Source organism: Pseudomonas sp. 313, assembly GCF_000316965.1.
GTDB lineage: Bacteria > Pseudomonadota > Gammaproteobacteria > Pseudomonadales > Pseudomonadaceae > Chryseomonas > Chryseomonas benzopyrenica.
This window is the reverse complement of the sequence record NZ_ANBZ01000023.1, coordinates 1-57,293: the sequence shown is the minus strand read 5'-3', so window position 1 is coordinate 57,293 and position 57,293 is coordinate 1. Positions and strand designations below refer to the sequence as shown.

General features: G+C 66.6%; 47 protein-coding genes and 1 pseudogene (1 of these 48 running past the window's edge). 19 read left to right on the top strand and 29 right to left on the bottom strand.

Annotated elements, in window-relative coordinates:
- The 4 genes and pseudogenes from C722_RS0103180 to C722_RS0103165 form a co-directional block, all read right to left on the bottom strand.
- Window positions 1-485, bottom strand: partial view of an acyltransferase gene (locus C722_RS0103180; protein WP_026083613.1) — the 5' portion only. The gene continues 820 nt to the left of window position 1, outside the view; only the first 485 of its 1,305 coding nucleotides appear in the window; the start codon lies at window positions 483-485; the stop codon falls past the left edge of the window.
- A 95-nt stretch (window positions 486-580) separates the two neighbouring features.
- Window positions 581-1,735, bottom strand: a complete 1,155-nt coding sequence (locus tag C722_RS0103175) for a phosphatidylserine/phosphatidylglycerophosphate/cardiolipin synthase family protein (protein WP_017639112.1) — start codon at window positions 1,733-1,735, stop codon at window positions 581-583.
- A 158-nt stretch (window positions 1,736-1,893) separates the two neighbouring features.
- A complete protein-coding gene (locus C722_RS0103170) occupies window positions 1,894-4,032 on the bottom strand; it encodes a bifunctional diguanylate cyclase/phosphodiesterase (protein WP_173150037.1) in 2,139 nt (712 codons plus the stop codon).
- A 250-nt stretch (window positions 4,033-4,282) separates the two neighbouring features.
- Window positions 4,283-5,028 (bottom strand): annotated as a pseudogene (locus C722_RS0103165) (OmpA family protein).
- A gap of 167 nt (window positions 5,029-5,195) precedes the next feature.
- Here C722_RS0103165 and C722_RS0103160 point away from each other — a divergent pair.
- The 3 genes from C722_RS0103160 to C722_RS0103150 are packed head-to-tail and all read left to right on the top strand — an operon-like array spanning window position 5,196 to window position 7,731.
- The gene (locus C722_RS0103160) at window positions 5,196-5,486 is read left to right on the top strand and encodes a helix-turn-helix transcriptional regulator (RefSeq protein ID WP_017639109.1); all 291 of its coding nucleotides are present in this window, start codon (window positions 5,196-5,198) and stop codon (window positions 5,484-5,486) included.
- 16 nt (window positions 5,487-5,502) lie between these two features.
- Window positions 5,503-6,666: an MFS transporter gene (locus C722_RS0103155; RefSeq protein ID WP_017639108.1), complete on the top strand. Its 1,164-nt coding sequence runs from the start codon at window positions 5,503-5,505 to the stop codon at window positions 6,664-6,666.
- Window positions 6,667-6,681: 15 nt separating this feature from the next.
- The gene (locus C722_RS0103150) at window positions 6,682-7,731 is read left to right on the top strand and encodes an alkene reductase (protein WP_017639107.1); all 1,050 of its coding nucleotides are present in this window, start codon (window positions 6,682-6,684) and stop codon (window positions 7,729-7,731) included.
- A gap of 668 nt (window positions 7,732-8,399) precedes the next feature.
- On the opposite strand, the gene C722_RS0103145 is transcribed toward C722_RS0103150, so the two are convergent.
- From C722_RS0103145 to secA, 4 genes are all read right to left on the bottom strand, one after another.
- Entirely contained in the window at window positions 8,400-9,347 is a 948-nt protein-coding gene (locus C722_RS0103145) for a Nudix family hydrolase (RefSeq protein ID WP_017639106.1), read from the bottom strand.
- Window positions 9,344-9,982 (bottom strand): glutathione S-transferase family protein, encoded by a 639-nt coding sequence (locus C722_RS0103140; RefSeq protein ID WP_017639105.1) that lies wholly within the window; start codon window positions 9,980-9,982, stop codon window positions 9,344-9,346. The genes C722_RS0103145 and C722_RS0103140 overlap by 4 nt, the downstream gene beginning before the upstream one ends.
- A gap of 85 nt (window positions 9,983-10,067) precedes the next feature.
- Entirely contained in the window at window positions 10,068-11,285 is a 1,218-nt protein-coding gene (gene argJ / locus C722_RS0103135) for a bifunctional glutamate N-acetyltransferase/amino-acid acetyltransferase ArgJ (RefSeq protein ID WP_017639104.1), read from the bottom strand.
- 187 nt (window positions 11,286-11,472) lie between these two features.
- On the bottom strand, window positions 11,473-14,214 hold the full coding sequence (secA, locus tag C722_RS0103130; RefSeq protein WP_017639103.1) for a preprotein translocase subunit SecA: 2,742 nt from the start codon (window positions 14,212-14,214) through the stop codon (window positions 11,473-11,475).
- Window positions 14,215-14,448: 234 nt separating this feature from the next.
- Between secA and C722_RS0103125 the strand changes: the two genes are divergently transcribed.
- Window positions 14,449-14,907 (top strand): DciA family protein, encoded by a 459-nt coding sequence (locus C722_RS0103125; protein ID WP_017639102.1) that lies wholly within the window; start codon window positions 14,449-14,451, stop codon window positions 14,905-14,907.
- A gap of 3 nt (window positions 14,908-14,910) precedes the next feature.
- Here the strand turns inward: C722_RS0103125 and yjiA are convergent, their stop codons facing one another.
- The 3 genes from yjiA to C722_RS0103110 form a co-directional block, all read right to left on the bottom strand.
- Entirely contained in the window at window positions 14,911-15,903 is a 993-nt protein-coding gene (gene yjiA, locus C722_RS0103120) for a GTPase (protein WP_017639101.1), read from the bottom strand.
- Between the two features lie 232 nt (window positions 15,904-16,135).
- Window positions 16,136-16,339, bottom strand: a complete 204-nt coding sequence (locus tag C722_RS0103115; protein ID WP_007162682.1) for a YbdD/YjiX family protein — start codon at window positions 16,337-16,339, stop codon at window positions 16,136-16,138.
- A 12-nt stretch (window positions 16,340-16,351) separates the two neighbouring features.
- Window positions 16,352-18,409, bottom strand: coding sequence for a carbon starvation CstA family protein (locus C722_RS0103110; RefSeq protein ID WP_026083612.1), 2,058 nt, complete (start codon window positions 18,407-18,409; stop codon window positions 16,352-16,354).
- Between the two features lie 165 nt (window positions 18,410-18,574).
- Between C722_RS0103110 and C722_RS0103105 the strand changes: the two genes are divergently transcribed.
- The 3 genes from C722_RS0103105 (at window position 18,575) to C722_RS0103095 (ending at window position 21,095) form a co-directional block, all read left to right on the top strand.
- Window positions 18,575-19,948, top strand: a complete 1,374-nt coding sequence (locus C722_RS0103105) for a cache domain-containing protein (protein WP_017639099.1) — start codon at window positions 18,575-18,577, stop codon at window positions 19,946-19,948.
- Entirely contained in the window at window positions 19,945-20,583 is a 639-nt protein-coding gene (locus tag C722_RS0103100; protein WP_017639098.1) for a response regulator transcription factor, read from the top strand. Before C722_RS0103105 ends, C722_RS0103100 begins: the two co-directional genes overlap by 4 nt.
- Window positions 20,584-20,729: 146 nt before the next feature.
- Complete coding sequence (locus tag C722_RS0103095; protein WP_017639097.1) at window positions 20,730-21,095, top strand: PilZ domain-containing protein; 366 nt, start codon at window positions 20,730-20,732, stop codon at window positions 21,093-21,095.
- A gap of 156 nt (window positions 21,096-21,251) precedes the next feature.
- On the opposite strand, the gene C722_RS0103090 is transcribed toward C722_RS0103095, so the two are convergent.
- From C722_RS0103090 to C722_RS0103070, 5 genes are all read right to left on the bottom strand, one after another.
- Window positions 21,252-21,962 carry a copper resistance protein B gene (locus C722_RS0103090; RefSeq protein WP_017639096.1) on the bottom strand — a complete coding sequence of 237 codons (711 nt, stop codon included), beginning with the start codon at window positions 21,960-21,962 and terminating at the stop codon, window positions 21,252-21,254.
- Window positions 21,963-22,048: 86 nt separating this feature from the next.
- Window positions 22,049-23,410 (bottom strand): DNA repair protein RadA, encoded by a 1,362-nt coding sequence (gene radA / locus C722_RS0103085; RefSeq protein WP_017639095.1) that lies wholly within the window; start codon window positions 23,408-23,410, stop codon window positions 22,049-22,051.
- A gap of 115 nt (window positions 23,411-23,525) precedes the next feature.
- Entirely contained in the window at window positions 23,526-23,795 is a 270-nt protein-coding gene (locus tag C722_RS0103080; protein WP_017639094.1) for a hypothetical protein, read from the bottom strand.
- Window positions 23,796-23,945: 150 nt separating this feature from the next.
- On the bottom strand, window positions 23,946-24,155 hold the full coding sequence (locus C722_RS0103075; RefSeq protein ID WP_017639093.1) for a hypothetical protein: 210 nt from the start codon (window positions 24,153-24,155) through the stop codon (window positions 23,946-23,948).
- A 95-nt stretch (window positions 24,156-24,250) separates the two neighbouring features.
- Window positions 24,251-24,490 (bottom strand): YdcH family protein, encoded by a 240-nt coding sequence (locus C722_RS0103070; RefSeq protein WP_007162691.1) that lies wholly within the window; start codon window positions 24,488-24,490, stop codon window positions 24,251-24,253.
- A 225-nt stretch (window positions 24,491-24,715) separates the two neighbouring features.
- Here C722_RS0103070 and mscL point away from each other — a divergent pair, with 225 nt between their 5' ends.
- The gene (gene mscL / locus C722_RS24555) at window positions 24,716-25,165 is read left to right on the top strand and encodes a large-conductance mechanosensitive channel protein MscL (protein ID WP_017639092.1); all 450 of its coding nucleotides are present in this window, start codon (window positions 24,716-24,718) and stop codon (window positions 25,163-25,165) included.
- A gap of 22 nt (window positions 25,166-25,187) precedes the next feature.
- Here mscL and C722_RS0103060 read toward each other — a convergent pair whose 3' ends face one another.
- Entirely contained in the window at window positions 25,188-26,741 is a 1,554-nt protein-coding gene (locus C722_RS0103060) for a TerC family protein (protein ID WP_017639091.1), read from the bottom strand.
- A 233-nt stretch (window positions 26,742-26,974) separates the two neighbouring features.
- The gene (locus C722_RS0103055; protein ID WP_017639090.1) at window positions 26,975-27,751 is read right to left on the bottom strand and encodes a ferredoxin--NADP reductase; all 777 of its coding nucleotides are present in this window, start codon (window positions 27,749-27,751) and stop codon (window positions 26,975-26,977) included.
- 72 nt (window positions 27,752-27,823) lie between these two features.
- On the opposite strand from C722_RS0103055, the gene C722_RS0103050 reads away from it, so the two are divergent.
- The 3 genes from C722_RS0103050 (at window position 27,824) to C722_RS0103040 (ending at window position 31,393) form a co-directional block, all read left to right on the top strand.
- The gene (locus C722_RS0103050) at window positions 27,824-28,954 is read left to right on the top strand and encodes a class I SAM-dependent methyltransferase (protein WP_017639089.1); all 1,131 of its coding nucleotides are present in this window, start codon (window positions 27,824-27,826) and stop codon (window positions 28,952-28,954) included.
- Between the two features lie 28 nt (window positions 28,955-28,982).
- A complete protein-coding gene (cls, locus tag C722_RS0103045) occupies window positions 28,983-30,422 on the top strand; it encodes a cardiolipin synthase (RefSeq protein WP_017639088.1) in 1,440 nt (479 codons plus the stop codon).
- 86 nt (window positions 30,423-30,508) lie between these two features.
- On the top strand, window positions 30,509-31,393 hold the full coding sequence (locus C722_RS0103040) for a hypothetical protein (protein ID WP_017639087.1): 885 nt from the start codon (window positions 30,509-30,511) through the stop codon (window positions 31,391-31,393).
- Here the strand turns inward: C722_RS0103040 and glsB are convergent.
- The 3 genes from glsB to C722_RS0103025 form a co-directional block, all read right to left on the bottom strand.
- Window positions 31,390-32,304, bottom strand: coding sequence for a glutaminase B (glsB, locus tag C722_RS0103035; protein ID WP_218186729.1), 915 nt, complete (start codon window positions 32,302-32,304; stop codon window positions 31,390-31,392). The genes C722_RS0103040 and glsB overlap by 4 nt on opposite strands.
- 76 nt (window positions 32,305-32,380) lie before the next feature.
- Window positions 32,381-33,697 carry an ATP-binding protein gene (locus C722_RS0103030; protein ID WP_017639085.1) on the bottom strand — a complete coding sequence of 439 codons (1,317 nt, stop codon included), beginning with the start codon at window positions 33,695-33,697 and terminating at the stop codon, window positions 32,381-32,383.
- A complete protein-coding gene (locus tag C722_RS0103025) occupies window positions 33,698-34,393 on the bottom strand; it encodes a response regulator transcription factor (protein ID WP_017639084.1) in 696 nt (231 codons plus the stop codon).
- Between the two features lie 150 nt (window positions 34,394-34,543).
- Between C722_RS0103025 and C722_RS0103020 the strand changes: the two genes are divergently transcribed.
- Together C722_RS0103020 and C722_RS0103015 are read left to right on the top strand one after the other, a co-directional pair.
- Window positions 34,544-35,695 carry an efflux RND transporter periplasmic adaptor subunit gene (locus tag C722_RS0103020; protein ID WP_017639083.1) on the top strand — a complete coding sequence of 384 codons (1,152 nt, stop codon included), beginning with the start codon at window positions 34,544-34,546 and terminating at the stop codon, window positions 35,693-35,695.
- A complete protein-coding gene (locus tag C722_RS0103015; RefSeq protein ID WP_017639082.1) occupies window positions 35,695-38,805 on the top strand; it encodes a multidrug efflux RND transporter permease subunit in 3,111 nt (1,036 codons plus the stop codon). The genes C722_RS0103020 and C722_RS0103015 overlap by 1 nt, the downstream gene beginning before the upstream one ends.
- A gap of 126 nt (window positions 38,806-38,931) precedes the next feature.
- Here the strand turns inward: C722_RS0103015 and C722_RS0103010 are convergent, their stop codons facing one another.
- Window positions 38,932-39,402: a nuclear transport factor 2 family protein gene (locus tag C722_RS0103010; protein ID WP_017639081.1), complete on the bottom strand. Its 471-nt coding sequence runs from the start codon at window positions 39,400-39,402 to the stop codon at window positions 38,932-38,934.
- A 232-nt stretch (window positions 39,403-39,634) separates the two neighbouring features.
- Window positions 39,635-40,399: a LuxR family transcriptional regulator gene (locus tag C722_RS0103005; protein ID WP_017639080.1), complete on the bottom strand. Its 765-nt coding sequence runs from the start codon at window positions 40,397-40,399 to the stop codon at window positions 39,635-39,637.
- A 154-nt stretch (window positions 40,400-40,553) separates the two neighbouring features.
- Between C722_RS0103005 and C722_RS0103000 the strand changes: the two genes are divergently transcribed.
- Both C722_RS0103000 and C722_RS0102995 read left to right on the top strand, forming a co-directional pair.
- Window positions 40,554-41,936 carry an APC family permease gene (locus C722_RS0103000; protein WP_017639079.1) on the top strand — a complete coding sequence of 461 codons (1,383 nt, stop codon included), beginning with the start codon at window positions 40,554-40,556 and terminating at the stop codon, window positions 41,934-41,936.
- A gap of 26 nt (window positions 41,937-41,962) precedes the next feature.
- Window positions 41,963-42,895, top strand: a complete 933-nt coding sequence (locus C722_RS0102995) for an acetamidase/formamidase family protein (RefSeq protein WP_017639078.1) — start codon at window positions 41,963-41,965, stop codon at window positions 42,893-42,895.
- Here C722_RS0102995 and C722_RS24550 read toward each other — a convergent pair.
- Window positions 42,868-43,764, bottom strand: coding sequence for a DMT family transporter (locus C722_RS24550; RefSeq protein ID WP_017639077.1), 897 nt, complete (start codon window positions 43,762-43,764; stop codon window positions 42,868-42,870). The two genes, C722_RS0102995 and C722_RS24550, sit on opposite strands and share 28 nt — an antisense overlap.
- 137 nt (window positions 43,765-43,901) lie before the next feature.
- Here C722_RS24550 and C722_RS0102985 point away from each other — a divergent pair, with 137 nt between their 5' ends.
- Window positions 43,902-44,828 carry a LysR family transcriptional regulator gene (locus tag C722_RS0102985; protein WP_026083609.1) on the top strand — a complete coding sequence of 309 codons (927 nt, stop codon included), beginning with the start codon at window positions 43,902-43,904 and terminating at the stop codon, window positions 44,826-44,828.
- Here C722_RS0102985 and modC read toward each other — a convergent pair.
- The 4 genes from modC to ettA form a co-directional block, all read right to left on the bottom strand.
- Window positions 44,820-45,896, bottom strand: a complete 1,077-nt coding sequence (gene modC / locus C722_RS0102980; RefSeq protein WP_037063009.1) for a molybdenum ABC transporter ATP-binding protein — start codon at window positions 45,894-45,896, stop codon at window positions 44,820-44,822. The genes C722_RS0102985 and modC overlap by 9 nt on opposite strands.
- The gene (modB, locus tag C722_RS0102975) at window positions 45,893-46,570 is read right to left on the bottom strand and encodes a molybdate ABC transporter permease subunit (protein WP_017639074.1); all 678 of its coding nucleotides are present in this window, start codon (window positions 46,568-46,570) and stop codon (window positions 45,893-45,895) included. Before modB ends, modC begins: the two co-directional genes overlap by 4 nt.
- A gap of 4 nt (window positions 46,571-46,574) precedes the next feature.
- Window positions 46,575-47,330, bottom strand: a complete 756-nt coding sequence (modA, locus tag C722_RS0102970) for a molybdate ABC transporter substrate-binding protein (RefSeq protein ID WP_017639073.1) — start codon at window positions 47,328-47,330, stop codon at window positions 46,575-46,577.
- A gap of 124 nt (window positions 47,331-47,454) precedes the next feature.
- Window positions 47,455-49,119 (bottom strand): energy-dependent translational throttle protein EttA, encoded by a 1,665-nt coding sequence (gene ettA, locus C722_RS0102965; protein WP_017639072.1) that lies wholly within the window; start codon window positions 49,117-49,119, stop codon window positions 47,455-47,457.
- A gap of 211 nt (window positions 49,120-49,330) precedes the next feature.
- Here ettA and C722_RS0102960 point away from each other — a divergent pair, with 211 nt between their 5' ends.
- Both C722_RS0102960 and glyA read left to right on the top strand, forming a co-directional pair.
- Window positions 49,331-53,524, top strand: a complete 4,194-nt coding sequence (locus C722_RS0102960) for an EAL domain-containing protein (protein WP_017639071.1) — start codon at window positions 49,331-49,333, stop codon at window positions 53,522-53,524.
- Between the two features lie 123 nt (window positions 53,525-53,647).
- Entirely contained in the window at window positions 53,648-54,901 is a 1,254-nt protein-coding gene (glyA, locus tag C722_RS0102955) for a serine hydroxymethyltransferase (RefSeq protein ID WP_017639070.1), read from the top strand.
- Window positions 54,902-55,116: 215 nt separating this feature from the next.
- Here the strand turns inward: glyA and trxB are convergent, their stop codons facing one another.
- Window positions 55,117-56,091 (bottom strand): thioredoxin-disulfide reductase, encoded by a 975-nt coding sequence (trxB, locus tag C722_RS0102950; protein ID WP_017639069.1) that lies wholly within the window; start codon window positions 56,089-56,091, stop codon window positions 55,117-55,119.
- Between the two features lie 299 nt (window positions 56,092-56,390).
- Between trxB and cysZ the strand changes: the two genes are divergently transcribed.
- Entirely contained in the window at window positions 56,391-57,143 is a 753-nt protein-coding gene (gene cysZ, locus C722_RS0102945; RefSeq protein WP_017639068.1) for a sulfate transporter CysZ, read from the top strand.
- Window positions 57,144-57,293: the final 150 nt, after the last annotated feature.

Here is a 57,293-nt window from a genome sequence, read left to right as displayed (position 1 = left end):
CAGGCCTGCAGCATGAACAGTTGCAGCACGGCGTTGAAGGCCAGCTCCACGTTGGTCATGAAGTGCTGGAACAGCTCGGGGTTGGTCCGTGCCAGGGGCTCGTTGGTGTCGAACACCACGAAGCGGATGCTGGCCGTGGCTGCACCCGGCGGTATGCCGAGGCTGCCGATCCAGGTCACCACCGCCATCGCCAGCAGCAGCGCGAAGATATGGATCGGATAGAGGTTGGCGAATCTCTTGACCCAGAAGCTGCGCGCCGGCTCGCGCAGGCTGCCACGGCCGCAATAGACATGGGCGAGCAGAAAGCCGGAGAGCACGAAGAAGGTGCTGGTGGCGAAGAAGCCCATACTGGTGATCTCGTCCAGCAGGGGGATGGTCTTGCGCTCGGGATAGAAATGGATGGTGTGGTAGACGACCACATAGAAACCCATCAGGAACCTGAGCCACTCCAGACCGATGAAGCGGTGTTTATCTAAAGTCTGCACTAAGGCGTTACTCGTCTGGCCTCGTCCGCGGGACGATGGGTCCGGCCTACCTGCACCGGATCGGTTATGTTACCCGCACCTGACCACCAGGGCTGCTAACCGCGCCCCAGTACACCGATCACCAGGCGATCCAGCGAACCCCACAGCCACTCACGCGCCCGTCGCCACCAGGGACGACTGCGCCAGAATTCCAGGGTGATCTCGCGGCTCTGGGCGAAATCCTTGACGAAGCTGGCCGCCACCGCCTGGCTCAGACCACGATCCACCGCCTCGACATTGGCCTCCAGGTTGAATCTCAGATTCCAGTGATCGAAATTGCAGGAGCCAACGCTAACCCAGTGGTCCACCAGTACCATCTTGGCGTGGATGAACCTGGGCTGGTATTCGTAGATGCGCACGCCCGCGCGCAACAGGCTGCGGTAGTAGCGCTGCCCGGCGAAGCGCACCGGCGGATTGTCGGTATGGCGACCGGTGAGCAACAGGCGCACGTCGACGCCGCGCCGCGCCGCGCGCCGCAAGGCCCAGCGCACGCGCCAGGTCGGCAGAAAATAGGGTGTGGCGAACCAGATGCGCTCCTGACCACCCACCAGGGCGCGGATCAGCGCCTGCAGGATGTCGCGGTGCTGGCGGGCATCGGCATAGGCAACCCGGCCCTGCCCTTCCTGGGCAACGGGCGGCGGCGGTGGACGCTCGCGTCCCCGCCGCGGTCGCGGCTTCCAGGCGCGGCGGCGACGGACCGCTTCCCATTGCCGCTCGAACAGGGCCAGCCAGTCCGCCACCAGCGGACCCTGGATACGCACCATCACCTCGTGCCAGTTGCAGTCGCTCTTGGCCGGATCCCAGAAGTCATCGGTCGCGCCGCTGCCACCGACAAAGGCCTCTTCGCCGTCGATGACGAAGATCTTGCGATGATCGCGGTGCAGGTTGTGCAAGCCATGGCCGAAGCGCACGGGATTGAAGAGCCGCAGCTCGGCGCCCGCCTCTTCCAGCTGGCGGCGCAAACCGGCGTCCATCCGCAGGGTACCGAAGCCGTCGAACAGGCAGCGCACCACGACGCCCCGACGGGCCGCCTCGGTCAGCGCCACGAGCAGCTGCTCGGAGCAACTGCCGGCTTCCACCAGATAGAGTTCGACATCGATCTGGCGACTGGCACCAGCGATGGATTCGAGCATGGCCGGAAAGAACCGACCGCCGTCCACCAGCAATTCGAACCTGTTGTTTTCCCGCCATGGAAAGACGGCGCCCCGCATGCTTCCTACTCCGTGCCTGTGGCCATTGCATAAGAAGGCGCGGACGAAGGTTCGTTCAGTGGCGGTCGTGGTTTGGCTGGCGAGTGCCGGCCTGGGAAGTCTCGCCAGCCCTGGCACGCCGCCTGCCCGACGACCTGCGCCGATGGACGGCGGCGCGCCTAGAGCGTCGGCTCGGGGCGCCGGGAGATCCAGTCCACCTGCTGCGGGAAGCGTCCGGTCAGCTCGGCGCTCAATGGCCGGGAAACCAGGAAGCCCTGCATGATCTCGCAACCATGCTCAAGCAGCCAATCGCGCTGTTCCAGGGTCTCCACCCCTTCGGCGATGACCTCCAGATCCAGGTTGCGGCCCAGTTCGAGGATGGTGCTGACGATGGCGGCATCGCGCGAGGAATCCAGCATGTTGGCAATGAACAGCTGATCGATCTTGAGGGTATCCAGTTCGAAGTGACGCAGATAGGCCAGCGAAGAATAGCCGGTGCCGAAGTCGTCCACCGCGATACGCACGCCCAGCGCGCGCAGTTGTGACAGCTGCGCCCGGGTGTAGTCGATGTCGTGCATCAGCGCCGACTCGGTCACCTCGATTTCCAGCTGCTCCGGCCGCAGCTGGTGGGTCTCGATGATCTGGCGCAGACTCTCCGTCAGTTGCGGCATGCCGAATTGCACCGGGCTGAGGTTGATGCTCAGCAGCAGTTCGTCGCCATAGATCTCCTGCAGGGACTGCAGCTTGGTCGCGCCTTCGCGGAAGATCCAGTCACCGATGCGGTTGATCAGCCGGGTCTCTTCCAGCAGCGGGATGAAGACGCTGGGCGAGACCTTGCCGGCCACCGTGTGCTCCCAGCGCAGCAGCGCCTCGAAGCCACGCAGGCGACCGTCACGCAGATAGACCTGCGGCTGGTAGGCGAGGACGAAATCCTTGTTGTCGATGGCATTGCGCACGCTTTCTTCGAGCATCAGCCGGGAACGGGCACGGCCATTCATTTCCGGCGAGAAGAAACGGTATTGCTGACGACCGCCACGCTTGGCCTCGTACATGGCGATGTCGGCGGATCTCAGCAGGCCGTCCACGGTGTGGCCGCAGTCGGGATAGCTGGCGATGCCGATGCTGGCGCCCAGGCTGACCTCCATGCCGTCGATGCGATGCACCGTGGCCAGCAACTCCAGCAGCTTTTCGGCGACCCGGGCGGCATCCTCGGGATGCTCCAGGGAATCGAGCAGTGCGGTGAATTCGTCGCCGCCCATGCGCGCCAGGATGTCGTAGGGCCGCATGCAGCTCTTGAGCTGCTCGGCGACGATGCACAGCACCCGGTCACCCGCTTCGTGGCCGAGGGAATCGTTGATGCGCTTGAAGCCATCGAGATCGATGTAGAGCACGGCCATGCGCTTGCCGTTGCGGCCGCTACGCGCCAGCGCCGCTTCCAGCGTCTGGTTGAAGCCGCGGCGATTGAGCAGGCCGGTCAGGGCATCGGTGACGGCCTGGGATTCCAATTGGTCCTGCAACTCGCGCATGCGCGACATGTCCAGGGCGATGATGACCATGGCCCGTTGCATGCGTGGCAGCGGCGCACAGGACAGCGCCACCGGCAGGCTGTCGCCGCGATTGGTACGTAGGCGCGCGTCGTGCAGGCGATAGGTCTCGCGGCGGTCGTAGTGCTCCATGAAAGGCGAGGTCTGCCAGTCATCGAGACCGCTGCCGCCTTCGAGGAAGTCGAGAAAGTTGGCGTGTACCAGGTCGCTGACGCTGCACCTGAGCATGCGGGCGATGGCGGCGTTGGCGAAGGTCACCCGACCCTGCTCGTTGACGGTGAGGATGCCCTCGGCGGCGTTGTCGAGCAGCGAGTCGCTGAACGACTTGGCCAGCTCCAGTTGCTGGGTGGCCTGCAGCAACTCGCGGCGATTGCGCTCGTGATCGAGCAGCGAGCGTACTTTGTGCCTGAGGATGTTGGGATCGACGGGCTTGAGCAGGTAGTCCACCGCACCGGTGGCATAGCCACGCAGCACCGATTCGTAGGAGTGGGCTTCAGCGGAGACGAAGATGATCGGCGTGAAGCGGGTGCGCAGGTTGCTGCGCATGATGCGCGCCACCTCGAAGCCGTCCATGATCGGCATCTGGACGTCGAGCAGGACCAGGTCCACGGTTTCGTCCAGCAGGTATTGCAGGGCACGCTCACCCGAGGCGGCGGTGATCACCCGCCAGTTCCCGACCTCCAGTACGGCCTGCATGGCGAACAGGTTCTCCTGGCGGTCGTCGACCACCAGCAACACCGGGCCTTGTTCTGTCTGCGGCAACGGGCACTCCATCAAGCCTCTTCTCCCCGCGGCGTCTGCCGCCGTGCAGCAGCCATGCGCGGCTGGCTACCCCTTCCCTTCGTGTCCGTTATGCGATGTGTCGCTCCAACCCTACTAGCGTAGCAGCCGGACTGGCGTCTGCCGCCTGCAATTTGCCAGGAGGGACCCTTCGCGACGTCTATCAGAGCGCAAAACGAAAAAGCAGTTTCCGCAACCCTTCACCAAGGTGCGGAAACTGCGGGTCGCGGGCGACGAGCGGTTGTTACTGCGCGGGGGTGCCAGTGGCGCCGGGCAGAGGACGCAGATTGACCTCGACGCGGCGATTCTGCGCCCGGCCATCGGCGGTGGCGTTGGTGGCGATGGGCGCATCTGGACCGGCGCCACGGGTGCTCAACCGCGCCGTGGGTACGCCCTGGGCGGTCAGGTAGCCGGCGACATTCTGGGCGCGGCGCTGGGACAGTTCGACGTTGTGGGCGCGGCTGCCAGTGCTGTCGGTGTAGCCGACGATCTCGATGCTGTTCTGATCGAACTGCTTGAAGGAATTGGCCAGATCGTTCAGCGGCTTGTAGAAGCTGTTGGCGATATCGGCGGAATCGGTGGCGAAGGTGATGTTGCCCGGCATGATCAGCTTGATGTCATCGCCCTGACGCTGCACCTCGACACCGGTATTTTCCATCTGCCGACGCAATTCGGCTTCCTGGCGATCGGCGTAGTAACCGTAGCCGGCAGCGGCTGCGCCCACCGCAGCGGCGCCGATCAGCGCGCCCTTGCCTCGGTGGTTGTGATCGATGGCGGCACCGGCGACGGCACCGGCCAAGGCACCTAGGCCGCCGTACTTGGCGGTCTTGGAGGTACCACCGCTGACCTGACCCTGGTTTTCGTAGGGATTGGGGGATGCGCATCCAGCCAGGGTGGCCAGGGCCAGGCTGGCGAGAAGGATACGGGTGGGCAGCGCCATGTCTTTACTCCTTGAAATCCATCGCGGCGGACAGGGCCGCTCCTGGCAATTCTAGCTATGTGATCTGAATCGCAACTGAACGAGGCGGTAGCCACGGACACTTATCGCGATAGTGAGCCTCTAAGCCCACGATAGCCAGAATCGAAGATAGATAGCTTGCATATCGATTTTTTGCGATCTAAGGTTCGGTGCAACCCAATATGACGATACGACTGCGATGGACGAGATCCTCAAGGCCCTGGCTAATCCCCTGCGCTGTCAGATCCTGGGCTGGCTGCGTGATCCCCAGCAGTATTTTCCGCACCAGGAACACGACCTGGGGACGGGCGTCTGCGCCGGGCAGATCGAGGCACGCGCCGGCCTGTCGCAGTCCACGGTCTCGGCGCATCTGGCGGTATTGACCCGGGCCGGCCTGGTCACCACGCGGCGCATCGGCCAATGGGTGTTCTACCAACGCGACGAGGCCGCCATTCAGGCCTTTCTGCAACGTCTCGCCCGCGACCTCTAGTCTGCAAGGAATCCTGATGCCCGCTTCTCTCATCGTGCTGGCGCTGAGCGCTTTCGCCATCGGCACCACCGAATTCGTCATCATGGGGCTGCTGCCCAACGTCGCCGCCGATCTCGGCGTGTCCATCCCCAGCGCCGGCTGGCTGGTCACCGGCTATGCCCTGGGTGTGGCCGTCGGCGCGCCCTTCATGGCGCTGGCCACGGCCCACTGGCCGCGCAAGCGCGCCCTCCTCGCCCTGATGGGCATCTTCATCGTCGGCAACCTGCTCTGCGCGGTGGCCAGTGGCTACAACATGCTGATGCTGGCCCGGGTGGTCACGGCGCTCTGCCACGGTGCCTTCTTTGGCATTGGCGCTGTGGTGGCCGCGAGCCTGGTGCCGGAGAATCGCCGCGCCTCGGCGGTGGCCCTGATGTTCACCGGCCTGACCCTGGCCAATGTGCTGGGCGTGCCCCTGGGCACCGCCCTCGGCCAGGCCGCCGGCTGGCGTTCGACCTTCTGGGCGGTGGTGGCGATCGGCGTGGTCGCCCTGATCGGTCTCTGGCGGGTCCTGCCCACCGATCGCAACCAGCCGCGCGCCGATCTGCGCCGGGAGTTGCTCGCCCTGCGCGGCCTGGGCTTCTGGTTGGCGCTGTCGATGACAGTGTTCTTTGCGGCCTCCATGTTCGCCCTCTTCACCTATGTCGCGCCGCTGCTGCAGGAGGTCACCGGCGTCTCGCCCCGTGGCGTCACCGGCACCCTGCTGTTGATCGGCCTGGGCCTGACCCTGGGCAACTTCATCGGCGGTCGGCTGGCCGACTGGCGCCTGGCCACCAGCCTGGTGGGCATCTTCGTCGCCCTGGCGCTGACCTCCGCCGCCCTGCGCTGGACCGGCCAGGCCTTCCTGCCCGCCGAGATCACCCTCTTCCTCTGGGCCGCGGCCGCCTTCGCCGCCGTACCGGCCCTGCAGATCAACGTGGTCACCTTTGGCAAGGACGCGCCGAATCTGGTCTCGACCCTCAACATCGGCGCCTTCAACGTGGGCAATGCCCTTGGCGCCTGGGTCGGCGGCCTGGTGATCGACCACGGTCTGGGTCTTACCGCGGTACCCCTCGCCGCCAGCGGGCTCGCCCTGCTGGCCCTCATCGCCACCCTGCTGACCGCCAGCCAGGCCCGCAAGAGCGGCCTGGCGACCGCCAGCTAATCAAGAGAGCTAGCCATGACTCAGCTGTTCGAGCCGATCAAGATCGGCGCCCTGGAACTGCCCAACCGCGTCATCATGGCGCCCCTCACCCGCTGCCGCGCCGAACCGGGCCGGGTTCCGGGCGATCTGATGGTCGAGTACTACGTGCAACGCGCATCCGCCGGCCTGATCATCACCGAGGCTACCTCGGTAGATCCCATGGGCGTGGGTTATCCCGACACCCCCGGCATCTGGTCCGACGCCCAGGTGGCCGGCTGGCAACGGGTGACCACTGCCGTGCACAAGGCCGGTGGCCGCATCGTGCTGCAACTCTGGCATGTGGGCCGCATCTCCGACCCCCGCTACCTCGACGGCGAACTGCCGGTGGCGCCGAGCGCCATCGCCGCCCAGGGCCACGTCAGCCTGCTGCGCCCCAAGCGTGACTATGTCACCCCGCGGGCACTGGAAACCGCCGAGATCCCCGGTATCGTCGCCGCCTATCGCCATGGCGCCGAGAACGCCAAGCGCGCCGGGTTTGATGGCGTCGAGGTCCATGGGGCCAACGGCTATCTGCTTGACCAGTTCCTGCAGAGCGACACCAACCAGCGCACCGACAACTATGGCGGCTCCATCGAGAATCGCGCCCGGCTGCTGCTGGAAGTGACCGATGCCTGCATCGATGTCTGGGGTGCTGATCGCGTCGGCGTGCACCTGTCCACCCGTGGCGACATGCACACCATGGGCGACAGCGACCCCGCCGCCACCTTCGGCCATGTCGCCCGCGAACTGGGCCAGCGCCAGGTCGCCTTCATCTGCATCCGCGAAGCGGCCGGCAGCGACAGCCTGGGCCCGGACCTCAAGGCGGCCTTCGGCGGCGTCTACATCGCCAACGAGAAATTCGACAAAGCCAAGGCCAATGCCTGGCTGGACGAAGGCAAGGCCGATGCCGTGGCTTTCGGCGTGCCCTTCATCGCTAACCCGGACCTGCCGCAACGCCTGGAGCAGGATGCCCCGCTCAATGAGCCGCACCCGGATACCTTCTACAGCAAGGGCCCGGTAGGCTACATCGACTATCCGCGGCTGTAATTTTCCCGCCGACAAGAAAAGCCCGCCGATTGGCGGGCTTTTTCATGGGGATTCAGGTTTATCGCGGCCATGGGCCGCTCCTACGGTAATGTCTGAACCTGTAGGAGCGACTGCATCGGCGGACCGTCATGGCAGTGATGCCCCTAACGTCCCGGCATCAACCGTAGGTTGGGCTGAGACGGTTTTATCGTCGAAGCCCAACAGTCATGGGCACGGCCCACCCATGTTGGGGTTCGCTGCGCTCAGCGTCAACCTACGTCAGGAGCCGTAGGTTGGGTTGAGACGGCTCCATCGTCGAAGCCCAACAGGCACGAGCACGGTGCACCCCTGTTGGGCTTCGCTGCGCTCAGCGCCAACCTACGTCAGGAACCGCAGGTTGGGTTGAGACGGTTTCATCGTCTAAGCCCCACAGTCACGAGCACGGACCATTCATGTTGGGCTTCGCTGCGCTCAGCGCCAACCTACGTCAGGAGTCGTAGGTTGGGTTGAGACGGCTCCATCGTCGAAGTCCAACAGCCACGAGCACGGGCCACCGTGTTGGGCTTCGCTGCGCTCAGCGCCAACCTACGTCAGGAGCCGTAGGTTGGGTTGAGACGGCTCCATCGTCGAAGCCCAACAGGCACGAGCACAGTGCCTACCTGTTGGGCTTCGTTGCGCTCAGCGCCAACCTACGCCGGTGTAGCCCAGAACGCGCGGATCGCCGCCACGCCCTGGGCGCCGGCCTGCCAGGCGCCGGTGAGGTCGGCATCGCCCAGCCCTCCCAGCAGATAGGCCGGCAGGTTGCAGTCGGCCAGCAGTTGCTGGGCCTTGACCCAGCCCAAGGTCGGGGCGCCGGGGTGGCTGGCGGTGGGCATCACCGGCGACAGAGTGACGAAATCCACCCCCATCTGCTGAGCCAGGGCCAGTTCTTCGGCGTCGTGGCAGGAGGCCGCCAGCAGGCGCTGTTCCGGAAAGGGTCGCCCATTGGGCGCATAGCGACGCAACTGCTCGGCGGTCAGGTGCCAGCCGGCCGCGGGGAAGTCGCCCAGCCACTCCAGCGGGCCCTTGAGCATCAGCTGGGCGCGGCCGGTGCAGAGCCCCTGGACGTCGCCGGCCAGGTCGCGGTACTGGGGATCGAAGTTGTCCGGCGTGCGCAGCTGGACCAGGCGGATGCCGCTGTCCAGCGCTCGATGCAGGCCGTTGAGCAACTCCGCGGTGGTCAGCTCGCCGGGGGTGATGAGATAGCGGTCTGGCAGCCGCGCCGCCTGGACGATGGGTCGGTTGGCTGCGGGAAAGTCATAGTCGAGCAGCGCGCGCGGGGCGACCCAGGTCAAGGGCTGGCCCTCGGCGCCGTGGGCCTTCCCGGTGAAGGCGTCCACCTGCCAGACGTCCAGCAGCACCGCCTGGTCGGGATAGTCGTGGCGGACCTGCAACAGCGGGCGGGCCGCAGTCACCCTGATGCCCAGCTCCTCGGCCAGCTCGCGTTCGAGCGCTACGGCCGGGGCCTCACCGGCCTCGACCTTGCCCCCCGGAAATTCCCAGAGTCCGCCCTGGTGCTTGTGCGCCGGACGCTGGGCGATAAGGATCTGCCCCTGGGGATCGCGAATCACCGCGGCAACCACATGCAGACGAGTCATGCGCTCTGCTCCTCCGTTTCAGCCTCCGCCAACCAGCGCTGGAAGGCCGGCCAGGCGTAGATGGTTTCGACATAGGCGGCCGCCTCGGCCGACAGTTCCACCCCGTAGCTGCGGAAGCGGCTGGCGACCGGGGCATAGAAGGCATCGGCGATGGTCGGCGTACCGAACAGATAAGGGCCTTGCTGGCCATAGCGCTCGCGGCATTCGCGCCACAGGCGCTGGATGCGCTGGATGTCTTCCACCGCCTCGGCGGTGGTCGACTTCAGCCGCTGGCGGCGACGCAGGTCCATGGGCAGCTCGCGGCGCAGGGCCAGGAAGCCACTGTGCATCTCGGCGCACAGCGCCCGGGCATGGGCGCGGGCCAGGGTGTCCGTCGGCCACAGCTCGGCATCGGGATAGGCCTCGGCGAGATACTCGACGATGGCCAGGGAATCCCAGATAGTGCCCTCGGCCAGTTTGAGCACCGGCACCTTGCCGGTCGGTGACTGGGCCTTGAGCAAGGCGCGGCTGTTGGGGGTATAGAGCGGAATCGCCACCTCTTCATAGGGGGCGCCGCTGAGCTCCATGGCCAGCCAGGCTCGTAGCGACCAGGAGGAGAAGTTCTTGTTGCCGATCACGAGTTGCAGCTGGGACATGCGGGGATTCCTCGAAACGATGCGGCCCCGGCGGACCGCGCGCAGGCGCCCGCCAGGCGGCGGACGCCGAAGCGCCGGGTAGCCGTCAGGTACGGTACTCGGCGTTGATCTTCACATAGTCGTGGGAGAGGTCGGTGGTCCAGATGGTCTCGCTGTGGCTGCCGCGACCCAGCTCGATGCGGATCTCGATCTCGGCCTGGGCCATGACCCGCGCGCCCTGCTCTTCGGTGTAGGTGGCCGCGCGACCGCCCTGCTGGCAGATCTGCACGCCACCAAGGGAGACGTCGATCAGGCTGACATCCAGCTGGGGCACGCCGGCCCGGCCGACGGCGGCGAGGATGCGGCCCCAGTTGGGATCGGAGGCGAACAGCGCGGTCTTGATCAGCGGCGAGTGAGCGACGGCGTAGCCGACGTCCAGGCACTCCTGGGCATTGCCGCCGCCATTGACCTGCACGGTGACGAACTTGGTGGCACCCTCGCCGTCCCGCACGATGGCCTGGGCCAGTTCGGCGAACACCGAGAACACCGCCTCGCGCAGCTGCTCGAAGGCCGCACCGCTGGGCTGGGCGATTTCCGCCATGGCCGCCTGGCCGGTGGCAACCAGCATGCAGCAGTCGTTGGTGGAGGTGTCGCCATCGATGGTGATGCGGTTGAAGGAGCGATTGGCGGCATCGGCCAGCAGGTCCTGCAGCAGGCCCCGGGCGACCTTGGCGTCGGTGGCCACGTAGCCGAGCATGGTCGCCATGTTCGGCTTGATCATGCCGGCGCCCTTGCTGATACCGGTCACGGTAACGGTGGTGCCGTCCACCTGGAACTGGCGGCTGGAGCCCTTGGGCAGGGTGTCGGTGGTCATGATGCCGGTGGCGGCAGCGGCCCAGTTGTCTTCGGCCAGATCGGCCAGGGCGGCCGGCAGCGCGGCTTCGATCTTTTCCACCGGCAACGGCTCGCCGATCACGCCGGTGGAGAACGGCAGCACCGCTTCCTCGCCGACGCTGGCCAGAGTCGCCAGGGTCTTGGTGGTGCGCTCGGCCGCGGCCAGGCCAGGCTGGCCGGTACCGGCGTTGGCATTGCCGGTGTTGGTCAGCAGGTAGCGGACGGGGCCAGCGAAGCGCTGGCGGGCAATGATGACCGGCGCCGCGCAGAAGGCGTTCAGGGTAAAGACCCCGGCCACGCTGGAGCCTTCGGCACAGCGCATCACCACCACATCCTTGCGCCCGGGACGCTTGATGCCGGCAGAGGCGATACCGAGTTCGAAACCGGGAACCGGGTGCAGCGTGGAGAGCGGACCGAGACCGACAGCCATGGGAAAACTCCAGTGAAAGAAAAGGAAACGCCGCGAGCGGAAAACCGGTCGCGGCGTGGAAATCAGCCTTCCAGCGCCCGCCTCGCCCAGCCTGGGCAAGGGGCGCAGACAGCCTAGCGGGTGGAGTTTACAACCTGTCGGCGGCTATGCCGACCGGTTGCCGTCGCCGCGGCTGCCTGGGCAGGTCTCAGTCGAGCTTGCCGTGGCACTGCTTGTACTTCTTGCCGGAACCGCAGGGGCACGGCTCGTTGCGACCGATCTTCTGGTCGTTGCGCTGGGGCTGCAAGGGCACCACGGTGTCCTCGCCCTGCTCGTCCTCGAGCACCTCGGGGTCGACCAGCGAAGGCGCCTCGGCGTGCTGGAACTGCATACGCTCGGCCAGGGCTTCGGCCTCGCGGCGCATGCGCTCCTCTTCCTCGACCGGATCCTCGCGGCGCACCTGGACGTGGGACAGCACGCGGATGGTGTCGCGCTTGATGCTTTCCAGCAGCTCCTGGAACAGGGTGAAGGACTCGCGCTTGTATTCCTGCTTGGGGTTCTTCTGGGCGTAGCCGCGCAGATGGATACCGTGGCGCAGGTGGTCCATGGTGGTGAGGTGGTCCTTCCAGAGGTCGTCGACCACCCGCAGCAGCATCTGCTTCTCGAAGTTGCGCAGGGCCTCGCGACCGGCCATGTCTTCCTTTTCTAGGTAGGCAGCTTCGAGCTGCTCGAGGATCTTCACCCGCAGGGTGTCCTCGTACAGCTTGTCATCCTCGTCCAGCCACTGACCGATGGGCAGTTGCAGGCCGAAGACGCTGTAGATCTCGGCTTCCAAGCCGGGCACGTCCCACTGCTCGGGCAACGACTGCGGCGGGATGTGCTCGTTGATCACCTGGGTCAGGGTTTCCTCGCGGAAGCCCTTGATGGTGTCGCCGACGTCTTCGTTGGCCAGCAGGGTGTCGCGCATGTGATAGATCACCTTGCGCTGCTCGTTGGCCACGTCATCGTATTCCAACAGCTGCTTGCGGATGTCGAAGTTGCGGCCTTCGACCTTGCGCTGCGCCTTTTCGATGGCGTTGGTGACCATGCGGTGCTCGATGGCCTCGCCGCCCTGCATGCCCAGGGCCTTCATGAAGTTCTTCACCCGGTCGGAGGCGAAGATGCGCATCAGGCTGTCTTCCAGCGACAGATAGAAGCGGCTGGAACCCGGGTCGCCCTGGCGACCGGCACGGCCGCGCAGCTGATTGTCGATCCGGCGGGATTCGTGGCGCTCGGAGGCGATCACGTGCAGGCCACCAGCGTCGATGACCTGCTTGTGGCGCGCCTGCCAGGCGGCCTTGATCGCGGCGATCTGCTCCTCGGTGGGATTCTCCAGGGCCGCGACTTCCACTTCCCAGTTGCCGCCGAGCAGGATGTCGGTACCGCGACCGGCCATGTTGGTGGCGATGGTCACGGCGCCCGGACGACCGGCCTGGGCGATGATCTCGGCTTCGCGCTCGTGGTACTTGGCATTGAGCACCTTGTGCTCAATGCCGGCCTGGGTCAGCAGCTGGTCGACGTACTCGGAGCTCTCGATGGAGGCGGTACCCACCAGCACCGGACGGCCTTCGGCCTGGCACTGCTTCACGTCCTCGATGATCGCCTGGTACTTCTCGGCCTGGGTCAGGTAGACCAGGTCGTTGAAGTCCTTACGGGCGACCTCGCGGTGGGTCGGGATCACCAGCACGTCGAGGTTGTAGATCTGGCGGAACTCGAAGGCCTCGGTGTCGGCGGTACCGGTCATGCCACCGAGCTTGTTGTAGAGGCGGAAGTAGTTCTGGAAGGTGGTCGAGGCCAGGGTCTGGCTCTCGGGCTGGATCGGCAGTCCTTCCTTGGCCTCGATGGCCTGGTGCAGGCCTTCGGAAAGACGGCGACCCGGCATGGTCCGGCCGGTGTGCTCGTCGATCAGCAGTACCTGGTCCTGCTGGACGATGTACTCGACGTTGCGATGGAACAGGGTATGGGCGCGCAGACCGGCGAACACGTGGGTCAAGAGGCCCAGGTTGTGCGCCGAATAGAGGCTCTCGCCCTCGGCCAGCAGCCCGACTTCGGTGAGCATCTCCTCGATGTACTGGTGACCCAGTTCGGTGATCTCCACCTGGCGGGTCTTTTCATCGATGGTGTAGTGGCCGACCTGGGTCGGATTGCCTTCCTCTTCCTCGATGTGCTGCTGCAGACGCGGGATCAGCAGGTTGATCTTCTGATAGAGCTCGGAGCTGTCTTCGGCCTGGCCGGAGATGATCAGCGGAGTCCGGGCTTCGTCGATGAGGATGGAGTCCACCTCGTCGACCACCGCGAAGTTCAGCTCGCGCTGGTACTTCTCGGCCATGCTGAAAGCCATGTTGTCGCGCAGATAGTCGAAGCCGAATTCGTTGTTGGTGCCGTAGGTGATGTCCGAGGCATAGGCGGCGCGTTTCTCTTCCGGCGGCTGGAACGGCAGGATGATGCCCACCGACAGGCCGAGGAATTCGTACAGCGGCCGCATCCAGTTGGCGTCGCGGCGGGCCAGGTAGTCGTTCACCGTGACCACGTGGACGCCCTTGCCGGACAGCGCGTTGAGATAGACCGGCAGGGTGCCCACCAGGGTCTTGCCCTCACCGGTACGCATCTCGGCGATCTTGCCTTCGTGCAGCGCGGCGCCGCCGATCAGCTGGACGTCGAAGTGACGCATGCCCATAACGCGCTTGCCCGCCTCGCGGACCACCGCGAAGGCTTCCGGCATCAGGGCATCGAGGGACTCGCCCTTGGCCACACGCTGCTTGAATTCCTCGGTCTTGGCGCGCAGTTGCTCGTCGCTCAGGGAGGCAATCTGGGATTCCAACGCATTGGTGGCCACCACGACCTTGCCTAGGCGTTTGACATCTCGTTCGTTCTTGCTTCCAAAGAATTTCTTCAACAAAGGCGCAAACATATCGACTGGAATTCTTCCGCTGGAATGAGGGGAGCGAAACGGGCGGCAAGGCCTCTGCAGAGCCTGGCCAGACGCCTGGGCGCGGGGGTTGAAACCCGCGGTGTCCCGCAATGGTAATCGGGCATTCTACTCGGAAATGCCGATGAGGAAAGAACGACGGGCCCCTGGCCGCCAGGACGCCAGAGCGATCTGTTACCATCGGCGTCCTCTCTTCGCCCATCGCGAGTCCTGCGCATGGCCTTTCGTCCGCTCAACGCCGTCGCTCCCGCTGCCCTGCTGCGCCAGGCCAAACCGCTCAAGGCGCTGTTTCGCGAGGCCGAGCGACTGGGTCGGCTGCAACAATTGTTGGAAGAGCAGCTGCAACCCGCTGCCCGCCCCCATTGTCGGGTGGCCAGCTGGCGCGAGGGCACGCTGCTGCTAGTGGTCAACGACGCCCACTGGGCGACGCGGCTGCGCTATCAACAGCGCCGTCTGCTCCGGCTGCTGCAACAGGCGCCGGAGTTCGTTGGCCTGACGCGTCTGCAGTTCAAGATGCAGCCGAGTCCTGGCGTCGCCACCCGCGCCCGGCCGGTGCGCCAGGTCAGCCAGGTGGGCGCCGACAGCCTGCGTGAAGTCGCGGCCGGGATCCGCGACCCCAAGCTCAAGGCCGCCTTGGAGCGGCTGGCCAGTCGCACCGGCCAGGTCGCGGACTAGGCCTCAGGCCTTGGCCACCGCCCGCTCGAAGGCGGCGCGGATGCGGTCTTCCGGCAGGTCCATGCCGATCAGCACCACACGACTTTCGCGCTCTTCGCCTGGGAGCCAGTCACGCTCCCAGTCGGCGGCATAGATCTGCTGCACGCCCTGGAACAGCAGGCGGCGGTCCTCGCCGGCGATATTCAGCAGACCCTTGTAGCGCAGTAGGTCACAGCCGAGGGTATTGAGCAGCATCTCCATCACGCTGCTGATCTTGGCCTGGTCGAAGGGCCGGGACTCGCGGATGGCGATGGACTGGATGCGCTCGGTAAGGCTGACCGCTTCCGACACCGGCCGCAGCGGGCGGAACAGCGTCGGTGGCGCCAGGTCTTCGTCGTGCAGGTTGAAGCCGCGGATGTCCAGCAACTCCGCCAGCTCGATGCGGCCGTGGTCGACATGGCGAATCGGCGCGCGACGATTGATGCGTTGCAGGCGATTCTCCAGCGCCTCGACGGCCGCCGGTTCGGCCAGGTCGAGCTTGGTCAGCAGCAGGCGATCGGCGAAACCGATCTGCGCCTGCAGCAGCGGATCGCTCAGCTGCTCGCTGGCGTGGACGGCGTCCACCAGGGTCAGCACCCCATCGAGCAGATAACGCTCGCGCAGGAGGTCGTCGGTAAAGAAGGTCTGGGCCACCGGACCGGGATCGGCCAGGCCCGTGCATTCCACAACCAGGCGCTCGAAGTCCAGCTCGCCGCTGTCCAGCCGCTCCAGCAGCACGGTCAGGGCATAGGCCAGGTCCTTGCTGCCGGTGCAGCAGACGCAGCCGTTGGCCACCTTCATCAGTTGCACGGCACCGGCGTCTTCGAGCAATTCGCCGTCGACGTCCAGGGCGCTGAATTCGTTTTCGATCACGGCGATCTTGAGACCATGCTCGGCTTGCAGGATGTGCTTGAGCAGGGTGGTCTTGCCGGCGCCGAGAAAGCCGGTCAGGACGGTGACGGGGATGGGTTCGTGCATGGAAACTCCAGACAGAAAGAGGCCGGGCTTGGAGCCCGGCCTTAGAACCTGCTCACGATCTCGCGAGCTAGAGACAAACAAGGCGAAAATGGCTGAGGAAGCGGATCGGACTCGCGCTCGAGTTTACGAGTGGTAAATGAGCATTCCGACGGGGCTGGCCTTCCAGGGCATTTTCAACGCCGTTTGGCCGACGCGCAGCAGATCGTGAACAGGTTCTTAGGGTGATCCTGGGTCAGCAGCAGCGGATGGCGCCCGACTTGCCGCCACCGTAGCGCGCCTCCTGGCGCTCACGGAAGAAGGCTTCGTAGCTCATCACCGGCTGGTCCGGGTGCTTGCCGCGCATGTGCTCGACATAGGTGTCGTAGTCGGGCATGCCCACCAGCATCTTGGCGGCCTGCCCGAGGTATTTGCCCATGCGACCCAGGTCATTGAACATGAAGATTCTCCTTTAGGCGCCCGCTACCGGCTGGAAGGGGGTCTCGCGATCGGTCCGCTCGGGCTTGGCCAGCGCAGCGCGACCGACCTTGATGGAAAAGAACAGGATGCTCATCACCACCACCAGGAACAGCACCGACAGGGTGGCGTTGGTGTAGGCGTTGAAGACGATGTGCTGCATCTGTTCCATGCTCTTGGCCGGGGCGATCACCTGCCCCTGGGCCATGGCGGTGCTGTACTTCTTGGCCAGGGCCAGGAAGCCGACCGCCGGATTCGAATCGAACAGCTTGATCAGGCTGGCGGTGGTGGTGCAGATCAGCAGCCAGACGGCCGGCACCAGGGTGACCCAGACATAGCGCTGGCGCTTCATCTTGATCAGCACCACCGAGCCCAGCATCAGGGCGATACCGGCGAGCATCTGGTTGGAGATACCGAACAGCGGCCAGAGGGTGTTGATGCCACCCAGCGGATCGACCACGCCCTGATACAGCAGCCAGCCCCAGAGGGCGACGCAACCGGCGGTGCCGATGACGTTGGCGGTCCAGGAGTCGGTCTTCTTCAGCGCCGGCACGAAGCTGCCCAGCAGGTCCTGCAGCATGAAGCGTCCGGCGCGGGTACCGGCGTCCACCGCGGTGAGGATGAACAGCGCCTCGAACAGGATGGCGAAGTGGTACCAGAAGGCCATGGTGTTCTCGCCCGGCAGCACGTTGTGCATGATCTGGGCGATGCCCACCGCCAGGGTGGGAGCACCACCGGCACGGGCCAGGATGGTGTGCTCACCGATCTCGGTGGCGGTGGCCTGCAGCATCTCGGGCGTCACCACGAAGCCCCAGGTGCTGATCTTGGCGGCCACCGACACCACGTCGGCGCCGACCACGGCGGCCGGGCTGTTCATGGCGAAGTAGACGCCCGGCTCGATCACCGAGGCGGCGACCATGGCCATGATGGCGACGAAGGACTCCATCAGCATGGCGCCGTAGCCGATGTAGCGGGCATGGGTTTCCTTGGCGATCAGCTTGGGCGTGGTGCCCGAGCTGATCAGCGCATGGAAGCCGGACACCGCGCCACAGGCGATGGTGATGAACAGGAAGGGGAACAGGGTGCCCTTCCAGACCGGGCCGGTGCCGTCGACGAACTGGGTCAGGGCCGGCATCTTGAGCATCGGCATGGTCACCAGGATGCCGATGGCCAGGGCGATGATGGTGCCGATCTTGAGGAAGGTGGACAGGTAGTCACGCGGAGCCAGCACCAGCCAGACCGGCAGCACGGCGGCGACGAAGCCGTAGCCGATCAGCATCCAGGTGATCTGCACGCCGGTGAAGGTGAAGGCCGGACCCCAGACCGGATCGGCGGCGACCAGGCCGCCCACCCAGATGGACGCCAGCAGCAGCACCACCCCGATCAGCGAGATCTCGCCGATGCGACCGGGGCGGATGTATCTCATGTAGACGCCCATGAACATGGCGATCGGCAGGGTGGCGATCACCGTGAACATGCCCCAGGGGCTCTCGGCCAGGGCCTTGACCACGATCAGCGCCAGCACCGCGAGGATGATGATCATGATCAGGAAGCAGCCGAACAGGGCGATGGTGCCAGGGATGCGTCCCATTTCCTCGCGCACCATGTCGCCCAGGGAGCGACCGTTGCGGCGGGTGGAGAGGAACAGGATCATGAAGTCCTGCACCGCGCCGGCGAAGACCACCCCGGCGATCAGCCAGAGGGTGCCGGGCAGATAGCCCATCTGGGCGGCGAGCACGGGACCGACCAGCGGACCGGCACCGGCGATGGCGGCGAAGTGATGGCCGAAGAGGATGTGCTTGTTGGTGGGGACGTAGTCCAGGCCGTCGTTGTTGAGCACGGCGGGCGTGGCCCGTCTGGCGTCGAGGCCCATCACCTTGGTGGCGATGAACAGGCTGTAGTAGCGGTAGGCAACGAGGTAGATCGCCACGGCGGCGACCACAATCCAGAGGGCGTTGATCGCTTCGCCTCGACTCAGCGCCACGGTACCCAGCGCGAAGGCGCCCAGTACGGCAACGGCGAACCAGGCTAGATGGCTGGCCATTCGGGTCATGCTTGTTCTCCTGCCGCGCATCTGTGACCGCGGCGATACTTGTTATTGTGAGAGCCCACAGCGGAGCCATATTACTATCGGCGGCTCGACGCGACAGCGAAATTCGCAGAACTACCCAAGGCCCGCTACGTAGTTCTACGTAGCGGGCAGTCCGGACAGGTGCCGATGCAACTCAAATACAAGATGGTCGCCCTCGGCCTCCTGCCGCTCCTGCTGGCGGTGGCAGCGGTCTGCCTGGTGGTGTTGGAACAGAGCCAGCGCCTGGGCGAGCAGCAGGCGCGCCTGCTCGAACACAGCATCCTCGGCAGCAAGAAGACCGAGTTGCGCAACTATGTGGAGATGGGCGTCAGTGCCATCCAGCCCCTGTATGGCAGCGGCCGCGACGACGACGAAACCCGGGCCAGGGTACTGGCGCTGCTGGCCAGTCTGAATTTCGGCAGCGACGGCTACTTCTTCGTCTACGACCAGCATGGCCGCAACCTCATGCATCCACGCCAGCCCGAATTGGTCGGGCGCGACCTCTGGCAACTGACCGACGGCAACGGCCTGCTGGTGATCCAGGCGCTGCTCAAGAGCGCCCGCGAAGGCGACGGCTTCCAGCGCTATGGCTGGCAGAAGCCTTCCAGTGGGCAGATGGCGGAAAAGCTGGCCTACGTGACCCAGCTAGAACGTTGGGGTTGGGTGCTGGGCACCGGCCTCTATCTGGATGACGTGGACGCCGCCCTCGCCCAGGTCCGCCACGACGTGGCCGCCGGCATCCGCACGACCCTGTTGGCCAGCGCCGGGGTGGCCCTGGTGGCGGTGCTGCTGGTATTCGCCGGCGGACTGACGCTCAACGTCAGCGAACATCGCCTGGCCGATCGCAAGCTCAAGCAGCTGACCCAGAGGCTCATCACCTCCCAGGAAGAGGAACGCTCCCGACTGTCACGGGAATTGCACGACGGCATCAGCCAGTTGCTGGTGTCCATCAAATTCCAGTTCGAGCTGGCCAGCCGCGAGCTCGGCGCGAGCAAGCCCAGCGCCGGCGAGACCCTGCGCGAAGGCACCCAGCGCCTGGCGGCGGCCATCGGCGAGATCCGTCGCATCTCCCACGACCTGCACCCTTCGCTGCTGGATACCCTCGGCCTGCCTGCCGCCCTGGGCCAGCTGGTGGAGGAGTTCCGCCAGCGCAGCGGCCTGAACGTGGACTATCGGCAGACCCTCGACGACAGTCCCGCCGGCGGCGACATGGACGTCGCCCTGTTCCGTATCGTCCAGGAGGCCCTGACCAACATCGAACGCCATGCCGCGGCCCAGCGGGTGGTCATCGACCTGCAGCGGCGCGGGCGCTGGATCTGCCTGACCGTGCACGATGATGGCCGCGGCTTCGATACCGGCCAGGTGGAGCGCCTCAGCGGCGGCATCGGCCTGCGTAACATCCGCGAGCGGGTGGAGCTGTTCGGCGGTCGTTGCGCCATCCAGTCCGGGCCCGGCGGCACGACCCTGGACGTGGTTCTGCTACGCTCGGACCTCCCGGCCGACGAGGAAAGCCCGACATGACGCCCATCCGCATCCTCCTGGTCGACGACCATGCCCTGGTCCGCGCCGGCGTGCGAGCGTTGCTGGGCACCATCGAGCGCTTCGCGGTGGTCGGCGAGGCCGGCAGCGGCGCGGAAGCCCTCGACCTGCTGGCGCGTCTCGATCCGGACATCCTGCTGGTGGACATCGGCCTCAAGGACATCAACGGCCTGGAGTTGACTGCCCTGATCGCCGAACGCGCACCCCGTGCCCGGGTGTTGATCCTGAGCATGTACGACAATCGCGAATACGTCAGTACCTCGCTGCGGGTGGGCGCGGCCGGCTATGTACTCAAGGATGCCCCCTCGGAGGAAATCATCGCCGCGGTGGAAGCCCTGGCGGTCGGCGGACGCTTCTACAGCAGCGCCATCGCGGCCCGCCTGGGTGAAGGGGGGACCCACGAAGGGGAACTCACCCCCCGGGAACGCCAGGTGCTGTTGCTCATGGCCCAGGGCCTCAACAACAAGACCATGGCGCAGCAGCTGGGGCTCAGCGTGCGGACGGTGGAGACCCATCGCCTGAGCATCCGCCGCAAGCTGGACCTCCAGAAGCCGGCCGATCTGGTCCGCCATGCGCGCGAGTACGGCTGGCGCCCCGAAGGTGCGTCCAACGTCTGACCAGCAGGCCGCTGCTCGCGCCCAGGCGACCAATGAGCCCTCTCCTTCTGGCTCCGCCGGTCACCGCCGGCTACCCTTCCAGGAGTAGTCGATACGAGACGGCCCCGGTCGTCTACAGTGATCAGGAAACCTCAGGAAGACCTTCCATGAACGACACCAACGAGCGTCGCCGCTTTACCCGTTTCACCTTCGATGCCCCTGCGCAGTTGCACCAGGGTGAGCGCCAGTGGGCGGCGCCCGTGGACGACATCTCGCTCAAGGGCGTGCTGCTGGCCCGACCTGCCGATTGGTCGAATCAGTCACGCGCGGCCTATGAGTTGCGCATCCGGCTCAATGACGAGACCGAGGTGACCATGGGCGTGGAGCTGGTACGGGAAACCCCGGAGCAACTGGCCTTCGCCTGTCGCCAGATCGACCTGGACTCCATCAGCCACCTGCGCCGGCTGGTGGAGCTGAACCTCGGCGACGAGACCCTGCTGGAGCGCGAGTTGGCGGCGTTGGGTACGCCCTGAGCGAGGCCTTGCCAAGGTGGGTCGAGCCAAAGCGAAGCCTACGATGCGCGAATTCGACCCTGGCTGTTGGGCTTCGACGGTGGAGCCGTCTCAACCCAACCTACTGCATCGATAGCCTCGTAGGTTGGGTTGAGCGAAAGCGAAGCCCAACGGCGCTTAGAACTCCAGATGCAAGCCCACCACCAGCCGGGCGTCGTGGGTGTCTTCGCCCTCTTCCCGCGCCATGGCAGCGGTGTTGCCGTGGGTGGCGTTCCAGGACACCCCGACATAGGGCGCCACCTCCGGGGTCACCTGATATCTCAGGCGCAGCCCGGCTTCGCTTTCGGCGAAGCCGGCGCCCTGGCCGCGGGCCTCGTCGTTGCGACCGTAGAAATTGAGCTCGGTGTGGGGCTGCAGGATCAGCCGCTGGGTCAGGGCCCAGTCGTATTCGGCCTCCAGGCGCAGGGCGGTCTGGTTGTTCTCGCCAAGGAAAGCGGTGATCTCGATGTCGAGATCCTCGGGATCGTGCTCCTGGATCCCCAGGGCGGCCCAGGTCTGCGGCGAGCCGGGTTTGAAATCCTGGCGAATGCCGGCCACGCTGCCCCAGCCCTTGGCCAGCGCGTGCCCCCAGAGGGCCTGCACCTCGGCCTGCTCGGTGTGGCCATTGGTGCGTTCGCCCTGGCTGCGGAAATCCAGCCGATTGGCGCCACCGCCAAGGGCCCAGCCTTCCAGATCCCAGTTGAAGACACTACCCTCGTCGGCGTGCTGCCATTCCAGCTGATCCACCTCCAGGCTGGCCGGGGCGGAACTGCTGGGATCGGCGGCCTGCACCAGGGTGCTGATAGCAAAGCTGGCAAAGAGTACGGAAAGCGGGAGCAGACGAGACATGGCGGGTATCCAGGGTCATGGAAGCGCCTGATAGACCACCCTGCCCCACCGAGAGTTTTAAAAAATATTACAAAGGCCGCGCCAGGCTATTCGAACAGTGCATCCAGTGCCTGCTCCAATCGAGTCACGGCCACCACCTGCAGACCGGGCGGCGGATCCTTGGGCGCGTTGCCCTTGGGCACGATGGCGCGCTTGAAGCCGTGCTTGGCCGCTTCCTTGAGACGCTCCTGGCCACTGGGTACCGGACGGATTTCGCCGGACAGGCCGATCTCGCCGAACACCAGCAGATCGTGCGGCAGGGCGCGGTCCCTCAGGCTGGAGATCACCGCCGACATCAGCGCCAGGTCCACCGCCGTCTCCAGCACCTTGACCCCGCCGACCACGTTGATGAAGACGTCCTGGTCGTAGGTGGGGATGCTGCCGTGGCGGTGCAGCACCGCCAGCAGCATGGCCAGGCGATTCTGGTCCAGGCCCACGGTGACCCGGCGCGGGTTGGCCAGGTGACTGGTGTCCACCAGCGCCTGCACCTCCACCAGCATGGGCCGCGAACCCTCCCAGGTCGCCATGACCACACTGCCGGCCACCGCCTCCTGGGCACGATTGAGAAAGATCGCCGAAGGGTTGGAAACCTCCTTGAGGCCTTTATCGGTCATGCCGAACACGCCCAGCTCGTTGACCGCGCCGAAGCGATTCTTCACCGCTCTGAGCATGCGCAGACGGCCGTCCGATTCGCCCTCGAAATAGAGTACGGTGTCGACCATGTGCTCCAGCACCCGTGGTCCGGCCAAGGCGCCTTCCTTGGTGACGTGGCCAACCAGAAAGATGGCGGTACCGGTCTGCTTGGCGAAACGTACCAGCAGGGCCGCGCTCTCGCGCACCTGGGCCACGCCACCTGGGGCGGATTGCAGTTGCTCGGTGAAGATGGTCTGGATGGAGTCGATCACCATGACCCGCGGCTTTTCCTGGCGGGCGGTGGCGACGATGGTCTCGATGCAGGTCTCGGTCATGACCTTGAGCTTGTCTTCCGGCAGACCCAGGCGCCGGGCGCGCATGGCCACCTGTTGCTGGGATTCCTCGCCGGTGACATAGAGCGCCGGCATGCGCGCGGCCAGATGACAGAGGGTCTGCAGCAGGATGGTGGACTTGCCGATGCCAGGATCACCGCCGATCAGCACCACGGAGCCGTCCACCAGGCCGCCACCCAGCACCCGGTCGAGTTCGGTGGAATCGGTGGTGAAGCGCGGGGTTTCCTCGACGCTGACCTCGGCCAGGGTCTTGATGGTCGCCTGCGCCCCGGCCCAGCCAGCGCGCCCGGAGGGTACGGCGGAGGTCTCGACGACGGTTTCCACCAGGGTGTTCCAGGCACCGCACTCGCCGCACTGACCCGCCCACTTGGGAAAGGTGGCGCCGCATTCGGTGCAGCCGTAGAGACGCTTGGCCTTGGCCATGGCGGAATTCTCCAGTCGAGAAAGGAAGGTTCCCAGCATACCACGACTGGATGCATAGACAGTAAAAAGGCGCGATCCCGGGGGAGCGCGCCTCTCTCAAAAGCGGGCTTGAGCCTTAGTTACCCTCGCCACCCGGCTGACGCAGCATGGTCAGGGCCTGGTTGGCCTGGGCGATGCACTTCTTCTCATCGCCGGCCTTCTGGGCGGCCATGGCGTTCTTGCGGAAGTCGGCGATCTGCTGGGCCTGGGAGCTGCCCGGGCCGATCATGTTGGTCTTCATCTTGCTGGCGTCATCCAGCTTCTGCAACTGCACCGCGCACAGATCCTTGGCGAACACGGGGGCGGTGGCGAACATCATCAGGGCGATCAGGGCGGTACGCTTCATGGGGACATCCTCATTGGGGAGGGCCAGGTAGGCCGGATAAACCTCGCTCACCCCACGAAACTCGTCTGGGGTAACCCATTGACCGTCAGGCATCGTTGGTCGTTCAGCGCGCCATCATTGGCGTTTACCCTCGGGCCAGCCGCTCTGGGACTAGTGCTTGAGCGTCGAAATCATCGCCGCATCGCCACGCATCCAGACCGGCAACGCCTGTTGCCAACGCTCCTGTTCGAGCAGTTGCAGGTCGGCCAAAAGTCGGCTGTATTCGGCGAATTCCTGTTGGACGCGACGGCGTTGCGCGTCCACGGCCGCTTCGGTGATCCACAGGTGCCACTGCTGGTACATCGCCACTTCGTCGGTCATCGGCTCCTCTCCTGGGAGGCCATGATGGCAACGCCGGCGGCCCTTGCCAATCGCACTAAGGTGGGGCTCGACCCTGCAGATCGAGCCCGACACAGCTAGGACGGGTATTTCAGCTGCTGAGCGATTTTGTCCTTGAGCAGGACACGCTCGCGGCGCAGGCGCCCCAGTTCCTCGTCGCCGCTGGACTCTTCCACTTCTTCCAGATCGAGGATCTGCTGATCGAGCTTCGCGTAGTCTTCGAGCAGCTTGGCAAAGGCCGCATCGGTCTGGGGACGGCTGTCCAGCTGCTCGGCGTATTCGGGAAAGTCTTTGTGCAGGTCGTGTTTGGCAACCATCAGAGGCTCCTTGGGGTGAGAGATAGAGGTCGCGAGGGCCGCAGCTCTCGTCGTACAAGGGTGGACCCGGTCCTTTCGACAAAGTGCGACAGCCACGACCAGCTGCCGATTCGCTGACGATTTGACGCTGGCGGGGAACCTAGAGACCGTCAGCAAGGTTCCAAACCCGAGCGAAGCGAGCACAATCGTCTATCGTCTCTTCGAAACCATCCAAAGGAGTGCAGCATGAGCATCATTGCCGAGTTCAAGAAATTCGCCATGAGAGGCAACGTGGTCGACCTGGCGGTCGGCATCATCCTGGGCGCGGCTTTCGGCAAGATCGTGTCGTCCTTTGTAGCCGACATCATCACACCGCCGCTGGGGTTGCTGCTGGGGGGTGTGGATTTCTCCCAGCTGGCCATCACTCTGAGGGCTGCCATAGGTGACCAACCGGCCGTGGTCATGTCCTACGGCAAGTTCCTGCAGACCATCTTCGACTTCGTGATCATCGCCTTCGCCATCTTCATGGCGATCAAGGTGCTCAACCGCCTGCGCCTGCACCAGGATGCCGCGCCCTCTGGCCCGACCAAGGACCAGGTGCTGCTGACCGAGATCCGCGACCTGCTGAAAGAGCAGAACAGCCAGGCGACCGCGGCCCCTGTCGTCAAACAGGAACCGCCGATCACCCCGCAGTAGAAACCTGCTGGATCCCGCCTCGCTAGGAGGCGGGTCGCTCCAGGCGGATCCAGCCGATCCGTCGATCCTTGACCGATTCCACCGTCAGCTGCCAGCCCTGGTATTCCAGGCGATCACCAGCCACCGGCAGGCGGCCCAGCAGGTCCACCACCAGGCCGCCCAGGGTCTGGTAGTCGTCGTTTTCCGTGATCTGGAAACCGGTGCGCTGGGCCAGGGGATGCAGATTCAGACCGCCGCTGGCGCGATAGCCGTTCTCCACCCTTTCCAGCTCCGGCAGGCTCTCCTCGCTGGCATCCGGCAGTTCGCCGGCAATGGCCTCGAGGATGTCGGTCAGGGTCAGCAGGCCTTCGAAGCCACCGAATTCGTTGACCACGAAGGCCACGTGGGTGGAGGCCGCGCGCAGCTGTTCCAAGGCACCTAGCACCGTGGCCTGGGCCGGCAGGTGGATGGGGGTGCGCACCCGGGCGCGCAGGTCCGGTGACTGGCCCTGGAGGATGTCGGCGAACAGCTCCTTCTTGTGGACATAGCCCAGGGGCTCGTCGATGTTGCCATTGACCACCAACGGCAACCGCGAGTGAGCCGAGGCCAGCAGTTGCTCATGCAGTCGTTCCGGCGGAGCGTCGGCATCGAGGATGTCGACGTCGGCGCGGGCGGTCATCACCGTACGCACCGGGCGTTCGCCCAATTGCAGCACGCCACTGATCATCAGGCGCTCACGGCGATCGAAGACCGGGCCTTCGCCCTTCTCGCCTTCCATCAGTTCGGCGATGTCCTCGTCCACCTCGTCTTCGCGCAAACGACCACCCAGCAGGCGCAACACGGCCTGGGAGGTCCGCGCACGCATGCCGAGCCGCTCGTGCATCTGCCGCTTGCGCTTCCAGCGCACCACCTGGTTGGCCAGCTCGATAAGGATCGAGAAGCCGATGGCGGCGTACAGATAGCCCTTGGGAATGTGGAAGCCCAAGCCTTCGGCGGTCAGGCTCAGACCGATCATCATCAGGAAGCCCAGACACAGCATGATCACCGTGGGGTGGGCGTTGACGAAGGCGGTCAGCGGCTTGCTCGCCACCAGCATCAGACCGATGGAGATGATCACGGCGATCATCATCACGCTCAGGTGCTCGACCATGCCCACGGCGGTGATGACGGCGTCCAGCGAGAACACGGCGTCGAGCACCACGATCTGCGCCACCACCGGCCAGAAGGCGGCGTAGGTCCGGCTGCCACCGGTCTTGTGGGTATGGCCCTCGATGCGTTCGTGCAGCTCGGTGGTGGCCTTGAACAGCAGGAAGATGCCGCCGAACAGCATGATGAGGTCACGACCGGAGAAGGCCTTGCCGAAGACCTCGAACAGCGGTTCGGTGAGGGTGACCATCCAGGAGATGCTGGCCAGCAGGCCCAGACGCATGATCAACGCCAGCGACAGGCCGATGACCCGTGCCTTGTCACGCTGCGCCGGAGGCAGCTTGTCGGCGAGGATGGCGATGAAGACGAGGTTGTCGATGCCCAGGACGATTTCCAGGACGATCAGGGTCAGCAGCCCCAACCAGGCGGTGGGATCGGAGATCCATTCCATTAGCGGTATGCCTCCGCAAGAGAGGGCCGGACGGCCACGGAGGAAAGACAACGGGAGGGGGTGTTGGCCGCGCCTGGCCAGGAGGCCGGGGGCGGCTCGGATCTGTCACTGCTCATCGGAACTCGAAAGGTAGCCTTGGAAATTCCGATCCTAGAGCAAGGCGGGGCCAAAGCTAAAGGTCCAACCTTTTCCAATTGTGAAGAAAACGTAAAGACGCCCGGATAACTTCCCGGTTACCAGTAGTTTTCCACCGCCACCTGGCCGGGTCGGCGACTCAGGGCCAGCTGCAGATCGCGGGTCTTGAGCAGCTGGCGGGTGTCGTCGACCATCTCGGGATTGCCGCAGATGAGGATCCGCGAGTGCTCGGGCGACAGCGTGACGCCGGCGGCGCGTTCCAGCTCGCCGTTCTCGATCAGGGTGGTGATGCGGCCGCGCAGGGCGCCGGGGTGATCCTCGCGGGTGACCACCGGGACATAGACCAGGCGGTCGGTGAGGCCTTCGAGGTGCTCCACCTGGCCGTAGCCGTTGATGACGTCCTGGTAGGCCAGGTCGCGGGCCTCGCGCACGCTGTAGACCAGCACGATGCGTTCGAAGCGCTCCCAGGTGTCGGGTTCCTGCAGCATGGACAGGAAGGGTGCCAGGCCCGTGCCGGTGGCCAGCAGCCAGAGATCCCGACCGCCGCCGAAGCGCTCCAGGGTGAGATAGCCATAGGGCTGCTTTTCCACCAGCAGCTCGTCGCCCTCGCGCAGGCGGCTCAGCTCGCTGGTGAAGGCGCCGCCAGGCACCACGATGGAAAAGAATTCGAGGAATTCATCGTGAGGTGCCGAGACCATGGAATAGGCGCGCCAGACGATGTCGCCATCGGCCTTGCGCACGCCCAGCCGGGCGAATTGGCCGGCGCGAAAGCGATAGCGCGGGTCGCGGGTGGTCCTCAGGCTGAAGAGGTTGTCGCTCCAGGGCCAGACGGCGGTGATCGTCTCGCGGGTGAACTTGTCTTCGGTGGCGGTCATACTGGCCTCTTTTTCCCGATTGCTTAGAGCCATTGTCCCGCACTGGGCCGCCGATAAACACCGACAGAAACCATGCCTTCTCTCGTCTCGCCCTTCGCCACCCTCGAACTCGACCGTCAGCCACCGCGCCGCGACGATCCCCTGCAGGCCTTCGACGCCGCCGACGAGTACCTCCTGCAGCAGGTCGCCGAGGGCGGCCTGGCTCCCGCCACCCGGGTGCTGGTGCTCAACGACGCCTTTGGCGCCCTGGCCGTGAGCCTGGCCGGCCATGCCCAGGTGACCTCCAGTGGCGATTCGCACCTGGCGGCCCTGGCCCTAGCGGCGAATCTGGCACGCAATGGCCTCGCCGCCGATGCGGTTACCTTCGTCCCGGCCAGCGAGGCGACGGGTGGGCCCTTCGATCTGGTGCTGATACGGGTGCCCAAGACCCTGGCCCTGCTGGAAGAACAGCTGATCCGCCTGCACGGCCAGTTGGCGCCGGACGCTCAGGTGATCGCCGGCGGCATGCTCAAGCATCTGCCCCGCGCCGCTGGCGACCTGCTGGAGCGGCACATTGGCCCGGTACAGGCCTCGCTGGCGGTGAAGAAAGCCCGACTGCTATCTGCCACGCCCGCGTCGCGGCCGGCGGTAGCCTCGCCCTACCCAAGTCGTTATCGCCTGGATGCACCGCCGCTGACTCTGGTCAACCATGCCAATGTCTTCTGCCGCGAGGGTCTGGACATCGGTACCCGCGCCTTCCTGCCGCACCTGCCCCAGGGTCTGGGCCAGGCCCGGGTAGCCGATCTCGGTTGCGGCAACGGCGTGCTGGCCCTGGCCTGTGCCCTGGCCAATCCGGAGGCGCAATTCACCCTGGTGGACGAGTCCTACATGGCGGTGCAGTCGGCGCAAGAGAACTGGACCGCGGCCTTCGGCGAGCGACCGGTGGCGATCCGCGCCGCCGACGGCCTGGCCGAGCAGCCGCCGCGGTCGCTGGACCTGATCCTCTGCAATCCACCCTTCCACCAGCAACAGGTGGTGGGCGACTTTCTGGCCTGGCGCATGTTCCAGCAGGCACGGGCGGCGCTGAGCGAGCAGGGCGAACTCTGGCTGGTGGGCAATCGCCACCTGGGTTACCACGTCAAGCTCAAGCGACTGTTCAAGCGCGTCGAACAGATCGCGGCCACGCCGAAATTCGTGGTGCTGAGGGCGGTCCAACCCCTCTGACATAAATCCGGAGAAGAGAGCCGCCCGCGTGCCATCCCTGCCCCTCGATCTCCACTACATCGCCCTGGTGCTCGAACTGATCGGCATCAGTGCGGCGATCCACGCCATCGTTACGGTGCGTACCGCCCAGGGCGCCATGGCCTGGGCCATGGCGCTGGTGTTCATGCCCTTGCTCAGCCTGATTCCCTATCTGGTATTCGGCCGGCGCCGCTTCGACAGCTATGTGAAGGCACGGCGCCAGGCCGACGAGGAGATGGCGCGCCAGGCCGCCGAGCTGGACTGGCGGCCCTGGATCGCCGAGGCCATGGCCGCCCAGCAGTGCAGCGCGGCCAACCGCAAGCTCAAGGCCATGACCGCCCTCACCGGCACCCCCTGCGTCGCCAACAACCAGGTGCGGCTGCTGATCAACGGCGAGGAAACCTTCGCCGCCATCCTCACGGCCATCCGCGGGGCGCAGAAGGTGGTGCTGGTGCAGTTCTTCATCATCCACGACGACGCCCTCGGTCTGGCCCTGCAGAACACCCTGCTCGACCGCGCCCGCGCTGGAGTCCAGGTCTTTCTGCTGTACGACGCCATCGGCAGCCATGCCCTGCCGCGCGCCTATGTGGAAAAGCTGCGCGAGGCCGGGTGCGAGGTGAAGGGCTTCAGCAACCGCCGCGGACTGATCAACCGATTCCAGGTCAACTTCCGCAACCACCGCAAGATCGTGATCGTGGATGGCGAGGTGGGCTTCACCGGCGGGCTCAACGTCGGCGACGAATACATGGGCCTCAAGCCGCCCCTGGCGCCCTGGCGCGATACCCATCTGGAACTGCGCGGCCCGGCCCTGGCCACCCTGCAGGAGACCTTCGCCCAGGACTGGTACTGGGTGACCCGGCGGCTGCCCACCCTGCTGCTGCCGGAACGCTACGAGGACGGCGGGGTGCTCTGTCAGGTGGTGCCCAGCGGCCCGGCGGACGACCAGGAGACCTGCTCGCTGTTCTTCGTCGAGGCTATCCATTCGGCGCGCCACCGGGTCTGGATCACCACGCCCTATTTCATTCCCGACGAAGCCGTCTCGGCGGCCCTGCGCCTGGCCGCCCTGCGCGGGGTCGACGTGCGCATCCTCCTGCCCTCGCGACCGGACCACAAGGTGGTCTATGCCGCGTCCTACCTCTATGCCTTCGAGGCGGTGCACGCCGGGGTGCGGGTGTTCCGCTACGGTCCGGGCTTCCTGCACCAGAAGGTGGTGCTGATCGACGAGGACGTGGCCGCGGTGGGCAGCGCCAACCTGGACAACCGCTCCTTCCGCCTCAACTTCGAGGTCATGGTGATGGTGATGGACGTCCCCTTCGCCTGGGAGGTGCGCAAGATGCTGGAGCAGGACTTCAGTCGCTCCCGCGAACTCACCCCCGAGGACAACGCCGCCCTGCGCCGCTGGCGGCGGGTGGCCATGCGCGTGGCGCGGGTGTTTTCGCCGGTGCTCTAGAACCCCGGAACCCGCTCTGCGACGGCCCGGTCCGATGCCTCATGGCGCCTCACCCGGAGCGCCCCGCGCCCCCGGAGTCGCCCGCCATGCCATCCTTTTCGCCGCTGCGTTGCGTCTGCCTGCTGGCGGGCGGTCTGGCCCTGGAGGCCACCGCCGCGCCACGCAGCGTGCCGTCCATCGAGAGCGAAGACGCCGCCCTGGGCAGCGTGGAGGTCAGCGAAACGTCCGGGCGGTTCCATCCGCAACTGGGCGTGGACGTGCGCAACGGTGACTTTTCCCGTGGCAACTACGATGACGATGCCGCCAGCCTCGACCGCATCCCCTTGCACCTGCAGGCGGGCTTCGCGCTGGATCTGCACCAGGGAGGCGACGGCGTGGCCGATGCCTGGCTGGTGTTCAGCAGCAGCAATGGCTTGCACAGCCCGTCCAGCGAGGAACGGGTCAGCCCGCGGCGCTGGTACGAGAGCAACAACCTGCTCGGGCTGGTGGTGTCGCCGGCCGAGGGCCTGAGGGTCGGCTTCGTCTACACGGTCAAGAGCAGCCCCAACGACGTCGCCGCCACCACGCAAGAGGCCAGCCTGACCCTGGCCTATCAGGCCGATACGGGCCTGGGCGCCTGGCGCCCGGGGCTGGCGGTGACCACCCGCGCCCAGGGCGACAGCGGTCTCTATACCCAGGGCAGCCTGGAGCCGGGGTTGGATCTCACCCCAGGCGGTCTGCGCCTGAGTTTCCCCAGTGCCCTGGGGGTGGGCTGGAACGGCTTCTACGGACCGGATTCCGGAGACCGCCTCTATGCCCGCACCGGCCTGGCGCTGGAGCAACCGTTCCGCTGGGGCGACACCCGCTGGAGCGCTCGGGCCGAGGCCCTGGCGCTCTACCGCGACGGTGCCCTGCGCGAATTGAGCGGTCCGGAGGGCGAGACCGACGGCGTGGTGCCCCAGGTGACCCTCAGCCTGTCCATGGCCTACTAGCCCAACGGCGCGACCCCAAGGCCCTCGACCAGACTTTCGAGGGCGCGCAGGCCCGCCACCGAGTTGCCATAGCTGTCCAGCCGCGGCGACCAGACACAGATGCTCATCTGCCCCGGGACGATGGCGACGATGCCGCCCCCGACCCCGCTCTTGCCCGGCAGGCCGACGCGCCAGGCGAAGTCGCCCGCGGCATCGTAGAGGCCGCAGGTCAGCAGCAAGGCATTGAGCTGACGCGTCTGCTGGGGGGTCACCACCGCCTGACCATCCTGGGGATTGACCCCACCGTTGGCCAGGAAGGCGAAGGCCCTGGCCACGTCGCTGCAGCTCATGGCCAGAGCGCAGCCATGGAAATAGACGTCGAGGACGTCGTTCACCTCGCTGTGAAGATTGCCGTAGGCCTTCATCAGATAGGCCAGGGCGGCGTTGCGCGCCTTGTGGTCCATTTCCGAACGGGCTACCCGGTCGTCGAAATTGATGGCCGGATTGCCGGCCAGGCGCCGCGCTTGTTCACGCATCATCCAGTGGATGGACATGATGCGTGACACCAGCAGCTCGCAGACCAGCACGGCGCCGGCGTTGATGAAGGGATTGCGCGGCACGCCCTTCTCTTCTTCCAGCTGAGCCATGGAATTGAAGGCATGACCGGACGGCTCGCGGCCGACGCGGGTCCAGATGTCCGGCTCGTCCAGGCGCTGCATGGCGATCACCAGGTTGAGCACCTTGGAAATCGACTGGATGGAAAACGCCGTATCGGCCGCACCCGCACGCCAGACCTTGCCGTTGATGTCACAGACGGCGATGCCGAACTGATCCGGCGCCACCTCGGCCAGGGCCGGGATGTAGTCGGCCACTTCACCTTCGCCGAAGTGGCGCGGCGCGGCGGCGGCGATACGGTCGAGCAACGGCTGCAGCTGATGGCGATCGAAAAGCTCTGGCATGGCGAATCCAAGGCGGGCGGGGGCGCCAAGTGTAGGGGCCCTGGCGGCCTCAGGCGAGCCCCGCGGGCGCCTGCAGGGGCAGGCGGATCTCGAACCGCGCACCGCCCCGCGTACCGGCGCTCAGGCCCAGGCGGCCAGCCTGGTTTTCCACCGCGCGACGGCTGATGGCCAGGCCCAGGCCGAAGCCGCCGGTGGCACGGTCACGGCTGCGATCCAGGCGGTAGAAGGGCTCGAAGACTCGCTCGCGCTCGGCCTCGGGGATGCCTTCGCCATCGTCTTCCACCGCGATCAGCAACGTCTCGCCGTCACGGCGGACCGTTACCCAGACCTCACGCTGGCAATAGCGCAGCGCATTGCCGACGAGATTCTGCAGGGCGCGGGCCGTGAGCCGCGGGGCCAGCTCGACCCGCATGGGCGCCTGCACCATGTCCAGGTGCACCTCGACGCCGCGACGCTCCTGCTCCTCGGCGAAGTCGGCCAGCACGCTGTCGAGAAAGGCTTCGAGATCCAGGCCCAGGCGTTCGGGCGGCTGCTGACTGCTCTGCAGCCGGGCGAAGGACAGCAGTTCGTCGACCAGGGCATCCAGTTCGCGGACGTGGCGCACCAGTTGCTCCAGCTGGCGGTGGGTCTCGGCGGGCAGTGGATCGGCCTGCAACAGTGCCAGGCCGAATTCCAGACGCGACAAGGGCGTGCGCAATTCGTGGGAGACGGCGTTGAGCAGGTCGCGCTGCTGGACGATCAGCGCCTCCAGCTCCTGAGCCATGTCATCGAAGGCCCGCGCCAGCTCGCCGACATCCGAGCGCGGCGAGATGGCCGTACGCTCGCCCAGATGGCCCTTGCCCAGTCGTGCCGCGGTGCGCCGCAGCCGTTCCAGGTCGCGCCAGTGCGGACGTAGCCAGACATAGAGACAGATCAGCAGGGCCGCGCCGATCAGGGCGTTCATCGCCCAGTAGGTCAGGGCGATGTCGGTGGGCGCCTCGGGGATGCTGATCCACAGCACCTGATCTGCCGGCAGCGGCACCAGGGCCGCACTGGGTTCGCCATAGTCACCCAGGCGTACCCGTCGCTGGCCGGCAGCGAGGTCTGAGCGCTCCTCCAGACTGAGGGCCTGATCGTCGCGCGGGACCAGGCGCAGGCTGATGGGCGCCAGCTCCGCGGCCAGTTCGTCCTGCAGCGCCGGCCAGCGCTCCGGCGGCGTGGTGGTGAAGGCGCGCTGAACCAGGCTGAGCGGACCGTGCAACTGCTCCAGGGTATAGCGGCTGTAACGCTCGTCGAACACCTTGAGCAGCGCCTCGGGTACCAGGTAGCTGGCGGCGCCGTAGGTCACCAGCAGGATGAGGTAGAGGCGGACGAGGATCTTGAGCATCTATTCCCACTCGGCGCGAGACAGCAGATAACCCTTGCCCCAGACGGTCTTGATCCGTCGCGCTTCGCCAGGATGCTCCTCGAAACGACGGCGCAGCTTGGAGATGGCCACGTCCACCGAGCGGTCGACGCCGTTGAATTCGATGCCGCGCAGTTGCTGGATCAGCTGGTCGCGGCTGAGCACCTCGCCGGCATGGCGCATGAGGACTGCCAGCAGGTTGAATTCAGTGGACGACAGCTCCACCAGCTGGTCGCGCCACCAGACCTGGCGCTCGCCCGGCAGCAACCGCAGCTGGCCGATAACCAGGCGATCATCGGTGGCCACCTCGCCCAGCTGGCAGCGGCGCAGCAGGGTGCGGATGCGCGCCAGCAGCACCCGCGGCTCGCAAGGCTTGCTGACGTAGTCGTCAGCACCGATCTCCAGCCCCAGCACCTGGTCGTGGCTGTCGTCCAAGGCGGTGAGCATCAAGATCGGCAGGCCCGGCTGGGCGGCGCGCAGCTGGCGGCAGACCTGCAGGCCATCCAGCCCCGGCAGCATGACATCGAGCACCACCAGCTGCGGGCGCAGTCGCTGCACCGCGGCCAGGGCCTCGTCGCCACGGCCGATCACGGTCACGGCATAGCCCTGGCGACCCAGGTAGGTGGCGATGAGGTCAGCCAGGGCGGCGTCGTCTTCGACGATGAGCAAGGGGATCACGGCAGCTCTTCATGGCGGCAAAGCCCGAGCATAGCCGAGCGCAGCACCGGCGGGCGCAGGCCTTAACACTCTTTCACAAGAGACCTACAGACGTTTACAGGGTGGCCTGCGCGAGGCGCCTACCATGACGCTCTTCTAGAGGAAGCCCCGATGTCCCCGATCCGCCCTGCCCTTGGCAGCCTCGTGCTGCTCTGTCTGCTGCTCGCCGCCTGCGACCGTCCGGCCGAGGAAGCCGCCGCCCCGCCCGCGCCCAGGGTGCAGGTGGAGACCCTGCACCCCAAGCCCCTGGCCATCGCCAGTGAATTGAGTGGCCGCCTGGTGGCGCCACGGACCGCGGAAGTACGGGCACGGGTCGCCGGCATCGTGCTGCAGCGGGTGTTTCGCGAGGGCAGCGAGGTCAAGGCCGGCGAGGTGCTGTTCCGCATCGACCCGGCGCCGCTGCAAGCCGAGGTGGACAGTGCCGCCGCGGCCCTGCGCAAGGCCGAGGCCAGCGCCTTCCAGGCGCGGCGCCTGGCCGAGCGTTATGCGGCACTGGTCGAGAGCGAGGCGATCAGTCGCCAGGAGCAGGACAACGCGCGTGGCGCCAGCCTGCAGGCGGAGGCCGAGGTGGCGGCGGCCCAGGCGGCGCTCAAGCGGGCGCGGCTGAATCTGGGCTATGCCACGGTCACCGCGCCCATCGCCGGGCGCATCGGCAAGGCGCTGGTCACCGAGGGCGCGCTGGTCGGCCAGGGCGATGCCACACCCCTGGCGATCATCCAGCAGCTGGACCCCATCCATGCCGACGTCACCCAGTCGACCCGCCAGCTCAAGGCGCTGCGCGATGCCCTGCGGGACGGCCGGCTGCAGCAGGTGGCGCCGGATCAGGCACGGGTAACACTGCTGCAGGAGGATGGCAGCCCCTACCCCGAGAGCGGCCGCCTGCTGTTCGCCGATCTCACGGTGGACGCCAACACCGGGCAGATCACCTTGCGCAGCCAGTTTCCCAATCCACGGCGCGACCTCTTGCCGGGCAGCTTCGTGCGGGTCCGCTTGGAGCAGGCGCGCCTCGATCAGGGTTTGAGCGTCGCCCAGCAGGCGGTGCAGCGCAGCGTCGATGGCGGGGCCCAGGTCTGGGTGGTGGATGCCGAAAACCAGGTCGCCCTGCGCGAGGTGCGCCTGGGCCCGGTGATCGAAGGTCGCTGGGTGGTGGAGTCCGGCCTTGCTGCTGGTGAGCGCGTACTGCTCTCCGGTCTGCAACAGGCGCAGCCGGGCCTGGTGGTGGAACCCCAGGAAGCCCAGGCCGCCACGGCGGAGGTGCGCTGATGGCCAACTTCTTCATCGACCGCCCGGTGTTCGCCTGGGTGGTGGCGCTGTTCATCCTGCTCGCCGGGCTGCTGGCCATCCCGCAGTTGCCGGTGGCCCAGTACCCCAATGTGGCGCCGCCACAGATCGAGCTGTACCTGACCTATCCGGGCGCCTCGCCGCAGACCCTGGACGAGAGCGTGGTCAGCCTCGTCGAACAGGAACTCAATGGCGTCAATCACCTGCTCTACTTCTCGTCGAGCAGCAGCCAGGGCAGCGCCACCCTGACCGTGACCTTCCAGCCCGGTACCGATCCGGAACTGGCCAAGGTGGACATCCAGAATCGCCTCAAGGTGGTGGAGCCGCGCCTGCCGCGGGCGGTCACCCAGCAGGGCATCCAGATCGAGGAGACTTCGGCCGGCTACCTCATGTTCGTCACCCTCTCCGCCACCGACGAGCGCCTCGACACCACCGCCCTGAGCGACTACCTGGCGCGCAACGTGGTCAACGAACTGCGCCGCCTGGACGGCGTGGGCAAGGCCCAGCTGTTCGGTGCCGAGCACGCCCTGCGCGTCTGGCTCGATCCCAGTCGCCTGGTGGCGGTCGGCCTGACCCCGGCGGACGTGACCCGGGCCATCGCCGAGCAGAACGTCCAGGTGGCGGCCGGCAGTATTGGCGAGCTACCGGCCCCCGCTGGCCAGGAACTGACCGCGCCGGTGCTGATCAAGGGCCAGCTCAGCGACCCCACGGAGTTCGCCGGCATCCTGCTGCGCGCCGGAGCCGACGGTTCCAGCGTGACCCTGGGCGACGTGGCCCGGATCGAAGTGGGCAGCCAAAGCTACAATTTCGGCACGCGGCTGGACGGCAAGCCTTCGGTGGCGGTGGGGGTGCAGCTGGCACCCACCGCCAACTCCCTGGCCACCGCCCAGGCCGTGCGCGCCAAGCTGGCCGAGCTGTCCCAGTATTTTCCACCCGGGATGAAATACGACATTCCCTACGACACGGCGCCCTTCGTCGAGATCTCCATTACCCAGGTCATCCATACCCTGCTGGAGGCCATGGCGCTAGTGTTCGCGGTGATGTACCTGTTCCTGCAGAACCTGCGCTACACCCTGATCCCGACCCTGGTGGTGCCGGTGGCGCTGCTGGGCACCTGCGCCGTGCTCCTGGCGCTGGGCTATTCGATCAATGTGCTGACCCTGTTCGGCATGGTGCTGGCCATCGGCATCCTGGTGGACGACGCCATCGTGGTGGTGGAGAACGTCGAGCGACTCATGGCCACGGAGGGCCTCGATCCACGCGCGGCCACCCGCAAGGCCATGGGCGAGATCTCCGGCGCCATCGTCGGCATCACCCTGGTGCTGACCGCGGTCTTCGTGCCCATGGCCTTCATGAGCGGCTCGGTCGGCGTCATCTATCGCCAATTCTCGGCGTCCATGGCGGTGGCCATCCTTTTCTCCGCCTTTCTCGCCCTGAGCCTGACCCCGGCGCTGTGCGCCACCCTGCTCAAGCCGATTGCCCAGGGTGCCCATGCCCGCAGCGGCTTCTTCGGCGCCTTCAATCGGGGCTTCGAGCGCCTGACCGGCGGTTTCGAGGGCTGGGTGGCCCGCGCCATCCGCCGCCTGCTGCCCAATCTCGTGCTGTTCGCCGTCCTGCTGGCGGCCCTGATAGCGCTCTATGGCCGGCTACCCGGTGCCTTCCTGCCCACCGAGGATCAGGGCTATCTGATCACCGACATCCAGCTGCCGCCCGGGGCCACTCAGGAGCGCACTCTCAAGGTGATCGAGCGCCTGGAGCGCCATTACGCCGAGGAGCCGGGGGTGGCCAACGATCTCGTCCTGCTCGGCTTCAGCTTTTCCGGCAGCGGCCAGAACGCCGCCCTGGCCTTTACCACCCTCAAGGACTGGTCCGCCCGCGGCCCGGCCGATTCCGCCGCGGCCATCGCCGAGCGCGCCAATGCCGCCCTGGCCGGCGAAAGCGAGGCCTTGGGCTTCGCCGTGCTGCCACCGCCGGTGGAAGGCCTGGGCACCTCCAGCGGTTTCGAGGTGCGCCTGCAGGACCGGTCCAATCGCGGCCAGGCGGCGCTCAAGGCAGCGCGGGATGAATTGCAGGCCAAGCTGGCGGGCAATCCGATCATCGCCTACGTGCGGGAAACGGCCCTGGCCGACAGCGCCCAGGTGCAACTGGTGGTGGATCGCCGCCAGGCCGCCGCCCTGGGAGTGGGTTTCGCCGCCCTCGGCGAGACCCTGGGCACCGCCCTGGGCTCCAGCTACGTCAATGACTTTCCCAATCGCGGCCGGATGCAGCAGGTGATCGTGCAGGCCGAGCTGGGCAGCCGCAGCCAGGTGGACGACCTGCTGCGCCTGGAGGTGCGCAATGAGCACGGGCGCATGGTGCCCCTGTCCGCCTTCGTCAGCGCCGACTGGACCCAGGGTGCGGCGCAACTGTCGCGCTACAACGGCTATCCGGCCATCAGCCTGTCCGGCGAGCCGCTGCCCGGTCACACCACCGGCGAGGCCATGGCCGAACTGGAACGCTTGGCCGCGGAGCTGCCACGGGGCTTCGCCCTGGAGTGGACGGCGCTGTCGTTGCAGGAACGCCTCTCCGCCGGCCAGGCACCGGTGCTGCTGGGGCTGTCGCTGCTGGTGGTGTTCCTCTGCCTCGCCGCCCTCTACGAGAGCTGGTCGATTCCCACCGCGGTGCTGCTGGTGGTGCCCCTGGGGGTGTTAGGCGCGGTGCTGGCGGTGACCCTGAGGGGCATGCCCAACGATGTCTTCTTCAAGGTCGGCCTGATCACGGTGATCGGCCTGACGGCGAAGAACGCCATCCTGCTCATCGAATTCGCCAAGAGCCTGCACGACGGCGGCATGGACCTGTACCAGGCCACCTGCCGTGCCGCCCGGCTACGCCTGCGGCCCATCGTCATGACCTCACTGGCCTTCATCCTCGGCGTGGTACCGCTGGCCCTGGCCACCGGCGCCAGCTCGGCGAGCCAGCAGGCGGTGGGCACCGGGGTGATCGGCGGCATGCTCAGCGCCACCCTGGCGCTGATCTTCGTGCCGGTGTTCTTCGTGCTGGTGCTGCGGGTGGTGGGGCGATTGCGGCGCAATCCGGAGCAGCGCCCTGACTAGATCCGGCCTGCTGTCGCGGATGGCCAGCCTTCGCGGTGGGTCATCCGTCGCGTTTTCCACCGAGACCTAAAGCCGCACCCGGTGGACAAGGCTGCGACCCGGTCCAGGCTACGCCCTATCCAAGTCTTACAACCCCAGGTCGCTCAACCCCGGATGATCGTCCGGCCGCCGCCCCTGGGGCCAGTGAAACAGCCGTTCGGCCTCGCTGATCGGCAGGTCGTTGATACTGGCGTGACGCTCGGCCATCAGGCCCTGGTCGTCGAAGTGCCAGTTCTCGTTGCCGTAGGCGCGGTACCACTGGCCGTCTTCATCCCGCCATTCGTAGGCGAAGCGCACGGCGATGCGCGCGCCGTCATGGGCCCACAGCTCCTTGATCAGCCGGTACTCGTGCTCGCGCTGCCACTTGCGGGTGAGAAAGGCCTCGATGGCGGCGCGGCCCTGGAGGAAATCCGAGCGATTACGCCAGCGGCTGTCGGCGGTATAGGCCAGGGCCACCTTGGCCGGATCGCGGCTGTTCCAGCCGTCTTCGGCGGCGCGGACCTTTTGCTGGGCGGACTCCAGGGTAAAGGGAGGAACGGGGGGACGGGCAGCGCTCATGGGGACTCTCCTTGGCAGATGAGGCCCCAGTGTCAGGCCGCAGCGGGAGTGTCACAAGGTCGATCACCCCACGGATCTGGCCAAGTCGCTCAGAGCCTGTTCAAAGTCTGCTGCGCGTCGGCCAAACAGCGTTAAAGAGGCCTTCGGAATGCTCATTTACCACGCGTAAACTCCGCTTCCTCAGGCCTCTTCGCCTTGTTTGTCTCTAGCTCGCGAGACTCTGAATAGGCTCTCAGACCTCGACCAGGCGATAGTGCAATCCCCGCACCACCGCCTCGACCCGGTTGCGCGCGCCCAGTTTGCGGGCGGCGGAGTTGAGGTGCAGGTTGATCGTGGCGGTGGAGCGGTTGAGGGTCGCGGCGATGCGCTTGGCGGTCAGCCCCTTGGCGGAATACTGCAGGCATTCACGCTCGCGCGGTGTCAGGCGGATCTGGCCGCAGCGCCGCTCGGCGGGCGCGAGCAATTCGTCGGCGCGGGCCTGGAAGGCATGGGCGAGGACCAGAAAGGCGCCTAGACAGGCTTCGCCGGCGGCCTCGGCGTCCGGGGCATCGGCATCGAGGATGCCGGTCAGGGTGGCGAAGGCACCGCCGGGCAGGTGCAGCGGTACCGTCACCCCGGTAGCGAGGCCGCTGTCCCGCACATAGCAGGTGACCGGCCGATGACTGTCACCCAGATACTCGCGCAGGGCGCTACGGGTTTCGCTGCGAAACGACCAGACGAAGGGTGCCGCGCGCCGGCTGGCGCACTGCTGCACCGGATCGATCTGGTAATAGCCGCGCTCGCACCAGAAGGCCTGCATGTCCGCCGGGGCGTTGCGCACCTTGAACACCGAGGGCGTGATGAGCACCCCCTCGTGGCTCAGCGGCACCGGGGCGTAGTCGTAGATCAGCGCCTTGCAGCCGAGGCGATCAGCGCTGGCCTGCACCGTATCCAGACAGGCGTCGAGCGTGGGCAATCCGACGAGGCGGCGGCTAATGGTGAGCAGATCGGCATGCATCTTGGAGCTCCTCCCCTGGATCACGATGGGGAACGCGAAGCAAAGGTTCTGCCAGTCACGCCAGCGCTGCTGCAAACCTAGCACTTTTATGGATGGGGCCCGCATCCACCCTGGCCTAGAGTCGAGCCTACCCCGCCCCTTCGAGGAAGCCCCCATGACTCAGCACGCTCCGTCCGGCGACAGCGCCGACCTCGCCCGCTTCGGCTACACCCAGGAACTCAAGCGCCAGCTCGGGCTGAAGGACCTGCTGATCTACGGTCTGGTGTTCATGGTGCCCATCGCCCCCTTCTCCATCTTTGGCGGGGTGTTCGATGCCAGTCATGGCATGGTGCCCCTCACCTACCTCATCGGCTTCGTCGCCATGCTGTTCACCGCGGTCAGCTACCAGCAGATGTCGCGCGCCTTTCCGGTGGCCGGCTCGGTCTATGCCTACGTCGGTCGCGGCCTGCATCCGGCGCTGGGCTTTCTCGCCGGCTGGGCCATCCTGCTCGACTACCTGCTGGTACCCACCCTGCTCTATGTGATCGGCGCCAACGCCATGGCAAACGTCATCCCAGCCATTCCCCAGCCGCTGTGGATCGTTTTCTTCGTCGGCCTCAACACCCTGGTCAACCTGCGTGGCATCGAGACCACCGCCCGCGCCAACCGGCTGTTCCTCTATGGCCAGCTGGCGGTGCTGCTGGTGTTCGTGGTGCTGGCGTCCCTGGCCATCAGCCGCGGGGTCAACGGCGCCGAATGGACCTTGAAGCCGCTGTACAACTCCCAGGAATTCTCCCTGCCGCTGATCTTCAGCGCCCTGTCGGTGGCGGTGCTGTCCTTTCTCGGCTTCGACGCCATCTCCACCCTCTCCGAAGAAACCCGCGGCGGCAGCCGCGTGGTGGGCCGCGCCACCCTACTGGCCCTGACCCTGGTGGCCGCGCTGTTCATGGTGCAGACCTGGCTGGCCGCCCTGCTGCAACCCAACCTGATCCAGTACCCCGACGCCGATGCCTCGAACAACGCCTTCTACGAGATCGGCCGACTGATCGCCGGCCCCTGGTTGCAGGTGGTGATCGCCCTGGCGGTGGCCATCGGTGCCGCCATCGCCAATGCCCTGGTGGCTCAGGCCGCCACCTCCCGGCTGCTGTTCGCCATGGCCCGCGACCGCCAACTGCCGCAGTTCCTGCGCCAGATCCATCCCAAGACCCGGGTGCCGCAGCGCGCCATCCTGCTGGTGGCGGCCCTGAGTCTGGTGCTGGGACTGTTCTTTGTCGGCCAGATCAACCTGCTCGCCTCCATGTGCAACTTCGGTGCGCTGACCGCCTTCCTGCTCCTGCATGTGGCAGTGGCCTGGCATCACCGCGGCTCCGGTCGCCCGCTGCTGTACGCCCTGGTCCCGCTGGTCGGCTTCATCGTCCTCGCCTATGTGCTGTTCAACGCCGACATCTACGCCAAGGTCGGCGGCAGCTGCTGGATGGTGCTGGGTCTGGCCGTGCTGGCCTTCCTCAGGCTCAGCGGCCGGACCACGGAATTCAAGGCGAACGACGCCGTCCATTAGGCACAGACCCGCCGCGGAGGCTCCCGATGATCAAGACCCTGCACAGCCAGCACTGCCATTGCGGCTGGGATCACAGCCTCGCCCCGGCGCTGGAGGTCGCGCCGGGCGAGACGGTGAGCTTTGCCTGCCGTGACGCGGCGGACGGCCACTTCCACGCCCACTCCAGCGCCGCCGACGTCGCCACCCTGCCCTTCGAGCGGGTCAATCCGGTCTGCGGCCCGCTGTGGATCGAGGGTGCCGAGCCCGGTGATGTACTCAAGGTGACGCTGGACAGCTTCACCCCCAGCGGCTTTGGCTGGACCGCCAACATACCCGGCTTCGGCCTGCTCGCCGACCAGTTTCCGGACCCGGTGCTGCAGCTCTGGCATTACGACCGCAGCGGGCAGACACCGGCCGCCTTCGGCGAGCTGGCGCGGGTCCCGCTCAAGCCTTTCGCCGGCACCCTGGGGGTGGCTCCTGCTGCGCCAGGTCTGCACTCGGTAGTGCCACCGCGGCGGGTGGGCGGCAACCTGGATATCCGCGACCTGGCCGCCGGCACCAGCCTTTACCTGCCGGTGGAGGTAGCCGGGGCGCTGTTTTCCATCGGCGATACCCATGCTGCCCAGGGCGATGGTGAGGTCTGCGGCACCGCCATCGAGACCGCCATGGCGGTCACCGCGACCTTCGAGCTGATCAAGCAGCAACCGCTGGCCATGCCGCGCTTCAGCACCCCGGGGCCGGTCACCCGCCACCTCGACGGCGCCGGTTACGAGGTCTTCGCCGGCGTCGGGCCGGACCTGCTGGCTGCGGCGCGCATGGCCGTCAGCGGCGCCATCGACTGGCTCGGGCAGACCCGCAACCTGCCGGCGGAACAGGCCTATCTGCTCTGTTCGGTCTGTGGCGACCTGCGCATCAGCGAGATCGTCGACGTGCCCAACTGGGTGGTTGGCTTCTATTTCCCGCGGATCGTGTTCGAATAGTCTGGCGCCCGCCGCGGCAACGTCCCCCACAGCGAGGCGATGACGATCAGCAGGCCGCCCACCCAGCCCCAGAGGCCCAGGCGTTCGTCCAGCCAGAAGCTGGCGAACAGCGCGCCGAACAGCGGCTCGGCGCCCATCAGCAGGGCGACGCGGGTGGCGCTGGTGCGGCCCAGGGCATAGTTCTGGGCAAGAAAGGCGCCCAGGGTGCAGAACAGCACCAGGTAGCCGGTGGCGAGCCAGAAGCCTGGCTGCACGGGCAGCGGCGCCAGACCCGGGCCCAGGACGAACAGCAGCAGACAGGCCAGGCCCACCACGCCAGTCTGCACCGCAGTCAGCGCCAGGGCCGGCACCGGGGCACTGGCCTGCTGCAGACGCCGGCGCACCACGCAGACGTTGACCGCTCGTAGCACGGCCGCCAGCAGGATCAGGCCGTCCCCCAGGTTGAAGCTCAGGGTCACCCCGCGGGTCAGCAGCCCGGCGCCCGCCACCGCCAGCGCCGCGGCGCCCAGGGCGCGGGCCTCGGGGCGCTGGCCGAGCAGCCACCACTCGGCGAAGGGCGTCAGGGCCACGCAGAGGCTGATGAGAAAGGCGGCGTTGCTGGCGCTGGTCAGGGCCACGCCATAGGTCTCGGCGAGAAAGATCGCCAATAGCAACAGACCGGTCGGTATTCCTGGTCGCCAGGCCCGTCGGCCCTCGCCCCTCAGGGTGGGCAGCAACAGCGCCGCGGTGAGGCAGAAACGCAGCGCCAGGTAGCCCAGCACCGGATAGAGCACCACGGCGTCCTTGACCACGGCATAGCTGGTCCCCCAGACCAAAGCAGTGGCGAGCAGCAGGCCTTCGGCGAGGCCGAAGGTGGGGCGTTGCGACATGACGGTTTCTCCTTGAACAGACCGCCAGTGTGCCCACATCAGGTATGCACCATAAGCTCGTTCGCGTGTATAGCTCTTGTTCCGCCAGGGAAGCAATGACAGTCTTCCCGACCCCATTGCTTCCCGTGTATTTTGGTATGGACCTTCTGCGCGCCCTTCCCCTGTTGCCCTGCATGGTCGCCTTCGCCAAGGTGGTGGAGACCGGCAGCTTCACCGCCGCCGCCCGGCTGCTGGACGCCACGCCCTCGGCGGTCAGTCGCCAGGTCGCACGGCTGGAACGGGAGCTGGGGGTACGCCTGTTGCAGCGCACCACCCGCCAGCTGCGCCTGAGCGAGGCCGGCCGCGAGGTGCTTGGCCACTGCCGCCAACTGCTGACCGCCGCCGGCGCGGCACTGGACAGTGGCCTGCAGCACCGCGAAGAACCTCGCGGCCAGGTGCGGCTGGCGGTGCCCAAGGCGGTCGGCTACCGGCTGATAGCGCCGCTGCTGCCGGACTTTTTCCAGCGCTATCCCGAAGTGGATCTGCAACTGCGCCTGGACGACCGCCCGCTGGACCCCATCGCCGACGACCAGGATCTGCTGGTGCGCATCACCGAGCAGCCGCCTGCCGGCTTCGTCGCCCGACCGCTGCGGGAGATGGACTTCGTGCTCTGCGCCAGCCCGGCTTATCTAAAAGGGCGCGGCACGCCGCAGCAGCCCCAGGCACTGGCCGAACACGATTGCCTGTACCTGGGCGAAACTCCGGGCGACCAGCGCTGGCAACTGCGCCGCGGCAACCGGGTGGAAAGCGTGACGGTGCGCGGCCGCCTGGCCTGCAATCACAGCGGCGTGCGCCTGGAAGCCACCCTCGCCGACCTCGGCATCGCCTGCCTGCCGGCCTTTGCCGCCGAAGCCGGCCTGGCCGACGGCAGCCTGCTGCGGGTACTGCCCGACTGGCAATACCTTGGCCCCTACCAGGGTACCGCCTGGCTGCTCTATCCGCCGGATCGCCAGTTGCCGGCGGCGGTCAGGGCGCTGGTGGATTTTCTGCTGGAGCGGCTCGGGCCAACCCCAGGCTCAGGCTAGCACCGCCACCGACTTGAGCTGCGCCCAGACCCGGCTGCCCGGCTGCAACGCTAGCCGCTCCCGCGAATAGCGGGTGATCCGCGCCAGCAGCGCCGTGCCGCCCAGGTCCAGGCGCACCAGCACCTGGGCCGGCGAACGGGTCGGGGCGATCTCGGCGACGGTGGCCGGCAGCACATTGAGGATGCTGCTGTGCTGGCGTTCCAGGCTGAGGCTGACATCCCGCGCCAGCACCTTGATGCGCAGCCCCTGCCCGGGCGGCAGCGGCGCATGGGCGAGCAGCACGCGCTGCTCGCCCGCCAGCCCTAGGCTGAGCAGGCCGTAGTCCGGGTCATGGCCGAGCACCCGCCCTTCCAGCACCACCCCGGCGTCGTCGGCCAGGGCGATGGGCAGGTCAAGGCGTGCCAGCACCTCGGTGGTCGGCCCACTGGCCAGCACCCGGCCCCGCTCCAGCAGCACCAGGTGATCGGCCAGCCGCGCCACCTCGTCGGGGGCATGGCTGACATAGAGGATCGGCAGTGCCAGTTCCCGGGTCAGGCGTTCCAGGTAGGGCAGGATCTCGGCCTTGCGCTCGGCGTCCAGCGCCGCCAGGGGTTCGTCCATCAGCAGCAGCCGCGGACTGGTCAGCAGCGCGCGGGCGATGCCGACCCGCTGGCGCTCGCCGCCGGACAGACGCGCCGGCATCCGCGCGAGCAGTCCCTCGATGCCCAGCAACTCGACGACCTGCTCCAGCGCCAGCCGGCGCGCGGCGGGCGCCACCCGCTTCCAGCCGAACAGCAGGTTGCGGCGCACATCCAGGTGCTCGAACAGATTGGCGTCCTGGAAGACGTAGCCCAAGGCGCGCCGGTGCGGCGGCAGGAACAGGCCGCGGTCGCTGTCCTGCCAGGTCTCGCCGGCCACCACCAGGCGCCCGCGGGCCGCGGGTTCGAGGCCGGCCACGCACCTCAGGCAGCTGGTCTTGCCCGAGCCCGAGGGGCCGAACAGCGCGGTGACGCCGCTGCCGGGCAACGCCAGGTCCACGTCCAGCGTGAACCCCGGGTGCGTGAGTTGGAATCTCGCCGCGAGACTCATGTCCAGGCCGACCGCCCGCGGCGCCCATAGAGCAGCAGCAGGATCACGAAGGAGAAGGCCAGCATGCCGCCGGCCAGCAGGTGCGCCTGGGGATACTCCATGGCCTCCACGTGATTGAAGATCTGGGTAGAGACCACCTGGGTGCGCCCGGGGATGTTGCCGCCGATCATCAGCACCACGCCGAATTCGCCCACGGTATGGGCGAAGCCGAGGATGGCGGCGGTGACGAAGCCCGGCCGCGCCAGCGGCAGCACCACATGGAAGAAGGTATCCAGGGGGCCGGCCCTGAGGGTAGCCGCCGCTTCCAGGGGACGTGGACCGATGGCCTCGAAGGCGTTCTGCAGCGGCTGCACCACGAAGGGCAGCGAATAGAACAGCGAACCCACCACCAGTCCGGCGAAGGTGAAGGGCAACCGACCCAGGCCCAGCGCTTCGGTCAACTGCCCCACCCAGCCTTCCGGCCCCATGGCCAGCAGCAGGTAGAAGCCGATCACCGTGGGCGGCAAGACCAGCGGCAGGGCCACCAGGGCGCCGACGGACCCCTTGAGCCGGGAGCGGGTGCGCGTCAGCCACCAGGCGAGGGGCGTGCCCAGCACCAGCAGCAGCAGCGTGGTCACGCTGGCCAGTTCCAGGGTCAGGCGGATCGCCGCCCAGTCCGCCGCGCTCAGGGTCATGGGATCACTGCCGGTAGCCGTAGGCCTTGAGCACCGCGGCCGCCTGGGGTCCCTTGAGATAGGCCAACAGCGCCTTGGCCGCCGGCTGCTCTTGGCCCTTGTCCAGCAATACGGCGTCTTGGCGGATCGGCTCATAGAGCGCGGCCGGCACGATCCAGGCCGAGCCTTCCTTGATCTTGCCGTCCTGGTAGATCTGCGACAGGGCGACGAAGCCCAGCTCGGCATTGCCGGTGGCGACGAACTGGTAGGTCTGGGTGATGTTCTGGCCTTCCACCCGCTTGGCCGCCACCGCCTCGGTCAGGCCCAGCTTGGCCAGCACCTGGGTGGCGGCCAGGCCATAGGGCGCGGTCTTGGGATTGGCCACGGCCAGGTGGGTGAAGGCGTTCTGCTTGAGTACCGCGCCCTCGCCGTCCACATAGCCAGGCTTGGGCGACCAGAGCGCCAGGGTGCCGATGGCATAGGTGAAGCGCGAGCCCTTGACCGCCGCGCCTTCGCTTTCCAGCTTGGCCGGAGTGGTGTCATCGGCGGAAAGAAAGACCGCGAAGGGCGCGCCGTTCCTGATCTGGGTATAGAGCTGGCCGGTGGCGCCGCTGGAAATCACCAGCTGATGACCGGTGTCCCGGGTGAACTGCTCGCCGATGGCCTTGAGTGGCGCGCTGAAATTGGCGGCCACGGCCACTTGGACCTCGTCGGCCAGGGCGGGGGTGGTCAGGGCCGCGGAGAGCAGCAGCAGCGACAGGCGGGAACGGCTAGACAGCATCGGGTTTTCTCCATCAGGGGTTGGGCGTGAGGCTGACGGCACTGAAAACAACGTTCAGGCCTCCCGCAGCAACGAGACAAAAGAAAACGCCGCTGGGTTTCCCCAGCGGCGTTTCGGCGGACGCTTACGCCAGCTTCTTGTACTTGACCCGCTTGGGTTGGGCCGCGGCCTCACCCAGGCGCTTCTTGCGATCGGCTTCGTACTCGGTGTAGTTGCCTTCGAAGAACACCACGTTGGAATCATCCTCGTAGGAGAGGATGTGGGTGGCGATACGGTCGAGGAACCAGCGGTCGTGGGAGATCACGATGGCCGCGCCGGGGAAGTCCAGCAGGGCGTCTTCCAGGGCCCGCAGGGTTTCCACGTCCAGGTCGTTGGAGGGTTCGTCCAGCAGCAGCACGTTGCCGCCCTGCTTGAGGGTCAGCGCCAGGTGCAGACGCCCGCGCTCACCGCCGGAGAGGTCCTTGACGAACTTCTGCTGGTCGGCGCCCTTGAAGTTGAAGCGCCCCACGTAACTGCGCGAGGGCACCTCGTAGTTGCCGATCTTGATCACGTCGGAGCCGTCGGAAACCTGCTCCCAGACGGTCTTGGTGTCGGACAGGTTCTCGCGGCTCTGGTCGACGCTGGCCAGTTGCACGGTGTCACCGATCTCGATGCTGCCCGCGTCCGGCTGCTCCTTGCCCATGATCATGCGGAACAGGGTCGACTTGCCGGCGCCGTTGCCGCCGATGACGCCGACGATGGCGCCCTTGGGCACCACGAAGCTCAGGTCGTCGATCAGCAGGCGATCACCATAGCCCTTGCTGACGTTCTTGAATTCGATGACCTTGTCGCCCAGGCGCTGACCGGCAGGGATATAGATCTCGTTGGTCTCGCTGCGCTTCTGGAATTCCTGGGACTGCATTTCCTCGAAGCGCTGCAGACGGGCCTTGGACTTGGACTGGCGGGCCTTGGCACCGGAGCGCACCCATTCCAGTTCGGCCTTCATGGCCTTGGCGTGGGCGGCTTCCTGCTTGGCTTCCTGGGTCAGGCGCGCGGCCTTGGATTCCAGCCAGCCGGAGTAGTTGCCCTCGAACGGGATGCCCTGGCCGCGGTCCAGTTCCAGGATCCAGCCGGCGACGTTGTCGAGGAAGTAGCGGTCGTGGGTGATGGCCACCACGGTGCCGGGGAAGTCGTGCAGGAAATGCTCCAGCCAGGCCACCGAGTCGGCGTCCAGGTGGTTGGTGGGTTCGTCCAGCAGCAGCATGTCGGGGGCCGACAGCAGCAGGCGGCACAGCGCCACTCGGCGCTTCTCGCCACCGGAGAGCACACCGACCTTGGCGTCCCAGGCCGGCAGGCGCAGGGCGTCGGCGGCGACTTCCAGCTGGCGCTCCAGGTTGTGGCCGTCGGCGGCCTGGAGGATGGCTTCCAGCTTGGCCTGCTCGGCGGCCAGGGCGTCGAAGTCGGCGTCCGGCTCGGCGTAGGCGGCATAGACCTCGTCCAGGCGGGCCTGAGCCTGCTTGATCTGACCGACCGCTTCCTCGACCACCTCACGAACCGTCTGCTCGGGATCAAGTTTCGGTTCCTGCGGCAGATAACCCACATTGATACCGGGCATCGGCCGCGCTTCACCTTCGATCTCGGTATCGACGCCGGCCATGATGCGCAGCAGCGTCGACTTGCCCGCGCCGTTCAGACCGAGCACGCCGATCTTGGCGCCGGGAAAGAACGACAGGGAGATGTTCTTGAGGATTTCACGCTTGGGCGGCACGACCTTGCCGACCCGGTGCATGGTGTAGACGTATTGAGCCATGGGAGAACCTTGGGACCGGAATGAAAAACAGGGGACACAGTATGGCGTCAGCAGCGAACGCTGTCGAAACCCCGCGCGACGAAAGCGCCGACGCTGATCACGCGGAAAAAACCGGCGGAGACACCGTCCGGTCCCTTATCATAGGCCATCCCTGCCCCGCGGAACCGGGCGCAGCCGAACGGCCATCGCCTCTGCAGGAACGCAGTCCGTCGTGAATAGCCCGCCCTCCTCGCTGCCGGAAGAGCCGCTCGCCCCCTCCTCGCGACGCCTGACCCGCGGTCTGCTGATCCTTTCGCTGCTGGCCATGCTGGCCCTGATGTTCTGGCAGGCCTTCGCCAGCGTGGCCGAGCGCGAGGCCCTGCGTCGCGAACAGCTGGAAGGCCTGACCCGGCAACTGGCCAACACCGTCGAATTCGGGCTGGCGCTCAAGGCCCAGGCCGTGCGCAGCACCCTGCGCTGGTCGCTGGATCCAACCCTGCCGCTGGCGCCCAATCTGCTGCTCAGTCTCAAGGACTTCTTTCCCGGCCTGCAACAGGTGCGCTGGCTGCCGGCCAATGCCAACCTGCGCGCCGCGCGCCTGGGTGATACGCCAGACGCCGCCTTCATCCAGCAACTGATCGCCCGCAGCGGTCAGGCCGACTTCCGCTACGGCTACAACGCCGAGGCCAGCGCCGCGCCCCTCTATGTGCTGCTGGCCGGCGATCCTCAATTGCAGGACGGCTGGTGGGTGCTGACCAGCGCGCCCCTGCTCGAATCCCTGTGGCGGCCGAGCCGGGTGCCATCGGGCCTCGACTGGCGCCTGGAGGATCGCACCCAGGGCACCCTGCTGTTCCGCGTCGGCGCGACCCCGGCGGCGAGCGGCATCGACGAGGTCCGCCAGGAGCTGGCCTACAGCAACTGGCAGGTGGTGGGTACCCATCCCGGCGAAGACGTGGGCGCCACGTTGCTGGGCGCCTCCTTCGGCCGCCTGGCGCTGTTCAGCCTGTCCGGCCTGGTGGCCGCCATCCTGCTCTACCTGCTGCTGCGCGAAGAACAGGGCCTGCGTGCCCTCACCCTCGCCTCGCGGCGTGGCTTGCGCCTGGCGGGCACCGCCCTGAACGGCATCGAGGAAGCCGTCTGCATGACCCAGGCCGATGGCCGCCTGGTCCATGTCAACGCCACGGCCGGCCGTCTGCTGGGCATCGCCCCCGACGACGCCCAGCAGTATTTCCTTGCCAGTCTGTTACCCCCGTTGGTTGCCCTGACGCCCGCCGAGCGGGACAGTGGTGCCCTGATCAGCCTGACGGTGGAGGGGCAGCCACGCCGTTTCACGGTCAGTTGCCATGCCCTGGCGGACAGCCAGCCCAGCGCCCGGGTCCTGCGTGACCGTACCCAGACCCAGGACGGTTTCGTCTGGGTGCTGCGCGACGTCACCGACCAGCAGCGCAACCTGGACACCATCCAGACCACCCGTCAGCGCTATGAGAACATCTTCAACGGGGTGCACACCGGCATCTGCGTGGTCGATCTGAGCGCCATCTGGCCCCGCATGCGCGACCTGGGGCTGGAGCGCCCCGAGCAACTGGCGGAGTTGTTCGCCCGCCAGCCCGATGTGCTGGATACCCTGGGTCGCCAGGTACGCATCACCGAGATCAACCAGCGCGCCCTGGAAATGCTCGGCATCGAGCACCTCGACCAGGCCTGGGCGCGGCTGGTAGGTGACTCCCACGTCCAGCTCGGTGGCAAGCGCTACCGCCTGCTGGCCGGCCTGCTCTCCGGCCAGCAGGTACTGGAACTCGAGACCTGCATCAGCACCGCCGAGGGCGAACGGCACCTCTGGCTGACCATGCACCTGCCAGCCGACCCCAGGCACCTCGACGCGACCCTGCTCAGCCTCAACGACATCACCCAGCGCAAGCTGGGCGAATTGCGCCTGCTCGAGCGCGACAGTTTCTGGTCGAATCTGATCAGCGCCATCCCCGACACCCTCTACACCTATGACGTGGCCAGCGGCGAACTGACCTACGAAAGTCGTTCACTGGCCCTCAAGCTCGGCTATCCGCCGGAGGCCTTTGCCAGCCTCGGTCGCGCGCGCCTGCACCCGGATGACCTCGAACTGCACGAGCGGGTGGTGAGCATGCGCCCGACGCTCTCCGACCAGCCCAGCAGCAGTCTCTTGCGCTGGCAGCACCGCAACGGCGGTTGGCGCTGGTTCGACGTGCGCGAGCAGCGCCTTGCCCGTGCGGCGGACGGCACCGCGGCGAGCGTGGTCGGGCTGGCCCTGGATGTCACCGATATGGTGCGGGCCAGCGAGCGCCTGCGCGAAAGCGAGAATCGCTACCGGCAGCTGGCGGAAAGCATCAGCGACGTCATCTTCACCACCGACGCCCAGCTGGTGCTCAACTACATCAGTCCCTCGGTGGAGGAATTGCTCGGCTATCCCGTCGGTGAGCTGCAACAGCGCACCCTGGCCGAACTGGTGGTGCACTCGCGCCAGTGGCAGGAGGTCCGGCGCACCCTGCAACGGCTGCTGCGCAGCCTCGACAATCCACGCGCCCTGGCCGAGTTGCGCCGTGAGCACTTCGCGCCCCTGGTGCTGGACTGCCTGCACGCCCAGGGGCATACCCTGCAGATCGAGCTGCGCCTCAAGCCGCTGTGGGACGACCACGAGCGCTTCGCCGGCCTGCTCGGCATCTGCCGCGACATCTCCGCCCAGCGCCGCACGGACAAGGACATGCGCATGGCGGCCACGGTGTTCGACCACTCGGCCGGCGCCATCCTGGTCACCGACCCGGCGGGCTACATCGTGCGGGTCAACCGCACCTTCACCCGCATCACCGGCTTCAGCCCCGAAGAGGTGTTCGACCAGCAACCGATGATGCTTTGCGCCGACAAGCAGGAAGCCAACCAGCTGCAGCACGTGATGCAGCAGCTGCGCACCGAGGAGAGCTGGGAAGGCGAACTCTGGCAGCGCCGGCACGACAACGAGCCCTACCCCTCCTGGGTCGGCATCACTGCCATCCGCGACGACGACGGCGACCTGATGAGCTATGTCTGCTTCTTCGTCGACATCAGCGAGCGCAAGGCCAGCGAAAGACGCATCCACCGCCTGGCCTACTACGACGCCCTGACCCTGCTGCCCAACCGCACCCTGTTCCAGGATCGCCTGCACAACGCCCTGCAGCAGAGCCGCCACAACGGCAGCTGGGTGGTGCTGATGTTCCTCGACCTCGACCGCTTCAAGCCGATCAACGACAGCCTCGGCCACGCCGCCGGCGACCGCCTGCTCAAGGAGGTGGCCATGCGCCTGACCGCCTGCGTCGGCACCGAAGACAGCGTGGCGCGCATGGGGGGCGACGAATTCACCCTGCTGCTTTCCGGCCTGGAAACCCGCGAGGCCGCCCTGGCCCAGGCGATCCGCGTCGGCGAGCTGATCCTTACCCAGCTGGCCGAAGCCTTCATCCTCGAAGGCCGCGAATTCTTCGTCTCCGCCAGCATCGGTATCGCCCTGTCGCCCCAGGACGGTAGCGAGCTCAGCCAGCTGATGAAGAACGCCGACACGGCCATGTACCACGCCAAGGAGATGGGCAAGAACAACTTCCAGTTCTACCAGGCCGAGATGAACGCCCGCGCGCTGGAACGCCTGGAACTGGAAGCCGATCTGCGCCATGCCCTCCTGCAGGGGGAGTTCCGCCTGCACTACCAGCCGCAGTATCGCTGCGACACCCGCCGCCTGACCGGGGTCGAGGCCCTGCTGCGCTGGGAGCACCCGGTGCGCGGCCACGTCTCGCCGGCGGAGTTCATCCCGGTGCTGGAGGAGATCGGCCTGGTGGTCCAGGTGGGCGACTGGGTGATCCGCGAGGCCTGCCGGCAGATGCGCGAATGGCACGCCGCCAAGGTGCGCATCCCCAAGGTCTCGGTGAACCTCTCCGCCCGCCAGTTCAGCGATGGCCAGCTCGGCCAGCGCATCGCCGCCATCCTCGCCGAGACCGGTCTGGCACCGGCCTGCCTGGAAGTGGAACTGACCGAGAGCATCCTGATGCGCGACGTCGGCGAAGCCCTGCAACTGCTGGGCGAACTCAAGGGCCTGGGGCTGTGCATCGCGGTGGACGACTTCGGTACCGGCTACTCGTCGCTCAACTACCTCAAGCAGTTCCCCATCGACATCCTCAAGATCGACCGCAGCTTCGTCGACGGCCTGCCCCACGGCGAGCAGGATGCCCAGATCGCCCGGGCCATCATCGCCATGGCCCACAGCCTCAACCTCTCGGTGATCGCCGAAGGGGTGGAAGAGCAGGAGCAGCTGGACTTCCTCTGCACCCACGGCTGCGACGAGGTCCAGGGCTTCCTCTTCGATCGCCCCTTGCCGCCGGACCTGCTGCGCCAGCGCCTGGAACGTCAGGGTCTGTTTCCCGTGCTGACATGAGACCGGTGGCGCCACCGCATGACTGGCGCTCATACCTCAGAGTTCCCGCGATGGGGTAGAATGTTGCCCCTCACGAGCCCAACCGGGTTCGCTCTTCGCCATGCCTCAGGGGACCCTGCCGCCATGTTCAGCCGTGAAACCACCCTCGCCCGCTTCGACGCCGACCTGTATGCCGCCATGCAGCAGGAAGCCCAGCGTCAGGAAGATCACATCGAGCTGATCGCTTCGGAAAACTACACCAGCCCGGCGGTCATGGAAGCCCAGGGTAGCGTGCTGACCAACAAGTACGCCGAAGGCTATCCCCACAAGCGCTACTATGGCGGTTGCGAATACGTCGACGTGGTCGAGCAACTGGCCATCGACCGCGCCAAGCAGCTGTTCGGCGCCGACTACGCCAACGTCCAGCCGCATTCCGGCTCCCAGGCCAACTCGGCCGTGTACCTGGCGCTGATCGAAGCCGGCGACACCATTCTCGGCATGAGCCTGGCTCACGGCGGCCACCTGACCCACGGCGCCACCGTGTCCTCGTCAGGCAAGCTGTACAACGCCGTCCAGTACGGCATCGACGAGCAAGGCCTGATCGACTACGCCGAGGTCGAGCGCCTGGCCCAGGAGCACAAACCCAAGGTCATCGTCGCCGGTTACTCCGCCTACTCCCAGGTGCTGGATTTCGCCCGCTTCCGCGCCATCGCCGATGCCGTGGGTGCCTACCTGTTCGTCGACATGGCCCACTTCGCCGGCCTGGTCGCCGCCGGTGTCTACCCCAATCCGGTGCCCTTCGCCGACGTGGTCACCAGCACCACCCACAAGACCCTGCGCGGCCCGCGCGGCGGCCTGATCCTGGCCAAGGCCAACGAAGCCATCGAGAAGAAGCTCAACTCGGCGGTCTTCCCCGGCGCCCAGGGCGGTCCGCTGATGCACGTCATCGCCGGCAAGGCGGTGTGCTTCAAGGAAGCCCTGCAGCCCGAGTTCAAGACCTATCAGCAGCAGGTGATCAAGAACGCCCAGGCCATGGCCAGCGTGTTCATCGAGCGCGGCTTCGACGTGGTCTCCGGTGGCACCGACAACCACCTGTTCCTGCTCAGCCTGATCAAGCAGGAAATCACCGGCAAGGACGCGGACGCCGCCCTGGGTCGCGCCTTCATCACCGTGAACAAGAACTCGGTGCCGAACGATCCGCGCTCGCCCTTCGTCACCTCCGGCCTGCGCATCGGCACCCCGGCCGTCACCACCCGTGGCTTCCAGGAAGCCGAGTGCCGCGAGCTGGCCGGCTGGATCTGCGACATCCTCGGCAACATGGGCGACGAGTCGGTGATCGATGCCGTGCGCGAGAAGGTCAAGGCCGTCTGCGCCCGCCTGCCGGTGTACGGCAAGTAAGAGGCACGCCTCCCCCTCTCCCCCCAGGGAGAGGGCCGGGGTGAGGGAAACCCCAAAAAACGAGCCCCGACCAATCGGCCGGGGCTCGTTGCATTTCCAGCAGGGTCGTCAAGGCAGCCAAGCCGGACCCTGGCGCACGCCGGACGGAAGACCCCGGAAACGAAAAAACCCCGGCCAGTGCCGGGGTTTTTCGTTGTCAGGCGACAATCAGGCGCTTACAGGACCTGCAGATCGCCCAAGCCATCCAGGTAGCGCTCGGCGTCCAGGGCGGCCATGCAACCGGCACCGGCCGAGGTGATCGCCTGGCGGTAGGTGTGGTCGGCCACGTCACCGGCGGCGAACACGCCCGGGACGTTGGTGGCGGTGGCATTGGCCTCGCGACCACCCTTCACCACCAGGTAGCCGTCGTGGCTGTCCAGCTGGCCTTCGAACAGCGCGGTGTTGGGCGTGTGGCCGATGGCGACGAACAGACCGGCCACCTGCAACTCCTCGGTGCTGCCGTCGTTGTTCTTCAGACGCACTCCAGTGACGCCCATGTTGTCACCCAGCACCTCGTCGACGCTGGCATTGAGCTTGAGCACCATCTTGCCTTCGGCGACCCGGGCGCGCAGCTTGTCCTGCAGGATCTTCTCGGCGCGGAAGGTCTCGCGGCGGTGGATCAGGGTCACCTTGCTAGCGATGTTGGCCAGATACAGAGCTTCCTCGACCGCGGTATTGCCGCCGCCGACCACCGCCACCTCACGGTTGCGATAGAAGAAACCGTCGCAGGTGGCACAGGCGGACACGCCCTTGCCCATGAAGGCTTCTTCGCTGGCCAGACCCAGGTAGCGGGCGCTGGCACCGGTGGCGATGATCAGGGCGTCGCAGGTGTAGGTGGCGCTGTCACCCTTGAGGGTGTAGGGCTTGCCACCGAAGTCCACGGCGTTGATGTGATCGAAGACGATCTCGGTCTCGAAGCGCTCGGCGTGCTCGCGCATCCGCTCCATCAGTGCTGGACCGGTCAGGTCATGGGGATCGCCAGGCCAGTTGTCGACCTCGGTGGTGGTGGTCAGCTGGCCGCCCATCTGCATGCCGGTGATCAGCAGCGGCTTGAGGTTGGCCCGGGCGGCATAGACCGCGGCCGTGTAACCGGCCGGACCGGAACCGAGAATGATGAGGCGCGAATGGCGCGTGATGCTGGCTTCAGACATGACATTCTCCCTGCCGGGGTCTCCGGCAGACCTAAGAGTAAAGTGGCCCGCGCGCCGTTGGGGCGCACCGGCCGGTGTGCGTGCGGAGCCGTTCCGCGAGCGCCCATCGCTCCTGGCGAGGGCGCGACCGGTGTCGACGGGCGGACACCGGGTCCAAGGATGGGCTCAGCCTAACGGGCATGGCCCTTCCATAGAAGCGAGCATTCTAAATCCAGACCATAGGGTGCGCCTATGTCGACCGCTTCGCCAATGGCGCCCTGAGGTAAGCTGTGCCTTCCCGCCACCTGTCAGGAATGTTCATGGCTGTTGCTCCCCTGTCCGGCTCCGCCTACTTCGCCGAAGGCCTGCGCCTGGTGACCCGCCCCGGCATGCGCCGTTTCGTGGTCATCCCGCTCACCATCAATCTGCTGCTCTACGCCGCCATCCTCACCTTCGCCGTACGGGGCTTCGAAGGCTGGCTGGACCAACTGATGCCGAGCCTGCCCGCCTGGGCCGGCTTCGTCGAATGGCTACTCTGGCCGCTGTTCGTGCTCTTGTTGCTGGCGATCATCTTCTTCACCTTCACGATGCTGGCCAACCTGGTCGCGGCGCCCTTCAACGGCTTTCTTGCGGAAAAGGTCGAGGTGCTGGTGCGCGGGCAGGATGATTTCCCATCCTTCAATCTCACCGAGCTGGTCACCATGGTGCCGCGCACCTTGCAGCGTGAACTGCGCAAGCTGGGCTACTACCTGCCACGCGCCCTGGGCCTGCTGGTGCTGACCTTCATCCCCGGTCTCAACCTGATCGCCGCACCGCTGTGGATCCTGTTCGGCGTCTGGATGATGGCGGTGCAGTACATCGACTTTCCCGCCGACAACCACAAACTGGATTTCCGCAGCATGCTCGCCTGGCTGCGCACCCGCCGCCTGCGCTGCCTGGGCTTTGGCGGGGTGACCTACCTGGCGCTGCTGGTGCCCGGCCTGAACGCCCTGTTCATGCCCGCCGCCGTGGCCGGGGCGACGCTGTTCTGGGTGCGTGAGGAAGGCAACAAGGCGCTGGTGGTGCGCTCCTGAGCCCTGCTTGCCGGACGTCCCAACACACCCTATCCCGACAGCGACTCCCGATTGTTGGGCTTCGGCGATACAGCCGCCTCAACCCAACCTTGTATCTCTCCCGGGTAATGGGATTAGCTACCTCATTACCCGGAGCCGGCTAAGCACCTG

Bases quoted from the DNA above. Each gene is read 5' to 3' on its own strand.
- C722_RS0103155 (WP_017639108.1), top strand. From the start codon at position 5,503: ATGCCCGCTTCTCTCATCGTGCTGGCGCTGAGCGCTTTCGCCATCGGC.
- cysZ (WP_017639068.1), top strand. From the start codon at position 56,391: ATGGCTGTTGCTCCCCTGTCCGGCTCCGCCTACTTCGCCGAAGGCCTG.
- C722_RS0103060 (WP_017639091.1), bottom strand. From the start codon at position 26,741: ATGGAATGGATCTCCGATCCCACCGCCTGGTTGGGGCTGCTGACCCTG.
- yjiA (WP_017639101.1), bottom strand. From the start codon at position 15,903: ATGCACGAACCCATCCCCGTCACCGTCCTGACCGGCTTTCTCGGCGCC.
- ettA (WP_017639072.1), bottom strand. From the start codon at position 49,119: ATGGCTCAATACGTCTACACCATGCACCGGGTCGGCAAGGTCGTGCCG.
- modA (WP_017639073.1), bottom strand. From the start codon at position 47,330: ATGCTGTCTAGCCGTTCCCGCCTGTCGCTGCTGCTGCTCTCCGCGGCC.
- C722_RS0103170 (WP_173150037.1), bottom strand. From the start codon at position 4,032: ATGGAGTGCCCGTTGCCGCAGACAGAACAAGGCCCGGTGTTGCTGGTG.
- C722_RS0103020 (WP_017639083.1), top strand. From the start codon at position 34,544: ATGTCCCCGATCCGCCCTGCCCTTGGCAGCCTCGTGCTGCTCTGTCTG.
- radA (WP_017639095.1), bottom strand. From the start codon at position 23,410: ATGGCCAAGGCCAAGCGTCTCTACGGCTGCACCGAATGCGGCGCCACC.
- C722_RS0103050 (WP_017639089.1), top strand. From the start codon at position 27,824: ATGCCTTCTCTCGTCTCGCCCTTCGCCACCCTCGAACTCGACCGTCAG.
- C722_RS0103015 (WP_017639082.1), top strand. From the start codon at position 35,695: ATGGCCAACTTCTTCATCGACCGCCCGGTGTTCGCCTGGGTGGTGGCG.
- C722_RS0103160 (WP_017639109.1), top strand. From the start codon at position 5,196: ATGGACGAGATCCTCAAGGCCCTGGCTAATCCCCTGCGCTGTCAGATC.
- C722_RS0103125 (WP_017639102.1), top strand. From the start codon at position 14,449: ATGGCCTTTCGTCCGCTCAACGCCGTCGCTCCCGCTGCCCTGCTGCGC.
- C722_RS0103150 (WP_017639107.1), top strand. From the start codon at position 6,682: ATGACTCAGCTGTTCGAGCCGATCAAGATCGGCGCCCTGGAACTGCCC.
- trxB (WP_017639069.1), bottom strand. From the start codon at position 56,091: ATGTCTGAAGCCAGCATCACGCGCCATTCGCGCCTCATCATTCTCGGT.
- modB (WP_017639074.1), bottom strand. From the start codon at position 46,570: ATGACCCTGAGCGCGGCGGACTGGGCGGCGATCCGCCTGACCCTGGAA.
- C722_RS0103105 (WP_017639099.1), top strand. From the start codon at position 18,575: ATGCAACTCAAATACAAGATGGTCGCCCTCGGCCTCCTGCCGCTCCTG.
- C722_RS0103110 (WP_026083612.1), bottom strand. From the start codon at position 18,409: ATGACCCGAATGGCCAGCCATCTAGCCTGGTTCGCCGTTGCCGTACTG.
- C722_RS24550 (WP_017639077.1), bottom strand. From the start codon at position 43,764: ATGTCGCAACGCCCCACCTTCGGCCTCGCCGAAGGCCTGCTGCTCGCC.
- mscL (WP_017639092.1), top strand. From the start codon at position 24,716: ATGAGCATCATTGCCGAGTTCAAGAAATTCGCCATGAGAGGCAACGTG.
- secA (WP_017639103.1), bottom strand. From the start codon at position 14,214: ATGTTTGCGCCTTTGTTGAAGAAATTCTTTGGAAGCAAGAACGAACGA.
- C722_RS0103000 (WP_017639079.1), top strand. From the start codon at position 40,554: ATGACTCAGCACGCTCCGTCCGGCGACAGCGCCGACCTCGCCCGCTTC.
- C722_RS0103095 (WP_017639097.1), top strand. From the start codon at position 20,730: ATGAACGACACCAACGAGCGTCGCCGCTTTACCCGTTTCACCTTCGAT.
- C722_RS0103115 (WP_007162682.1), bottom strand. From the start codon at position 16,339: ATGTTCAATGACCTGGGTCGCATGGGCAAATACCTCGGGCAGGCCGCC.
- C722_RS0103005 (WP_017639080.1), bottom strand. From the start codon at position 40,399: ATGCATGCCGATCTGCTCACCATTAGCCGCCGCCTCGTCGGATTGCCC.
- C722_RS0103175 (WP_017639112.1), bottom strand. From the start codon at position 1,735: ATGCGGGGCGCCGTCTTTCCATGGCGGGAAAACAACAGGTTCGAATTG.
- C722_RS0103080 (WP_017639094.1), bottom strand. From the start codon at position 23,795: ATGAAGCGTACCGCCCTGATCGCCCTGATGATGTTCGCCACCGCCCCC.
- glyA (WP_017639070.1), top strand. From the start codon at position 53,648: ATGTTCAGCCGTGAAACCACCCTCGCCCGCTTCGACGCCGACCTGTAT.
- C722_RS0102995 (WP_017639078.1), top strand. From the start codon at position 41,963: ATGATCAAGACCCTGCACAGCCAGCACTGCCATTGCGGCTGGGATCAC.
- C722_RS0103075 (WP_017639093.1), bottom strand. From the start codon at position 24,155: ATGACCGACGAAGTGGCGATGTACCAGCAGTGGCACCTGTGGATCACC.
- C722_RS0103090 (WP_017639096.1), bottom strand. From the start codon at position 21,962: ATGTCTCGTCTGCTCCCGCTTTCCGTACTCTTTGCCAGCTTTGCTATC.
- C722_RS0103100 (WP_017639098.1), top strand. From the start codon at position 19,945: ATGACGCCCATCCGCATCCTCCTGGTCGACGACCATGCCCTGGTCCGC.
- C722_RS0102985 (WP_026083609.1), top strand. From the start codon at position 43,902: ATGGACCTTCTGCGCGCCCTTCCCCTGTTGCCCTGCATGGTCGCCTTC.
- C722_RS0103010 (WP_017639081.1), bottom strand. From the start codon at position 39,402: ATGAGCGCTGCCCGTCCCCCCGTTCCTCCCTTTACCCTGGAGTCCGCC.
- argJ (WP_017639104.1), bottom strand. From the start codon at position 11,285: ATGGCTGTCGGTCTCGGTCCGCTCTCCACGCTGCACCCGGTTCCCGGT.
- C722_RS0103055 (WP_017639090.1), bottom strand. From the start codon at position 27,751: ATGACCGCCACCGAAGACAAGTTCACCCGCGAGACGATCACCGCCGTC.
- modC (WP_037063009.1), bottom strand. From the start codon at position 45,896: ATGAGTCTCGCGGCGAGATTCCAACTCACGCACCCGGGGTTCACGCTG.
- C722_RS0103040 (WP_017639087.1), top strand. From the start codon at position 30,509: ATGCCATCCTTTTCGCCGCTGCGTTGCGTCTGCCTGCTGGCGGGCGGT.
- C722_RS0103140 (WP_017639105.1), bottom strand. From the start codon at position 9,982: ATGTCCCAGCTGCAACTCGTGATCGGCAACAAGAACTTCTCCTCCTGG.
- C722_RS0103070 (WP_007162691.1), bottom strand. From the start codon at position 24,490: ATGGTTGCCAAACACGACCTGCACAAAGACTTTCCCGAATACGCCGAG.
- C722_RS0103030 (WP_017639085.1), bottom strand. From the start codon at position 33,697: ATGCTCAAGATCCTCGTCCGCCTCTACCTCATCCTGCTGGTGACCTAC.
- C722_RS0103145 (WP_017639106.1), bottom strand. From the start codon at position 9,347: ATGACTCGTCTGCATGTGGTTGCCGCGGTGATTCGCGATCCCCAGGGG.